Genomic DNA, 56,731 nt, shown 5'->3' on the forward strand with positions numbered 1-56,731 from the left:
GCCGGCCGGCAGGTACGTTCGGAAGTCATGGGAGAGCAATACGTGCAGCGCGCGTTCGACGCCGCGCAACAGCAGGGCGATGTCGGCCTGCAGCAACTGGTGACGGAATTCGCCTGGGGCACCGTGTGGACGCGCGAGGGCCTGGATCGCAAGCAGCGCAGCCTGGCTACGGTATCGATGCTGATCGCGCTCAACCGGCCGCAGGAACTGACCGGGCATCTGCGCGGCGCCCTGGCCAATGGCGTGACGCCGCAGGAATTGCGTGAACTGGTGGTGCACAGCGCGGTGTACTGCGGCTTTCCGGCGGCGCTGGACGCCGGGCGCAAGCTGGCCGAAGTGCTGGAAGCTGCCAACGTGAAGGGCTGAGCGGGCGGTCGCAAGCGGGGATAGGCTCGGGGAAGGTTCACGGCCGCTTCGGGCATCCGGAATCATGCCGGAATGCGGCGAGATAGGGGCGTTCCCCCGGGGTGGCATTCATGCCATCCCTAACGCTGCAGCGCCTGTGCGGCAAAAGTCACCAACCATCCGCTGCCCAGGCAGGCGGCGATCCATCCGGCGAGGATCAGGGCGGTGTCTTTGATGGTCATGATGGCTTCCTGCTGTCTGTACTGTCTGTGCTGTCTTGCTTGATGCTCACACCGAGAAACCGAACGGATAGTCGTGCTTGACCGTGCGGGCGCCGTCGCTGAAAGCATCGACCTTGCGCGCGCCGTCGGTATAGGCGTCGGCCGTGCGGTGCACGTAGCCGTAGTTGTCGCCGGCATGGGTGCCGCGGGCGTCCGCGGCAAAGGCGGAGTTCAGGGAGAGCAGGGCGGTGCCGGCGATGGCGGCAGCGAGGAACAGGCGGGCGGTGGTGATTCTCATGATCTATCTGCCTTGTTGAAATTGGGAGAAGGTGTTCCGTCTCCATGTGACAAAGGATAGATCTGGCGAGGGATCGATACGGGTCCTTGTATCGTATTCGATATTCAAATTTTTGATTAAGCGTCCCGGACAACCTCAGGCGCCTGCCGGAATGCCTGCCGCGCCGCAAAATCCTGCGCCGCCGCCAGCAGCCAGGTCCGCAGGCGCGACATGGCGTCGCTCATCGGCCGTGAGTCCGGCGCCACCAGGTAGTAAGCGCGCTGCGAGCGCATGGCCTGCGCCACCGGCATCACCAGCAAGCCCAGCGCCAGGTACTCCTCCACCAAGAAGCGCGGCACCAGGCCCACGCCGAGCTTTGCGCGGGCGGCGCTGATCACCATGCTGTGGTGGTCATAGCGCGTGCCGCGCATGGCGTTGACATCGGCCACGCCGGCCGCCTCCATCCAGTTCTTCCAGTCCAGCCTGCGCGTCGACAGATGCAGCAAGGGCGCCTGCGCGATCCGCTCGGCGGTGACCGGCCCCTCGCCGGCAAACAGCTCCGGATGGCAGATCGGCACCGATTCCTCGTCGAACAGCGGGTCGGCTCGGCCACCCGGATAGTTGGCTTCGCCGTAGTGGATGGCGGCGTCGTATGGCGTGCCGTCGAACAGGAACACATCCGCCTGCGCGCTGAAGTTGACCACCACCTGGGGATGCTGCGCGTAGAAGGCGGGCAGGCGCGGAATCAGCCATTCCACTGCCAGCGTCGGCACGCAGGCCAGTTCCACGATACCGCCCGCGCCCTCGTGCGCCATGATATCCAGCGTGTCGCGCTGCAGCTTTTGCAAGCTTTCCCGCACCTGATAGCCATACAGCGAGCCGGCCGGGGTCAGGCTGACGCGCTGGTTGGCGCGGTGGAACAGCGCCACGCCGAGCTGGCTCTCCAGCGTGGCGATCTGGCGCGAGACGGCGCTCTCGCTCAGGCAGAGCTCCGCCGCCGCCCGGCGCAGGTTCTGGTGGCGGGCGGCGGCTTCGAAAGCGCGCAGGCTGCTGAGGCTGGGAATGCGGGAGGCGCTCATGGGGCGAGTGGCAGGGGGCGGTTGACTTAGGCATCGCGCTGGTGGCTCACATTGATGCATGGAAGTCAAGTCATCATCCTATGCGTAAATCTCGCTTGATGTAAAAAAGTTGATGACTAAAAATGCCGAACTCCCGGAATGTTACCTATATGCCTTCCGGCGTTCCCCGCCCCCCAAGAGACTAGAGACGGGACATCACAACCAATAAGGAAACGAGGAGACCGGCATGAATCGACTGCTTCGCATCATCGGCCATTGCGGCATTTCAATGGGTTTGCTGGCCATGACCGCGGCCACGGCCAGTGCGGACGACTTCCCCAACAAGCCGGTCCGCATCATCGTGCCGTACCCGGCCGGCGGCACCACCGACATGGTGGCGCGCATGATCGGCGACCAGCTCACCGTGATGTGGAAGCAGCCGGTGCTGGTGGACAACCGTCCCGGCGCCGGCGGCATCGTGGGCACCGGCGTGGCGGCCAAGTCGCCGGCCGATGGCTACACGCTGCTGATGGGCTCGGTCGGCGAGTTCGGCATCAATCCCACGCTGTACAAGAAGCTGCCCTATGACGCCGCCGCGGACTTCGTGCCCGTGTCGCTGGTGGCCAAGGTGCCCAACGTGGTGGTGATCTCGCCGGCGTTTGCCGAGCGCGCGCGCGTCACAACGCTGGCGGAGTTCATCGCCTACCTCAAGGCCAATCCCGCCAAGGTCAACATGGCCTCGGCCGGCAACGGCACTTCGACCCACCTGGCGGGTGAGCTGTTCCAGCGCATGACCGGCACGCAGATGAGCCACGTTGCCTACAAGGGCAGCAGCCCGGCACTGGCCGACCTGATGGGCGGCAGTGTCGACGTGATGTTCGACAACCTGCCCGCATCGATCCAGTTCGTCCGTGCCGGCAAGCTCAAGGCCCTGGCGGTCACCTCCGCAGCCCGTTCGGCGGCGCTGCCCAATGTGCCCACCGTGGCAGCCGCCGGGCCGGTCGACGGCTTCGACGCCAGCCCATGGTTCGGCCTGTTTGCGCCCAAGGGCCTGCCCGCTGCGATTGCGCAGAAGATCAGCCGCGACCTGGCACGCGCCACCAGCGATCCCGCCATCCAGGCCAAGCTGCGCGAGCAGGGCGCCGAGCTGGCGCCGAACTCGCCGGAAGCATTCGCCGAACTGGTCCGCAACGACCGCCGCAAGTGGGGCGAGATCGTCAAGCTCTCCGGCGCCACCGTCGACTGATCGACTGATCTCCCACCGAGCATCCCATGAGCACGCCAGTCCATCCGTACGCGTTCGCGCCGGCCATGCGGGAGCCGCAAGGCTCGCCCATTCGCGAGCTGTTCCCCTACATGAGCTTGCCGGACATGATCTCGTTCGCGGGTGGCTACCCGTCGCCGGCCAGCTTCGATGCCGCCGCGCTGCAGGATGCCGCGAGCAAGGTCATGGCCACCGATCCCGCGCAATGCCTGCAGTACGGGCCGACCGAGGGCATGCCAGCGCTGCGCCAGGCGCTGTCCGCGCTGATGGCGGAGCGCGGCACGCCGTTGCCACCCGAGCGGATCGTGGTGACTTCGGGCTCGCAGCAAGGCTTCGACCTGCTGGTGCGGGCCTTCGTCGCGCCGGGCACGCCGGTGTGGGTGGAAACGCCCACCTATCCCGCCGCCGTGCAGGCGTTGCGGCTGGCCGGCGCCGCCGTGCGCGCCATCCCCTCCGACCAGGACGGGCTGTGCGTGCAGGCGCTTGCCACCATGCTGGCGGACTGCCCCGATGCCGAACGTCCGCGCCTGCTCTACCTGGTGCCCACCTTCGCCAACCCGAGCGGGCGCACGCTGGCGCTGGCGCGCCGCCGCACCTTGCTCGCGCTCGCCGCGCAGCACCGCATCGTGGTGGTGGAAGACGATCCCTACGGCAGCCTGCGCTTTGACGGCGAGCCGCTGCCCTCGCTGCTGTCGCTGGCAGCGCAGGATCCCGCGCTGGCGCCTTGGGTGATCTACCTCGGCAGCTTCTCCAAGACCATGGCGCCCGGGCTGCGCCTGGGCTGGATGGCCGGGCCCGCCGAAATCCTGCGGCGCGCGGTGATCGCCAAGCAAGTCTGCGATCTGTGCACCTCGCCATGGCTGCAGCTCGCCATGGCAAGCTGCCTGGCGGACGGCCTGCTGCCCCGCCAGACCGCGCGCATCATCGACCTGTACCGCCACAAGCGCGACCTGATGGTGCGGGCCCTGACCGATGCCTTCGGCGCCGCGCTGCGCAGTGAAATCCCGCAAGGCGGCATGTTCCTGTGGTGCGAGATCGACGGCGTGGCCGACGCGGCGAGCCTGCTGCCGCACGCCATCGCGGCACGCGTGATGTATGTGCCGGGCGCCAGCTTTGGCGTGGATGTCCAGCGCTCGGCCGCGCTGCGGCTATCCTTTGCCACCGCGTCCGATGCGCAGATCGTGGAAGGCGTGGCGCGCTTGCGGCGGGCGGTGGTGGCCAGCCAGGGCGGCGCGGCGCTGGCCGGCTGAGCCGCGGCTCGTTTCACGCGGGACGCGCTGTGGCCGTGGGCAGCGCTATGGGATACTGAAGCTTCCGTTCAGCTACCTAGCGCCATCCATGGCGCCGCCCCATGCCCGCCCTCTGGCCTCAAGACGCCTGGCCTCATTCCGGCTTCGACCCCGCCGCGCGCGACAGCGACGGCCGTCTGCTGGTCAGCGACCACCTGCTGCGGATGTGGTGGCACCGCCCCGAGGTGGCACCGGTGGAAGCCTCGTGCGATGCAGAGCGAGCGCTGCATGCGGCGCTGATCGCCCAGCCGCGGCGGGTGGTGCCGGCCAGCGAACTCGCCGCCTTGCAAGATGCCGACGCCCGTGACAACTACGGCGTGGTGCTGGCCATGCGCGAGCGCCTGCTTGCCGCACCGACCATCGAGGCGGCCTATCTGGATATCTTCAGGGAGGGCAATGTCAGCGTGCCGCCGGTCTTTATCGACCAGCTCGCGCACCTGATCGTGCATGGCATCCTCTATGGCAGTGACAACCCGGACCCGATGGAGTGGCGTGCCGCGGAGTTGTTCTCACGCGCGCAGAAGGTATCGCTGCAGGAAGGCGGGGTGATGCTGGCAGATGCCGACACGGTCGAGCTGTACGCGTCGGGCAGTGTCTACGGCGAGCTAGGCCGGATGCTGGCCGAAGCGCAGATTCCGGCGCGCAAGGTGGAACTGGATGTGCTGGATCGCGATAACGCGCAGGCTTACTGGGGGCGCAGCGAGCGCCACGACACGGTGATCCGCTTTGCCAGCGGCAGTGCGGCGCTGGGGGCGTTCAGCCGCGTGATCGCACGCTGGGTGCGGCATTTCTTCGGGGTGGAGGTGGCGGTGATGCCGCTGTCCGCGATCGAGGACCGGCAATGGGCCTGGCATATCGGGCTGGACGCGCAGGCCACGCTGTTGCTCAATGACCTGTATCGCGGCGTGGAGCTGGAGCCGGAGCGGCAGCGGCGCATCTTGTCGCTGTTCCGGCTGGATTTTGCCGATCCATCCGTGGTCAGGCCGGATGTGGCTGGCCGGCCCGTCTACCTGGCGGCGGCGATGAACGAGGCCGGGATCCTCAAGGTGAAGCCGCAGAATCTGCTGCTGAACCTGCCTCTGGCCTCGGTCTCGTAGCCGTTGGCCGTAGTAGCACCACGACCAGCAGTAGCAACCACGTGCGCGCCATCAACGGCGCCATTCGCGGTCGTGATCGCGCTCATGGCCGTGTTCGTGCCACTCGCGCTCGCGCCAATCATGCTCGCGCCGATCGCGTTCACGCCACTGTTGCTCGCGCCATTCGCGTTCGCGCCAGGCGCGCTCGCGCACACCGGCGCCGTAGTAGCCGGGGCCGTAGTAACCAGGGCCTGCCACTACCACGGGCTGGGGTTGCACATACACCGGGGCCGGCTGGTAGACCGGAGCCGGCGCGACAAACACCGGGCCGGGCACGCCGATGCCGATGTCCACATCCACGCGCGCGAATGCGGCGCTGGAAGCAAGGCCTGCAACAGCAGCAATGGCGCAAAGGGTGGCAATTTTCCGCACGGGGGACTCCGGTTAGTGATTGGCTCCACTGTAAGCCGGCGCGCCGATGTCAGGTATTAGCGGGGTAATACAACTGTGTCTTCTTGTAACGTTTGATGCTTAATTTCCACAGTACCCTTGCTGTGTGGCATGGCTGGTGGCATCACGCGCTGCGCCACTGCAGCCGCCTTCCCAGCCACGGCGCCAGCGCCGACGTTGCCACTCCCAGCGCAATCAGCGCCAGCCCGGCCGACAGATCCGCCGAGATCCGCTCCTGGAACGCCACCGCCGAGACCACCAGCCCGATCAGCGGCACGCACAGCATGGCGATCGAGGTGGCGGCAGGCGGCAAGGCCTGCGTCATGTTCAGCACCACGATAAAGGTCAGCGCGGTGGCCAGCGGCCCGGTGTAGAACAGCAGCGGCCAGATTTCCGGCGCCGAGAGGAAGTGGGGCGCGCCGTCGCGCAGCAGCGCCAGCACCACCAGCGGCACCGAGGCCACGGCGGTCTCCCACGGGATCATGTCCGCGCCCAGGCGCACCGTGCGGTTGGCGCGCAGCTGGATGATGCTGAGCGACCAGGCCAGCGACGCGCCGAGCAGCATCACCAGGCCCACGGCGGTATGCAGCTGCCAGTCCCGCACGGCCGGGGCGACCATCAGCGCGATGCCGGCATAGCTCAGGCCGGTGGCGATCCACTGCGGGCGCGACAGCCGCTCCTTGAGCACCAGCGACGACAGCGGAATCACCCATACCGAGGTGGCATAGGCGATCACCGAGGCCCGGCCCGGCGGCACGTACTGCAGCGCCCACAGCGCCAGCGCGGTGAAAGCTGCCATCTGCAGCAGGCCCACGCCGATCACCAGCGGCCATTCCTGCCGCGTGGGCAGGCGCAGCCGGCGCAACGCAGCCAGCACGAGGAAGCTGATGGCGGCGGCCGAGACAAAGCGCGCGGCGGCAAACCAGAGCGGGCTGACGTGGGTCAGGCCCAGCTTCATGACCGGCCAGTTGCCGCCCCAGATCGCCACGGCGCAGGCGAGGGGAATAAACCGGCGCCATCCTTGTTGTGCTTGCATGCTTCGACTCGACTCTTGGACCAGGTTGTCCCGCCGCCACGAGATGGGAGGGGATGCTGGAAAGTCTACGGTTTATTGCGCCGCAGCAAAAACCGAAGGTAGCTGCAGATTCCTGCCGTTGCGGCATAGAATGCTGTTATTCGTAAAAACAGGAGCGCAACGTGCTGGACATCGACCTGGATGCCACGGATATCCGGATTCTCAACGAGCTGCAGCGCGACGCCAGCCTGACCAATGTGGAACTGGCCAGCCGCGTCAACCTGTCGCCCTCGCCCTGCCTGGCGCGGGTCAAGCAGCTGGAAAAACAAGGCGTGATCTCGCGCCGCGTCACGCTGCTCGACGCGCGCCGGCTTGGCCTGAAGGTGGTGGTGTTTATCCAGATCTCGCTGGACAAGCAGCGCCGCGAAACCTTGGACGCCTTCGAGCGGCGCATCACCACCCTGCCGCAGGTGATGGAGTGCTACCTGATGTCGGGCGATGCCGACTACCTCCTGCGCGTGGTGGTGGCCGACGTGGAAGCGCTGGAGCGGCTGATCATCGACCAGATCACGCGCATTCCCTGCGTGTCCAGCATCCGCTCCAGCTTTGCGCTCAAGCAGGTCCTGTACAGCACGGCATTGCCGCTCGGGTAATGCCCCGGTTCAGGATGACGCCCGCTGCGCTTCGCGCGCCGTAAGCGCCACCACGCTGTCGATGCGCGTGTCGGCGCAGGCCACGGCGATGCCGTCGGATAGTAGCGGCGCGGCCAGCCGCGTCAACACATTGCCGGGCGGCATTTCCACCGCCAGCTGCACGCCGCATTCGCGCGCCAGCAGCATGGCCTCGTGCCAGCGCACCGGCACGGCCAGGTTGCGCGCCAGGTCGGCGGCGATGCGCGCCGGATCGCGCAGCTCGCGCGCCGCGCTGGCGCTGAAGTAGCGCAGGCGCGGCCGGCGCACGCGCTCGCGCACGCCGTCAAAGGCATGCGCAAGCTCAGCGGCCGCGTCGTCCAGCAGCGCGCAGTGCGAAGGCACGCTGATGGCGATGGGTTTGGCCGCATGGGCACCGGCGTCCAGCGCCAGTGCCGCCACGCGGGCCATGGCCGCTGCCGCGCCGGCAATCACGAGTTGGGTGGGGGCATTCAGATTGGCCAGGTAGACCGGCGATGCGGGCCCATGCACCTGCGCGATGATGCGCTCCAGCGGGCCGCTCTCCAGCCCGAGGATCGCTGTCATGCCATAGCCGCTCGGATACGCTCGCTCCATCAGCTCCCCACGCAGCGCCACCAGCCTGACCGCATCCGCATGGCCCAGTACGCCCGCGCAGACCGCCGCCGGGAAGGCGCCGATCGACAGGCCGGCCACGGCATCGGGTTTGGCGCCCTCGGCAAGCAGGCAGCGCGCCATCGCCACGCCCGCGGTCAGCAGGCATAGCTGCACGGCCCCGGTGGAGGCGAGTTCGGCTGCGCTGTCCAGCGCCAGCACATCGCGTCCGAGCGCCTCGCTGGTCTCGCTGATGGTGGCGCGCACGGCCGGGTGGTCGGGCAGCGCGTGCAGCATGCCGGGGCGCTGGGCGCCCTGGCCGGGGAAGGTGAACAGGGTGCTCATCGCGTGCTCACGGCTGCGGCTGCCAGGGGTCCTGGCTCATGACAGGGCCGTTGACGGTCTTCAGCAGCACGCGGCCGCCGGTGCGCACGCGCTCGCGCAGCGCGAATGCACCGAACGGCGTGGCCACCTGGATGTCGATGCGGACTTGCGCATCATCGAGCAAGGCCGCGAGGGTGCGGGCCAGCTCGGCAGGCAGCGGCGTTGCCGCGGTGACCAGCAGGTCGAGATCGCTACCCGGATGCAGCACGTCGATGCCGCAGGCCAGCGTAAAGCCCGCGCCGCCGGTCACGCCCCAGTTCGCCTGCGCCGCATCCAGCAGTGGCGCGACGCGCGCCAGCGCGACAAGCGCAGGCAATGCGGCGTGGCGCGGATGATCCCGCCAGCGCGCCTGGCGCGCGATCGTGCCCGGCGTGACCACGCGCGCCACCTGCGCGGCCGGCAGCCAGGCCGCGTGGCGCTGCGCGCGCGTGGTGCCGCGCAGCCCGACCGGGATGCGTGCGTCGCTGGCGCCATCGCGCCGCACTACCAGCGGTGCGCACGCGAGCCACGCGGCACTTGCCCACTCGGGCAGTGCATTGACCCGGGCGAAGCCCGGTGCGTCCGCGAGCCACACCAGATCGTGCGGCAGGAGCGTGCTTGTGGTCATGTCATGCGCCGGTCTTGCAACGGCTTCAGTCCGGCCACTGCTGCGCGAGCACTTCGCGTACGCGGCTGGAAGCCTGGCGGTTTTCTCCCCCAGGCGGCTGCGCAGGTCGCGTTGCGGCTCGGCCTGGATATCGGCCAGGGCGGCTTGCAGAGCGCCATGCACGGTGTCGAGGTCGGCTGCGTCCGGTTGTGCCGCTTGCCTGACGCCAACCTGCTTCCACAGCAGTCCCAGCGTGGCGTAGTTGCCGATGTCGTACGCCATCGGCGGCACGGTGGCGGCAAAGCTCTCCAGGTCTTCCACGCTGCGCATGGTGATGCGGGCGGCGGCCTGCTTGCCCATGGCGTGCACTTGCACGCCGGCATCCGTCAGCGCGATCAGGCGGTTGGCCTGGTAGCCGTGCGCGAGGAAGGCGCCCGACATGGCGCGCCCGACCAGCAGCGCGATCACCGGATGGCCTTGCAGCCGCGCCGTGGCGTAGGCATCGGCCGCGCCAGCCAGCGCCTGATGAATGCCGAAGGCTTCCTCGCGCCGTCCATAGGCCTGGCTGGGCGTATCGACGATGGCCACAATGGGTCGCTTGATCCTGGCGTCCCGGTCGGCCAGCACGATCTCGTGCACGGCCTGCGCCAGCGACCAGCCTTCAAGCAGCCCGACCTCGCCGTCGCGCACGCGCGGGAAGGCATTGGCGGCGTCGGGCACCACCGCGATGAAACGTGCCGGCTGGCCCGCCAACTCGGCGTCGGCCACCTGCACGGTGGCGGGATAGCCGGGGCGGCGCGGGGCATTGCGCGTCAGCGCCGCGAGCCAGGCCTCGCCGCGGCCCTGCGTGTTTGCTGAACTCATGGCTTTGCTCCGTGTGCGTAGAAGGTGCGGACGGTTGCCGGCTCCGGCTGGCGCGCCGGATCATATTCGGCCAGGCGTTGCAGGTAGTGCGCATAGCGTTCGCTGCGATGCTCGCCTGGCACGCCTTGCGCCATGACCTCGCGCACCGTGGCGCGGATGGCATCGCTGTCATCCTCGACGTAGCGGTCGGCCAGCCCGGTGGCAATGCGTTGCTCGCCGCCGGTAAAGCTCCAGATAAAGGGACGATCGCGCGAATCGTATTCGGCAACGCCCGCCTCCTGCTCGATCACTGCCGGCCCGTTCAGGCCAAGGCGCGCCTCGCGCGTCACCACCAGGTAGCTGCACAGGCCCGCCGCGATCGACATGCCGCCAAAGCAGCCTACCGTGCCGGCGATCACGCCCACCACCGGCTGGTAGCGGCGCAGATCGACAATGGCTGCGTGGATATCGGCGATAGCCGCGAGGCCAAGGTTGGCTTCCTGCAGCCGCACGCCGCCGGTCTCGAACAGGATCACGGCGCGCGTGGGCACGCCGCGCCGGTTGTCCTGCGCGGCCAGCTCCAGCGCGCCGGCGATCTTGGCGCCGCCCACCTCGCCGAGGCTGCCGCCCTGGAACGCGCCTTCGATGGCAAGGACCACGGCAGGCTGGCCGTCGATGCGGCCCTTGGCCACCACCACGCCGTCATCCGCCTGCGGCACCACGCCCTGGCGTTCCAGCCACGGCGAGACCAGCTGGTCGAAGGGGCCGGCGAGTTCGCGCAAGGTGCCGGGATCGAGCAGCGCATGCACGCGGGCACGCGCGCCGAGCTCGACAAAGCTCTCGCGGTTCAGCAGCGATGCGTGGTTCATGCTTGCTCCTTGCCATCGGCGCCGAGCGCTTCGAAGGCTTCCGCCAGCCGCATGCCCACCACGCCCGGCGTGGCGCCGAAATCATGGATGCGGATGCGCATGGCGGCGCGCGGCTCGGCGCTGAACACGCGCGAGAGCTGCGCGTCCCAGACCTTGCCGTAGCCGTCCACCGAAGTGGTGACATGAATCTGCGTGGTGCCGGCCGTGCCGGGCTCCACCATGACTTCGAGATCGCCGGAGCCGACCACGCCAACCAGCACGCGCTGGCTTGCCGGCGCGCCGGCGGGATATTCGAACTGGAGCTGTTCCATTATTTGTCTCCTTGCGCTGGGCAATGGGCCGGCGGCACCGCAAGCGGCAGCCGGTCCAGGAAAAAGTGGCGGCGAGCAGATCCGCGGCGCCGCCGGGAGAGGCGTTGCAGGCCAGCATGCCGGCCTCGAGCTGGCGCAGCAGGCGCCGCCCGGCCAGCGTGCCGATGCCGCCGGCGGCCAGCACCCGGCTCGCGCCTTGCTGCATCAGCGACAGCCCTTCGCGGCCGGCGCGGGCCAGCACGCAGGTGTCATCGAGCCGCTGCATGATGGCCAGCAGTGCGTTCACGCGCGCGCTGGGCTCGGCGTCGCCGCGCGCCCGGCTGCGCTGCAGTTCGGGCAACCCGGCGCGCAGCACGTGCGGGAAGCCGGCCTGCGCCTGGCCGCGCGCGCCGGCGACGCCGTAGTCGATGCAGGCGCGTTCGCCCTTGTGGCCGGTACGCGCGGGGCGGTGCCGGTCGGGGACGCGGGCGATGGCGCCAGCGCTGCGCGCGATGCCATGCGCCGAGCCTGCGTGCCGGTGCAGCCCCGCGGCGCCAACCAGCAGCCCCAGGCTCCAGATCGCGCCGCGATGCGTATTGATGCCGCCGGTGGCGCGCATCATCGCGGCCTCCGCTTCGCGGCCAAGCGCGCCCAGCCGCTCGCGCAGCGCCACGCCGGGCCGCGCCGCGCGCATGCCCGCCGCCGCCATCTCCACAAAAGCAGGATGCAGCGCACGCGCCGAGACGCGCATCAGGTCCAGGTTGAGATCGGCGTGGGCGCCATTGCCGCGGCCATCCACCAGCCCGGGCTTGGGCGACAGCGCGGCCTCGTCGATCAGCGCGCTGACCGCGAGATCGGCCAGTGCGATGGCAGCGGGGTCGAATCCGGCATCAACATGCCGCCGGACAAGCCATGCGGGGTTAGCCATCACCAGCTCCGGAAGCGTGCCGGCGGCTCGTACAGCCCGCCGGACCAGTCGACCAGGTCGGCCATGCTCTTGGCTGCCAGCAGCGAGCGGGTAGCCTGGCTGCGCTGCACGCCGAGGTCTTCGGGCAGCGCGATCAGGCCGTCGCTGCGCATGCGGCGCGTGGTGCTGGTGTCGTGGCGCAGGCCGATCGGCGTCACGCCGGCCACGGCCGCCAGCATGGCGCGGCGCTCCTCCAGCGAGCGTGCCTTGTAGAGATAGGCGATGCCTTCCTCGGTCAGCACGTGCGTGACATCGTCGCCGTAGATCATCACCGGGGCCAGCGGCATGCCGCTGTCCTTGGCCACCTGCACCGCGTCGAGCGACTCGACAAAGGTCGGCTTGCCGCCGGCCTGGAAGGTCTCCACCATCTGCACCACCAGCTTGCGGCCGCGCGCGAGCGGGTCGTCGGTCTCGATCAGGTCGAGCCATGCTGGCGTGGGATGGCGCCGCCCGCCCGGGTTGTGGCCCATGTTGGGCGCGCCGCCAAAGCCGGACAAGCGCCCGCGCGTGACCGTGGAGGAATGGCCGTCGCCGTCGATCTGCAGCGTGGAGCCAATGAACAGGTCCACCGCGTACTGGCCGGCTAGCTGGCAGAAGGCGCGGTTGGAGCGCATCGAGCCATCCGCGCCGGTGAAGAACACGTCCGGCCTCGCGGCCACATAGTTCTCCATGCCGAGCTCGCTGCCGAAGCTGTGCACGCTCTCCACCCAGCCGGACTCGATGGCGGGGATCAGCGTGGGGTGCGGGTTCAGCGTCCAGTACTTGCAGATCTTGCCCTTGAGGCCGAGCGACTCGCCGTAGGTGGGCAGGATCAGTTCAATGGCCGCGGTATTGAAGCCGATGCCATGGTTGAGCGACTGCACCTGGTGGCGCTCGTACACGCCACGGATTGCCATCATGGCCATCAGCACGTGCACCGGCTTGATCAGGCGCGGATCCCGCGTGAACAGCGGCTCGCAGAAGAAGGGCTTGTCCGCCTGCACCACGTAGTCGATCCACGAGCCGGGGATATCCACGCGCGGCAGGCCGGCGGGGTCATCCACGATCTCGTTGACCTGGGCCACCACGATGCCGTCGCGGAAGGTGGCGGCCTCCACCAGCGCGGGCGTGTCCTCGGTGCTGGCGCCGGTGTAGAGGTTGCCATCGCGGTCGGCCTTGTAGCCGGCGATCAGCACGATATTGGGCGTGAGATCCACATAGAGCCGCGCGTACAGCTCGATGTACGTGTGGATCGCGCCGACTTCAAGCTGGCCATCTTCCAGGAACTGCGAGATGCGCAGGCTCTGCGCGCCGGCGTAGGCAAAGTCCAGTTTCCTGGCAATGCCGCGCTCGAACAGGTCGAGGTGTTCCACCCGGCTCACGCTCGGGATGATCATGTGCAGGCCGTGCACCTTGGCCGGGTCCACCTCGGCCAGCGAGCGCGAGAGGAAGTCGGCCTGCTTCTGGTTGTTGCCCTCCAGCACCACGCGGTCGCCCGGCGCGGTGATGGCTTCGAGGAATGGGACGATGTCGGCGGTGGGCACGACACGGCCACTGGCAAAGGCGGCGCCGCGTGCCATGCGGCGGCGCTTTTCGGTGCGGCGGGTGTCCCACTGTCGGTCCGTGGCTGGGTTCGGCATCGCGTCTCCGGTGTGCTTGATGCTAGGGATGGCACCAAGATACGCAGCGCGCGCGGCGCAAGCAATGACGCCCGGCGCGGCATCGTTACTCTAGGTGTAAGTGTTGGCGGCCCGACATGCCAGGCGTTCGCGCCGCGTCTCGCGCGGCCCGTACGCCGCCGCGCGCCACGCAAGGGCTGGCTTGGTCACAAGTGCGCCGGATATCCGTTTCCCGCCGTTAATCCCACGCTAACGATTCTCTCGCCGGGTTGATTGATGCAGTGCGATGGCTCGCCTAGATTGCATCCATCAAACCTAGAACCAGCCCGCGCGCAATCTTGCCGATGGGCCAACAGGAGACACCACCATGATCATCTACGGAACCGCCTTGCTGGCGCTTTGCCATCTCGTCGGCCTGTTCCTTGGCGAGCTGCTGGGCATCGCGATCGGCGTCAAGGCCAATGTGGGCGGCGTCGGCATCGCCATGCTGCTGCTGATCTCGATACGGCTCTACCTGCACGGACGCGGGCTTCTGCCCAAGGAGACCGAGGCGGGCGTGGGCTTCTGGGGGCGATGTATATCCCGGTGGTGGTGGCGATGGCGGCACAGCAGAACGTGGTCGCCGCGTTGCGCGGCGGGCCGGTGGCCCTGATCGCGGCAGTCGGCGCGGTGCTGGTGTCTGCCTGCTGCATTGCCGTGCTCAGCCGCACCGGCGACCACGCGCCACTGCCGCCGCTGCTTTCGCCGGAAGCCACCCCCAGCCACGCTTCGCGCTAAGGACGCCGCCATGCCGCATTCCATCTCGCACATTATCGAGAACATCCTGCTGCAGAATGCCCTGGTCACCGCGTTCGCCGCGGTCGGCATCATCATGTGGCTGTCATCAAGGCTATCGCGCTGGCTGACCTTCGGGCGCGTCCATGCCTCCGCCATCGCCATCGTCATCGGCCTGCTGCTGGCCTACTACGGCGGCATCGTCACCGGCAAGGAAAAAGGCCTGGCGGATCTCTCGCTGTTTTCCGGCATCGGCCTGATGGGCGGCGCCATGCTGCGCGACTTCGCCATCGTCGCCACCGCCTTCGAGGTGCAGGTCACCGAGGCGCGCAAGGCCGGGCTGGTCGGCGCGGTGTCGCTGCTGCTCGGCACCATCCTGCCGTTTATCGTGGGTGCTGTCGTGGCGCGCGCCTTTGGCTACAGCGATGCGGTCAGCATGACCACCATCGGCGCTGGCGCGGTGACGTATATCGTGGGGCCGGTCACCGGGGCAGCGCTGGGCGCCAGTTCCGACGTGATCGCGCTGAGCATCGCCACCGGGCTGATCAAGGCCATCATCGTGATGGTGGGCACGCCCATGGCGGCGGGCTTTCTCGGCCTGAACAACCCGCGCGCCGCGATGGTGTTCGGCGGGTTGGCGGGCACCGTCAGCGGGGTTTCCGCGGGGTTGGCCGCAACGGATCGCAGGCTGGTGCCTTATGGTGCGCTGGTGGCCACGTTCCACACCGGGCTGGGTTGCCTGCTGGGGCCGTCGCTGTTGTTCCTGGCGACCAAGGCGATCGTTGGCTAGGCGGGCTGCGGCGAGCGCATCGTCAACCGGCAAACCGCCGCCAGCGCCAGCAAATTCGGATCCCGCTCGCGCCGCCGCAGAAAGCTCAGGCCAATGGTCTGGCGCAGCCGGTACTGCGCGGCCAGCGGGATCAGCGCCACCTTGTGCGCAAACACATCGCGCACGCGGCCGGGCAGCAGCGCGTAGCCCACGCCGCCGCTGACCAGGTTCATCAGCGAGAAGATGTCGCCGACCTTCATCACCACATTGGGCGTGAAGTCGGCGATGCGGAACGCTTCCATGAAGCCCTGGTAAGTGATGAAGCCCTCGCTGAGCGTGACGAAGGGTTCGTCCCGGCATTGCCGCAGGTCGATGGAGGCTTGCCGCGCATAGGGCGAATCCGCAGGCGCGGCGAAGTAGATCTCGTCTTCGAACAGCGCGATGGATTCGATCTCGGGATCCGGCTCGGGCATGGCCATCAGCGCGGCGTCGATCGCGCCTTGCTTGAGCTTGAAGAGCAGGTCGGCATTGGAGCCGAGCACCAGCTCCGCCTGCAGTTCCGGCCGCCTGACCTTGATGCCGATCACCACGTCCGGCACCGTGCGGATGGTCAGCGAATAGAGCGAGCCGATTTTCATGTGATCGGCCGAGTACCCGGCGGCCTGGCGCGTGGCGCGGATGCCGTCGGCCATGGCCTTGATGACGTCGGTAGCCACATCCGCCAGCACGTGCGCGGCTTCGGTCGGCAGCAGGTTGCGCCCTTCGTGGCGGAACAGGGCGCAGCGCATGCCTTCTTCCAGAGAGTGCAGCGCGCGGTGCACGCTGACCGTGCTCACATCCAGCGCCTCGGCGGCCTTGGCGAGGTTGCCCGTCTCCATGTAGGCGAGCAGGACTTCGAGCTTGCGCAAGGTGATTTCTTCGTTGATCCGGTTTCGCATAGGAGGTGCGTCTTGCGTGCGGTGGCGTTGACCGGAGCATGATAACCAGAATCGAAGCCGGATGGCTCCGGGACAAGCGGGAGCGCGAGTTGCAGGCAGGGTCGGATCTGCGTTGTCGGGCAAAACCGAACGCAGCAATGACGTTCTAGCGAAATCCAGCGCCAGCATAGCTCCCCTCTCCCGCGCGCGGGAGAGGGGTTGGGGGAGAGGGCGGGCGCTGGTTATGCCAGCTTGCTGGAAAACACTACAGGGCTTCGCTTCAAGTGGCTCCTAGCTAAGCCACCCCTCTCCCCGGCCCTCTCCCCCTGAGGGGAGAGGGAGAGACAGCTGTCGTCATGGCGCGCGGCTTTGGCCCGTTCGCCGGCTTCGGCGAATGCATCAGGTCTGTCGGCTTGCTGACAAAGCCGGATCTGCGTTGTCGTGCACACCCTCTCCCCAACCCGGAGCCCGGGGCTTTGCAGGCAAGCGATTTAGTCCAGGCTCAGGTTGGAGGCCCGGATAGTCTCCCCCAGCGGCGCTGTTCACTACTGACAAGCGAGGCGAAACCCGACTGCGGCTGCCCGCCGGCCAGGCCGCCCATCTCCTTGAACCTGGCCGTCACCTCGGGGTCGCGCATGACCATGGCCAGACTGGCCTGCAGCCTGGCGACCACAGCCGGCGGCGTGCGCGCCGCGGCGAATACGCCAAGCCAGCCCATCACCACGAAGTCGCTGACACCCGCCTGCGCCATGGTCGGCACGTCCGGCACGTCCGGCAGGCTGGGCAGGCGCTCGGCGCTGGTGACCGCCAGCGCCCGCAGCTTGCCCGCGCGGATATGCGGCAGCGCCTGCGTCAGGTTGTCGAACATGAAGGTGGTCTCGCCAGACAGCAGAGCGGTGGTGGCCGGGGTGGAGCCACGGTAGGGCACGTGGATGACTTCGGTTGCCGTGCGCATGCGAAACAGCTCGGCCGTCAAGTGCGTGGTCTGCCCGATGCCGGCTGAGCCGTAGGAAAACTGGCCTGGCTTCTTCTTCAGTTGCTCGGTCAGCTCCGCCACGGTCTTGATGGGCGACTGCGCGTTGACTACCAGCACGTTGGGGAACGAAATCATGTCCGTGATCGGCACGAAATCCTGTGGCCGGTAGCTCAGGTGCTTGTAGGCGCTGTAGTTGATGGCATGCGAGCCGGTGTTGCCGACCAGCAAGGTGTAGCCATCGTCCGGCGCGCGCAGCAGGGCCTGGGTGCCGATGATGCCGCCGCTGCCGGGCCGGTTGTCGACGATGACGGGCTGGCCCAGCAGCGCGCTGAGCTTTTGCGCGACCAGCCGGGTGGGGATGTCGGTGGTGCCGCCGGGCGCGCCGGGCACGATGATGGTGACGGAACGCTCGGGCCAGGCCGGCTCGGCCCGCGCGGTGCCGGCGGTGGTCAGCAAGGCGAGCGCGGCAACGCGCAGAGGGAAGGCGCAAAGCCTTGTGAACAGCTTGGTATGCATGGGGGTGTCTCCTCCGGGATGCATGGTGCCCTGATACGGGCGCGGCGGCCGGTATGGTCCGGCTCTGCCTGTCCACCGCTGCAACGGCAACGCCTTTAGCGCGGCGTCATGCGGATCGCGCCGTCGAGGCGGATGGTCTCGCCGTTGAGCATGGCGTTCTCCAGGATATGCAGCGCGGTCGAGGCAAATTCATCGGGCATGCCCAGCCGCGCCGGGTGCGGCACCGAGGCCCCGAGCGAGGCGCGCACGTTCTCCGGCAGGCGCGCCAGCAGCGGCGTATCGAACAGCCCCGGTGCAATCGTGCAGACGCGGATCATCCGCTGCGCCAGGTCGCGTGCCGCCACCAGCGTCATGCCGACGATGCCGGCCTTGGCCGACGCATAGGGGATCTGCCCGATCTGGCCTTCATACGCGGCCACCGAGGCCGTCAGCACGCAGGCGCCGCGCTCGCCGTCGACCAGCTCGTTGCGGGCCATGCGGGCCGCGGCCAGGCGCAGCGTGTTGAAGGTGCCGACCAGGTTGATGCGCACGATCGATTCGTATTTCTCCAGCGAGCCGGGCTGGCCGTCCTTCTCCACCAGGCGCACCGGGCCGCCCACGCCGGCGCAATGGATCAGCGCGCGCATGGTGCCGAGCGCGTCGGCCGCGTCGAACACGCGGGTCATCTGCGCGGTGTCGCAGACATCGGCCTGGACAAAGCGGGCGAGATCGCCGAGCGCTTGCACGGCGGCGGCGCCGTTCTCTTCGGACAAGTCGGCGATCACCACGGCAACGCCGCGCTCGGTGAGGCGGCGGGCGCAGGCGAGGCCCAGCCCGGAGGCGCCGCCGGTGACGACGGCGGACATGTTGGCAAGCTTCATCTTGTGTCTCCTGGTTCCAGGTATCAATGTCGTATGCGTATTGGCTCAGAGCCGTTCGATGATGGTGGCGTTGGCCATGCCCCCAGCCTCGCACATCGACTGCAGGCCGTAGCGCCCGCCGCTGTCTTCCAGGGCGTGCAGCATCGTGGTCATCAGGCGCGCGCCCGAGGCGCCCAGCGGATGCCCGAGCGCGATCGCGCCGCCACGCGGATTCAGGCGTGCCGGGTCGGCGCCGAGCGCGCGTTGCCATGCCAGCGGCACGCAGGCAAAGGCCTCGTTGATCTCGTAGTGTGCAATCGCATCGAGGCTGAGGCCGCTCTTTTCCAGCGCGCGCTTGCTGGAAGGAATCGGCGCGGTCAGCATGGTCAGGGGGCTGTCGCCGCAGGCATCGAAGGCAACGAAGCGCGCGCGGGCGTTCAGGCCGAGGCGGGAGGCGGCGCGCTCGCTCATCAGCAGGATGGCGGCGGCGCCGTCGCTGATCTGCGAGGCATTGCCGGCGGTCACATGCCAGCCGATCTGCGGGAAGCGCTGGCCGAGCGCTTCGTCGCGGAAGGACGGCGCCAGCGTGGCCAGGCGCTCGGCGGTGGTGGTGGGGCGGATGGTTTCATCGTGCTCGACGAGGCCCGCGGCGGTACGGACCGGCAGGATCTCGCGGCGGAAGGCGCCGGCTTCTCGCGCCTGGTGCGCGCGCTGGTGCGATTGCGCGGAGTATTGGTCGAGATCGTCGCGCGACAGTTCCCACTGCGCCGCGACCAGCTCCGCCGCCACGCCTTGCGACACCAGCCCGGGCGCGTAGCGCGCCTCGAACGACGGGCCATAGGGATTCTGGCCGATGCGCCCCGAGCCCATCGGCACGCGGCTCATGGATTCGATGCCGCAGGCAATCACGATGTCGTAGGCGCCCGCCATGATGCCTTGCGCGGCAAAATGCACGGCCTGCTGGCTGGACCCGCATTTGCGGTCGATGGTGGTGGAGGGCACATGTTCGGGGAACCCCGCCGCCAGCCACGCCACGCGGCCGGGCGTGGCCGATTGCTCGCCGACCTGGCTCACGCAGCCGGTGATGACGTCTTCCACCAGTCCGGGGTCCAGCTTGTTGCGCTCGACCAACCCGGCCAGCACCTGTGCCAGCAATTCCGTGGGATGGAGTTCGGTGAAGGCGGAGCCGGGCTTGGCGCGGCCCATGGGCGAACGGATGGCGTCGACGATGACGGCTTGCTGCATGGTGGGTCTCCGGATGTCTCTTGATGGATGTGGGAACGACGCTGGATCAGCTGCCGGTGAACTCGGGCCTGCGCTTCTCCAGGAAAGCCGACACCGCTTCCCGGTGGTCCGAAGTCTGGTGCGACAACGCCTGGAAGCCGGCCGACAATTCCAGCAAGGTATCCAGGCGTGTATGCAACGCCTCGCGCAACAGGCGCTTGGCCAGCCGCACCGCATGCGGCGGATTGGCGGCGATGCGTTCGGCCAGTTCATTGGCCGTGGGCAGCAGTTGATCCGGCGGCACCACGCGAGAGACCAGGTTCCACTCCAGCGCCTGGCGCGCATCGATGACCTGCCCGGTGAAGGTCAGCTCCGCGGCGCGTGCAAGGCCGATCACCCGCGGCAGCAGCCATGCGCCACCATCGCCCGGAATGATCCCCAGCTTGACGAAACTCTCGGCAAACTGCGCTTGCTCCGAGGCTATGCGCATGTCGCACATGCAGGCCAGGTCCAGGCCCGCGCCCATGGCCGCGCCATTGACGGCGGCGATCACCGGCACCTCCAGGTTGAACAGCGCCAGCGGCAGCCGCTGGATGCCCAGGCGGTAATCCTGGCGAATCTCCATGCCGGGCACCTGGCCCGAAGCCTGGCGCTCCATGTCGCGGATATTGCCGCCCGAGGAGAACGCGGTGCCGGCGCCGGTGATGATCACCGCGCGTACGCTGCCGTCACGGTGGATACGGTCGATGGCCTCCAGGAAGTCGGCCACAGCGGTGTTGCCGGTGAGGGATTGCGCCGCTCCGGCTCGTTCATGGTCAGGGTCACGATGTGGCCCTGCTGCGCGTAGCGCAGGAAGCTTGTCATGCTGGTCTCCGGTCGTTGTAGTCGTTGGCCGGCGCCGAGCGGCGCCGCCGACATTGGCTTATCCCAAAAGGCTAAGGGAGCGCGCCCCCGGGTGTCCAATATTCATTTGGGCTGCACTGATATCCGCCGTATATCAGTGCAGCCGCGTATCGGTTCCCGCCGCATCCGCATTCAAGGCCGCCCGCAGGCTTGCGGACTTCTACCGGCGAGGGTTCGTGTGCCGAATGCACCGCCCAATACCTGGTTCGATTGCTTTGTACGGTTATAATTTGCATCCTAACTATATGGCTGCTATCATTCCGTCGATGCCTTCAATCGACACCCTCCGTTTCGCCTTTACCGGCCAGATCATGCTGGCCGGCCGCCAATGGCGCCACATTTCGCAGGGTGCCGTCACCGCCTACGGTATTTCCGCCGCCGCCGCGGGCCCTTGCTGTTTATCCGCCGCCTTGGCGGCGGCGTGCGCCAGGTCACCTTGGCGGACTATGTCGGGCTGGAAGGCGCATCGCTGGTGCGCCTGGTTGACCAGCTTTCCGCGGCGGGCCTTGTGCGCCGGGAAGTGGATGCGAACGATCGCAGGGCCAATGCGCTCTGGCTCACCGATGCCGGCGAGGCGCTTGCCGAAAAACTCGAGGCTGAGCTCAAGCATCTGCGGGCCAGCGTCTTTGCTGACATCAGCGAACAGGATTTCGAGGGCGCCATGCGCGTGCTCAATGCGCTCGCCCGCGCAGCCGAGTCCACCCCCAACACTGTTTCCGGGTCGTAAGAACATGGTTAGCTGGCCCACCGGACGGGACTGGATCTTTTCCCTCAAAGCCTTTGCTGCGGCCATGCTGGCGCTGTTCATCGCGCTGTACCTCGGCCTGCCGCGCCCGTACTGGGCCATGGCCTCCGTGTATATCGTGGCGCATCCGCTGACCGGCGCGACGCGTTCCAAGGCGCTGTATCGCGTGCTTGGCACGCTGCTTGGCGCAGCCGCATCCGTGGCCATCGTGCCGCCGCTGGTCAATGCGCCGGTGCTGCTGATGGCTGCGGTGGCGCTATGGACCGGCATCCTGCTCTATGTCGCGCTGCTGCACCGTACGCCGCGCAGCTATGTGTTCATGCTGGCGGCCTATACGCTGCCGATGGTGGCCTTGCCCTCGGTGAGCGATCCCGGGGGCGTGTTCGATATCGCCGTGGCGCGGGCCGAGGAGATCTGCCTGGGCATCCTGTGCGCGAGCATCATCGGCTCGACCATCTTCCCCGCCAAGGTAGCCACGGTGCTCGGCCAGAAATCCGGCCAGTGGCTGGCAGACGCCGCGCTGTGGGCCACCGATATGCTCTCGGCCCATCTGGCCGCGAAGGTGTCGCGCCATCACAGCCGCCATCGCCTGGCCGCCGACATCCTCGCGCTCGACCAACTGATCAGCCATCTCTCCTACGACGCCGAGAGCGCCGCGCGCGTGAAGCACGCGCAGGAGTTGCGTGGCCGCATGACGATGCTGCTGCCCGTGCTGTCGTCGCTGGCCTCCGTGGTGGATGCCTTGCACCAGCACGCCGCCGGCATTCCGCAACGTCTGTCGCGCAATATGGCGCTGGTGTCGGCGTGGATCAGCGCGGGCGCGCAGGCGCCGCTGCCGGCGTTGCAGCTATCCCCGGATGCGCCCATCGCCGACGCCGGCCTGGAGCCCGGCAGTGCCGGGCCTGACTGGCACGCGGCACTGGCCGCCACCGCCGAGGGCCGCCTGCGCGAGCTGATGGAGTTGTGGCAGGACTGCGTATCGCTGCAGCGCCGTATCGGCGCGGCGGCACCGGAGGGCGACTGGGCGCCGGTGTTCCAGCGCTGGGGCGTGGGCGCCGCACGCCACTACGATCACGGCATGCTGTTGTTCTCCACCGCCACGACGGCGCTGGCGATCTTCAGCATGGGCATGGTGTGGATCTGGACGGGCTGGGCGGATGGTGCCGGCGCGGTCGCGCTGGGCGCGGTGTCGTGCTGCTTCTTTGCCGCGATGGACGAGCCGGCGCCCATGATCCGCTCGTTCTTCCGCTGGAACGTGGTGTGCCTGGTGCTCGCCACCATCTACCTGTTCGTGGTCCTGCCGAACGCGCACGATTTCGAGATGCTGGTGCTGATGTTCGCGGTGCCTTACCTGATCATCGGCGTGATGATGGCGCAGCCGCGGCTCGCGCTGATCGCCATGCCGCTGGCCGTGGTCACGGCCAACGATATCGGCATCCAGGGCGCCTACAACGCCGACTTCAACGCCTTTTTCAATGGCAACGTGGCCGGCATCGCCGGCATCCTGTTCGCACTGGTGTGGACCCTGGTGGCGCGGCCGTTCGGGACCAAGGCCGCGGTGCGGCGGCTGGTGCGCGCCAGCTGGGGCGACATCGCCCGCAACGCCACCGGGCGCGAGCCGGGCGAGCACGCGCACTTGCGTGCCCGCATGCTGGACCGCCTGGCGCAACTGGTGCCGCGGCTGGCGGCCAGCGAGGATGAAACCACCGGCGACGGTTTTACCGAAGTGCGCGTGGAGCTCAGCACGCTGGCGCTGCAACGCGAACTGTCCGCGCTGGCGCCGGAGCACCAGCACTCGGTGCGCCGCGTGCTGCAGGGCATCGCCAGCTACTACCAGGCACGCCTGGATGCCCGTGCCGACACGCCGCCGCAAGTGCTGCGCGACCGGCTGGGCAAGGCGATCCGCAAGGTTGCCTCGCGCGCCGACCACGCTTCGCGCGAAGCCTTCGCCGCGCTGGTGGAGATGCACGTCGCGTTGTTTTCGGCAGCACCCGCGGCGATGAGCGCGGCTGGTGCCCAGCCCGCAGGCCAGGCGGCAGACCCAATGAGCAAGCAAGCGAGCAACAAGCAATGAGCGGCGAAGTCGACGTCTATGGTGTGTTTGTCCCGAGCCTGCTGGCGTGGATGCTGGTGGCGTTCGTGATCACGGCTTGCGCGCGCGCCGTGCTGGCGCGTGTGGGTTTTTATCGGCTGGTCTGGCACCGGTCCCTGTTCAATCTGGCGTTATATGTGATCGTCCTGGGCGGCATCGTCCACCTGGTCTATCGGCTGCAGTCATGAAACTGAATCTTCGTACGCTTGGACCCATCGTCCTTACCCTTGTCGTCACCGCGGTCGCGGTCGTCGTCGTCAAGCACCTGTGGGATTACTACACGGTGGCGCCATGGACCCGCGACGGCCATATCCGCGCGGACGTGGTGCAGATCGCGCCGGACGTGTCCGGGCTGGTGACCAAGGTCCTGGTCAAGGACAACCAGCGCGTGCAACGCGGGCAGCCGCTGTTCGAGATCGACCGCGACCGCTTCGCGCTCGCGCTGCAGCAGGCCCAGGCTACCGCGGCGGCGCAGAGTGCCATGCTCGCGCAGGCCCGCCGTGAGGCACGCCGCAGCCAGACCCTGTCCGAGGTCGTCTCCAAGGAAGTGGTGGAAGAAGGCCTGGCCAAGGTCCAGCAGGGCGAGGCCGCGCTGGCGCAGGCGCAGGCCGCGGTCAACCTCGCCAAGCTCAACCTGGAGCGCACCAGCGTGCTCAGCCCGGTCGATGGCTACCTGAACGACCGGCTGCCGCGACTGGGCGACTACGTCAACACTGGCCGCCCGGTGTTGTCGATGGTGGATGCGAACTCCTTCCACGTGGAAGGCTACTTCGAGGAAACCAAGCTGCACGGCATCCATATCGGCAATCCGGTGGACATCCGCATCATGGGCGAATCCCGCGTGCTGCATGGCCACGTGCAGAGCATCGCCGCCGGCATCGAGGACCGGGACCGCACCAACGGCTCCAACCTGCTGCCGAATGTGAACCCGACGTTTAACTGGGTCCGCCTTGCGCAGCGTATCCCGGTGCGCATCGCGCTGGACGAGCCGCCCGCCGACCTGCGGATGGTGGCGGGCCGTACCGCTACCGTGTCGGTGCGCGAACCCTCGGCGCGGGACAAGGCGCAGGCCGAGCCGCAGGACCAGAAGGGCCAGAAGGGCCAGAAGGACAAGCTCGCGCTGGCCGGCAAGGGAGCCGCCAGCCAGGAGGCGCGCAGTGAACACGTTGCGCAAAGCCCTGCTGCCGGCACTGGTGACGCTGCTGTTTGCTGCCTGCACCACCGTCGGTCCGGACTACCATGTGCTCGACAACGCCGCCGTGAAGGCGGAAGCGGCCAACGGCCCGCTGCTCGGCACGAACAATCCCGCCGTATCGATTGCCGAGGTGCCCGATGGCTGGTGGCGCCTGTATGACGATCCCAAGCTCGACCAACTGGTGCAGCAGGCGCTCGTCGCTAATACCGATCTGCGCGTGGCAGCGGCCAACCTGAAGCGCGCCATCGCGGTCTACCACGAGGTGGAGGCGGAGAACCTGCCGGAAGCCAAGCTCTCCGCCAGCGCGGAGCGCGGGCAGATCGCCGGCGAGCCGCTGCTCAAGGAAGAGAAGATCCCGGCGATGAACTTTGGCGATGTCGGCTTCAAGGTTTCCTACCTGATCGACTTCTTCGGCAAGCTCGCGCGCGCCGATGAGGCGGCACTGGCCGGCGCGCAAGCCAGCCAGGCGGCGCTCGACCAGGCACGCGTTGGCGTGGTGGCCGAGACCGTGCGTGCCTACGTGCAGGGCTGCGCCGCGACGCATGAACTCACCGTGGCCGAGCATCAACTGGAGTTGCAGCGCCGCGGCGTCGAACTGGCCCGCAAGATGGTCGATGCCGGGCGCGGGCAGCCGGTGGACCTGCTGCGCTCCCAGGCCCAGGCCGACGTGCTGCGCGCTGCCTTGCCGCGCTTCAAGGCCGAGCAAGAGGGCGCGGCGTACCGGCTGGCGGTGATGCTGGGCAAGCCGCCCAGCGCCACCTCGCAGGCCGAGTACGCCTGCCACGAAGAACCCAGGCTGCGCCAGGCGCTGCCTGTGGGCGACGGCGCCGCGCTGCTCAAGCGCCGGCCCGACGTGCGCCAGGCCGAGCGCGAACTCGCCTCCGCCACGGCCAAGATCGGTGTCGCCACGGCGGATCTGTATCCGTCCATCCGCATCGGTGCCTCCGCCGGCTTTACCGGCATCCTGGATCACCTCGGGCAAGCGCCGACCGCGCACTGGGGCTATGGTCCGCTGATCACCTGGAACATCCCGACCAGCGGCACGCGCGCCCGCATCCACGGCACCGAAGCCGGCGCCGAAGCAGCACTCGCCCACTTCGATGGCGTGGTGCTCAAGGCGCTGCGTGAAACGCAGTCGGCGCTGAGCAGCTATACGCGGGAGCTGGAGCGCACCCAGGCGCTGCGCGATGCTCGCGACAAGGCCAATGAAGTCGCACGGCAGAATCGCCAGCTCTACCAGGCCGGCCGCTCGCCGTACCTGTCGAGCCTGGACGCTGACCGCACGCTGGCCAGCACCGAGGCGTCGCTGGCGGCGTCGGAAAGCCAGGTGGCGCTGGACCAGATCAATCTCTTCCTTGCGCTGGGCGGCGGATGGCAAAATGCGCCCAAGGTCGAGTCGCGCACGATGAGCGAGTGAGGCGCACTGAACGCGCACTGAGCGCCCGCCGAAGGCGCATCAGGCCGTCACCATGGTTAAAGCCATGCAAGCTTGCTTGCATGGCGCAACGGAATACAAGCAGCATGTCTAACTTCTCTGGTTTCTCTTTTCCCGCCCTCCGTAAAGCGCTGTCCATCGCGGTAGCCACGCTCGGCATCGTGGCATCGGGCGCTACGATGGCGCAGGAGCAGACCCTGCGCGTCGGCACCGTCAGCGGCCCGGACGCGCAGGTCTGGCAGGTAGTGCAAAAGGCCGCCAAGCGCCAAGGGCTCAACATCAAGGTCGTCGAGTTCAACGACTACGTGCAGCCCAACGCCGCGCTCGACGCCGGCGACCTCGACGCCAACAGCTTCCAGCACCAGCCCTACCTGGACAGCCAGGTGAAGCAGCGCGGCTACAAGATGGTCAGCGTGGGCTACACGTATATCTCCCCGCTGGGCATCTACTCGCAAAAGCTGAAGTCACCCAAGGACCTGCCGCAAGGCGCCAAGGTCGCCGTGCCCAACGACCCCTCCAACGAAAATCGCGCGCTGCTCTTGCTGGCCGCGCAAGGCGTGATCAAGCTCAAGAGCGGCGTCGGCACCAACGGCGTCAACGCAACGCCGCTGGATGTCAGCGACAACCCCAAGAAGCTGAAGCTCGTCGAGCTCGATGCCGCGCAACTGGCGCGCTCACTGCCCGACGTGGCAGCGGCGGTGATCAACACCAACTACGCGCTCGCCGCCGGCCTGCAGCCGACCCGCAACGCCATCGCGCTGGAAGACATCCACAGCCCGTACGCCAACATCATCGCGGTACGCACGCAGGACAAGGACAAGCCGTGGGTGAAGAAGCTGGTCGCCGCCTACCAGTCGGAAGAGGTGCGGCAGTTCATGAAGAACGAGTTCAAGGGCGCGATGGTGCCGTCGTTCTGATTGGGCGGGCTACCGGCGACATCCGGTAGTCCCGGTTGCGCTGGCCCAACAGTCAAGCCCCTTTCGGATCGCAAGGTCCGAAAGGGGTTGTTGTTTGTGTTGTGGCAGGCGGCTACTCCCTTGGCATGAACGTGATGTTGACGCCGGGGGCGCCACGCCGTTTTCGTCGCGCGGCAGCGGATCGGATCGCTCCACCGCGCGCAGCACGGCGCTGTCCCAGCCGGCATTGCCACTGGACTTGGTCAGCCGCACCGACAGCAGCGAGCCGTCCGGCGCCATGCGCACCGAGACCACCGCGGCCGGGTTGCCGGCAATCTCTTCGGTAAAGATGATGTTCGGCTTGACGCGGCGGCGCACGCGGTCCGCGTAGCCGGGCGAGGCATTGCCACCCGCACCGGCGCCTGTGCCCGCGCGGCTGCCCACGCCACCGGTGGTGGGGGCGCTGTTGGCCATGGCCTGCAGGCGGGCCAGTTCGCTCTGGCGCTGTTGCTTCAGTGCGGCCTGTCGCTCCGCCTCGCGCGCCTTGTGTTCGCGCTGATCAGCCTGCCTGGCTTCCTCGGCCGCTGCAGCCTGCTTGCGCTTTTGCGCCTGCAAGGCGATGTCGGCGTTCTCATCCGGTTGCGGTTTCACCACGGGTTCCGGCTCCACCGGCTTCGGTTGGACCACCGGCTGGGGCTGCGAGATGTCGGGCACCGTGTCCCACAGTTCCGCCTCCACGCCAGCCGGCGTGCGGCTTTGCCAGTGCACCCCATAGTAGAGCAGCATGCCCAGCAGCAGGTGCATGAACAGAGCCAGCAGGAAACACTTCAGCGTTCCTCGCTCCTGTACCAGTTGATACGGATAGGCAATGGTCTTCATGACGCGCGGCAGGCCACGTGCGGGCGATGCATAGTCAATGCTCTGTCACTTTTGAATCACTCTTGAATCCCTCTCACATCCCAGTGAAGGGCGTCGGTGCGGTGCTTTGTGCGCGAACCCGCGCATGGCATCACTCTATGCAGCTTAGGTCGGCATCGTTGCGGTAGGCAAGCGGGATTCCGTGGGGGTGCCAGCCGGCGCCAGGTCCAGCCTGGCGGTTGATCCGTCCCATCGCAATATTTACAGATCCCCACCGCACCGCTTGCACGCCTCAACCGCAACCTGACCCCAAAAAGTGCCGCCTCAGCCATCGCCCGCGCAGCGGCCGACGCCGCTTTGCCGGGCACGGTCTAAGCTATATGGGAAAGATCCCGCCCCCTTCCTTGCAGGGTGATTCGCCATGGCCGCTCGCTCCATTGCTTCCCTTTCCCTCAGCTTCGGGCTTGTCTCGATTCCCGTGAAGGTGTACGCCGCGACGGAAAGCAAATCGGGCGTCGGCTTCAACCTGCTGCACAAGGGGTGCGGCTCGCGCCTGAAGCAGCAGTACATCTGCCTGCGCGAGGACGTGGTGGTGGAGCGCTCCGAGATAGTGAAGGGCTACGAGTTCGAGAAGGATCACTATGTGGTCTTCGAGCCGGAAGAGCTGGATGCGCTGGAGGCCGAGGCCCGCCATACGATTGACATCGTGTCGTTTGTGCCGGTCGGCGCGATCGATCCTATCTACTTTGACAATGCCTATTACCTCGGACCGGACAAGCGCGGGGCCAAGTCCTATGCCCTGCTGACGGAGGCGATGCGGCAGACCGGCACCTGCGCGCTGGCCCAGTGGGTCTGGAAGGGCAAGCAGTACATGGTCCAGGTGCGCGCCGGGGACGATGGACTGATCCTGCAGCAGCTGCTCTATGCGGACGAGGTGCGCTCCATGGCCGACCTGCATGTCGAGAAGGCGGAGGTGCATGCCGCGGAGCTGTCGCTGGCGCTGCAGCTGATCGAGCAGAACACGGTGGCCAGCTACGACCCGGCTGCGTACGCGGACGAGGAGAAGGCGCGGGTGCTCGCGGCCATCGACAAGAAGATCGCGGGCAAGAAGATCACCGTGACGGAACATCGCGAGTCCAGCCAGGGCGCGGAAGTCATCGACCTGATGGAAGCGCTGCGCGCCAGCGTTCAGCAGCGCAAGCGCGCCGTGGGCAAAGCGGGCGCGGCGCCGGATGCGCCGAAGGCACGCAAGACCGCGCGCCGCGCGACGGCCGCTGCCCCGGCACCCGCGCCCGCGCGTCGCGCAGCAGGCAAGAAGTAATCGGCCAATGACGCTCTATACGATGCGCGAGGTCCAGGCCTTGCTCGGCATCCCGCGCTCGGTTGCCGCCCGGCTGATCGCGGATGGCGTGGTCACGCCAAGCCGCGGCGCGCGGCGCGAATACCTCTTCACATTCCAAGACATGGTCATGCTGCGGACCGCCAACTCGTTGCACGAGGCGCAGATCCCGAGCCGCAGCATCTCGCGCGCGCTCTCGAGATTGAAGGCATCCAGAGGACAGGAAGCGCCGCTGACTGGCGTGCGGATTCGCGCCATCGGCAACGAGGTGGCAACCCGTGACGCAGTCCGCCAGTGGCAGGCGGAATCGGGCCAGTTGCTGATGGACTTCGAGCCGGAGGAGGCCGCCGCCGTCCATTCCATTCATCAGGCTCCGGCCACCGAAGCGAGCGCCTGGTTCCAGGCCGGTTGCGAACTGGAGGCCGCGGCGCCCGACGAAGCGGAGCAGGCGTACCGCCGCGCGCTGTCGCTCGATGGGGGCTATCTCGAGCCCTATCTCAACCTGGGCTGCATGCTGTGCGACGCCGGCCACTTCGGCGAGGCCATCGCGCTCTATCGCTGTGGGCTTGCGCACCTCCCTCGCGAGCCGCTGATGCATTTCAACCTGGCGGTCGCGCTGGAGGATGACGGCCTGCAAGCAGAGGCGCTGGCCAGCTATGCGCATTGCATTGAACTCGCGCCGGAATTCGCGGATGCCCATTTCAATGCAGCCCGGCTGTATGAGTCGATGGGTGACGACATGCGGGCGATCCGGCATTTCAACGCGTACAGGAGGCTGCAGCCTCCTTGAAAAGCCAGCCGTCTTTTTATAGGATCATCGCAAAGGAGGGTACTGAATCATGAAGCAGGAAAACTTTGCGCGAGCACCGTTCGCGCCAGGGCAACCTGTCCTCGGCGAAGTGGTGGCCGTCGGCGCGATCCGCCCGGAAGCGGGCGACCTCGTTGCCGTGCGAAGCCGGATCGATCCACAGGTCGAATTCAACACGCGCCTGACACTGCCTGTGCCCGACGGCACGTGGAAAGCCGTGGTGTTCAGTATCGATCGCGCCGGCTGCGCGCTGGTGGAGTTCGGCGGCGTCAAGCTGGACGACGAGGTAGAGATTTCGATGGATCACTTCGTGTCGGTGCTCAAGTGCATACCGCCGCAGTGACGCAGTGAAGCGCCTGGCGCTACGCGACGGCGCGCAGCGCGTAGCGATAGCCGGCACGCAAGGGGAGCCCGGAAAGGCGCTGCCACTCCATGCCGGCGATCATGCCAGCTGTGCTAGCCCACCGTCACGGCGATGCGGCGAGGGCGCGCCTCGTCGCGGCGCGGGATGGTCAGCTTCAGCACGCCGTCCTGCAAGTTCGCCTCGATCTTCGTGGCGTCCAGGTCCGGGCCCAGCGCAAAAGTCCGCGTGAAATGCGGCTGCCGGACCTCGGCATGCTGGATGCGCAGGCCCGCTGGCGTGGGCACCACGGCCTCGGCATCGATCCGCAGGTTGCCATCATGGACATTCACTTGCAGCTTGTCCCGGGAGACGCCGGGAACGTCGCGCTTGGCGACTTGCGTCAGATCGGTCATGGCAATCTCCTGTGAACAGGCGAATGGGCTACTGCCCACCCCCATGCCCTGAGCCACTACGAAGAATGCAGCGCTAGCACCACGCCAGCAGGGGTTTCGTAGATGTCCACTGCAGGCACCAGCGGCGTCCTGGACGCGGACTTTTCGTCTTGCCGCTGCGTGCCCGCGCTCTCGATATCGCGACTGCCCGGGCGAAATCAAGTTAGTACTTTTCCGGGAATTTTCAAGAAGGCGGCAAGAGGGCGTCAGGAGGGCGTCAAGAGGGCGTCAGCGCGTTGCCACATTCCGGCCGTTCGGTGGACAGAGACCATATGCTCGCACATCGGATCACAACGCGCATGCAGGTTCCTTGGTTCTGAGCCGACGTCGGGTAGACGTTACCTGGTTCGCTATCCACCCCTTCCGTCTATTGGCTGGCAGGAACCCCTCATTGCGCAAATTGTCTATACGGCATATCGCCCTTTTTCGGGGAGATGCCAAATGGCTGCCACGCAAGCAGGGGCGATGCCCCTCTCCGATCAGGACGCTCGGCGCCAGTTGCGCCGAGCCGTCATCGCCAGCACGATCGGTACCACGATCGAGTGGTACGACTTCTTCCTCTACAGTACGGTGACCGGCCTGGTTTTCGCGAAACTGTATTTTCCGGAGTCGGATCCGGTCGTCGGCACACTGCAGGCTTTCCTTATCTATGCGGTCGGCTTTGTAGCACGGCCGGTAGGCGCGGCCATTTTCGGCCACTACGGCGATCGCATCGGACGCAAAGCCACGCTGATCGTGACACTGTTGTTGATGGGCCTCGCCACGTTTGCCGTGGCCTTTGTCCCTACCTATGCAGAGATCGGCATCTGGGGCGCCGTCGCGCTCACGGTGCTGCGCTTCATTCAGGGTGTGGGCGTCGGGGGCGAATGGGGTGGCTCGGTCTTGATGTCGATGGAATGGACCCGCACCAACGCGCATCGCGGCTTCGTCGCATCTTGGCCGCAGTTCGGGGTGCCGGCGGGACTGTTCCTGGCAAACCTGGCAGTGCTGGCCATGAGCGAGATCTCTGGCAGCGGCTTCCTCGCCTGGGGCTGGCGAGTGCCGTTCTTCCTCAGCATCGTACTGGTCGCGATCGGCTTCTACATCCGCTTGAATATCCTCGAGACGCCTACCTTCGCGCGGCTTTTGGCCGAGGGTAAGATCGAGAAGACGCCGATGCTTGAGGTGCTGCGCCGCCAGCCGAAGGACATCCTTCTCGCGGCCTTTGCCCGCATGGCCGAACAAGCACCTTTCTACGTCTTCACCGCCTTTGTCTTCACCTATGGCGTGTCGACACTGGGCGTGACACGCAACCTGTTGCTGACGGCGGTGCTGGCGGCTTCGGTGCTGGAATTCGGCACCATCCCGTTCTTTGGCCATGTTTCCGATCTGATCGGGCGTCGGCGGATGTACATGATCGGTGCGGCCGTGGTCGGCGTATTCGGTTTCCTCTATTTTGCGATGGTCGGCACCAAGGATCCGATGTGGATCTTCGTGGCCATTGTGCTCTCGCTGGTACCGCATTCGATGATGTACGGTCCCCAGGCCGCTCTGATCGCTGAATCCTTCACGGGGCGCCTGCGTTACAGCGGCGCGTCCTTGGGCTACCAGCTGGCTTCGGTCATTGCCGGCGGCCCTGCGCCGCTGATTGCAACTGCGCTCTTCGCTTACTACCATTCGGGCTATGCAATCGCGGGCTATATCCTGGCGTGCTCGGCGATCAGCCTGATCGCCGCTTCGCGGCTGGGCGACTACACGAACAAGGACATCTCGCAGGAATACGATGACGCGTCGACGACGGGCGATAGCGGACACGCGACCCCAGTTGCATGATCGATCCGCTTGCCGCTGCTCCGGTCAACGCGCCCGGGTTAGAGGCACAGATCCGGCGGCCGCGCCGCGCGGCCGCCTGCCTCGATGCGGGCCCCTACCCTTGACTCGTTTCAACGACGTCCTGCACTTGCGCCGGCGACGCGGTCGGTGCAGCCGACGGCGCGTTCTTCACCGAGTCCGGAACGCCGCCGACGAGGATCCCCGCCTCGACGGCCGCACGCACTTCGCTCTCCGACAGGCCTAAGCCGCGGAACACCTGTTCGTTGTGTTCACCGCGGAACGCCGGCGCGCTGCGCGGGCCGAGTTCGTCGTCTGAAAACCGCCACGGATAGCCGTGGATAAGATACGAACCACCTCGCCGATCAGGGACTTCCTGCACGGCGCCCCACTGCTTCGCCCAGTCGGTATCGGCGAGTTCCTTCAGCGAGCGGATCTGGCCGATCGCGATCTTCGCTTCGTCGAGCTGCGCATCGAGCGTCTTCAGGTCGCGGAACGATAGCATCCATTTTTGGATCACCGCATGCAGTGCGCCGTAGTTCTGCAGACGCCGCTCAGCGGTACTGAAGCGCGGGTCGCGCCCAAGGTCCATCCGGCGCATCGCGCGCAGGTAGTTCGGAAACGTGTTGCTGCCCACGATGCTCTGCGCCGCGACAAACGCCTCGCCCCCCGGCCCGACGAAGTGCGGGCCTTCGGTCGCGCCGAGCACGCCTGGCTCCGCGCCGGTATCGATACCCGCGAGATCGAGATGCGCGCGCTCGTTAATGGACAGCATCACGGCTGCCATCGCGACGTCAATGTACTGTCCCCGGCCAGTCACTTCGCGCTTGCGCACCGCGGCGAGCACCGCAATGGTTGCCTGCAGGCCCGCGTAGACATCTGCGTGCGACAGCGGATCTGTCCATTTTCGGCCAGCATCGATACCCTCGAAATGATGCATCGTGTTGTGCGTGAAGCCGGCTTCGGCTTGCACCGTGGGGGCATAGGCCATGCGCGACGCCCACGGCCCTCGCTGGCCATAGCCCGTGATAGACACGTACACCAGCTTCGGATTGCGCTGGCTGAGCGTCTCGTAGTCAAGGCCAAACGACTTGAGCGTGCCCGCCCGAAAGTTCTCGACGATGATGTCGGCTTCATCGCAAAGGCGCAGCACCAGCTCGCGCGCGCTCCCCACGTTCAAGTCGATACTGATGTTGCGCTTGCCGCTGTTCTGTTGCGCGTAGTAGCCCGACATGCCGTCCTGGTTCGGGTACGCGGCGCGCGACACATCTGGACGTGGTGGCTCGATCTTGATCACGTCTGCGCCGAGATCGGCGAGCGTGCGTGCACAGAGCGGTCCGGCCAACACCCGCGAAAAGTCGACGACCTTGAGTCCGTCTAGTGGTCCAGTCATGTCAGTTCCCTTCGAATTCTGCTGTGCCGGGGCCAGTCTTGCCGAAGGCTTCGAGCCCCGCTTGAGGTCCTGCGACGCCCAGATCGGCTTTTGCAGCTCGAACATCGCTTCGTCGGCTGCGTTCAGGCCTTCGTCGAGCGCGATGCGCACAAGCCGCTTCGTAGCGCCGTGCGCAACGGTCGGGCCGGCGGCCAGTTCCTGAGCGACCGACAGCGCAACCTCGTCGAGTTTGTCGTCGGGCACCACCAGGTTGATCAGGCCCCAGCGTTCAAGCGTTGCCGCGTCATAGCGACGGCCGAGCATCGACATCTCCTTGGCGCGGGCCGGTCCCGCCCGCACCACCTGACGCTGGATACCGCCAAGCAACGGATGCAGGCCGAGCGCGACCTCGACCGAACCGATCTTGGCTGATTCGGCGACCAGGCTGTAGTCGCAGGCGAGCACCACTTCGAAGCCGCCACCGAGGCAGGTGCCATTGACGGCTGCGACGATCGGAACTGGCAGCGTCTCGAACGCGCGTAGCACTTCGAGCGGATCGACCAGCCCTTTGCCCTGTCGCGCAATGCGATCCGGGAACAGCGACACCTCGGCGCCTGCCGAGAAATGCCGCAATCCGCTGCGCAACAGGATTGCGCGGGAACCGCGCTTGACCGCCGCGTCGAATTCTTCGAGCAGCGCGCGGTACATCGTTGGACCCATGAGGTTGTGCGGACGAAAATTCATCGTCAACACGGTCACGCGGTCGTTGATCTCACGCATCACGATAGGTTCGCTCATTGTTGCTCCATGTATTGGTTCAGGCGTTGTCGAATTGAACAGACAACGTTCGTTGCGAAGTTCCCTTGGTTTGAATCCAGGGCAGCATCCGGGCTTGCAGGTTGAGTTCATCCGACTGCCCCTCGGAGCATCTGGACGCCCGTCAATTCGCAGAGTTCGTCGAACGATATGTCCGAGCAGATCTCTACGACCTCCAGGCCCGAAGGCGTGATATCGATAACCGCCAGATCGGTATAGATCCGGCTCACGCAACCCATCCCGGTGACGGGATAGGAGCATCGTTCGACGATCTTGCTTTCGCCCTTTTTAGTCAGATGCTCCATCATCACGTAGACATCCTTCGCGCCAGTTGCGAGATCCATCGCACCGCCAACCGCTGGAATGGCGTCGGCTTGCCCGGTGTGCCAGTTCGCCAGGTCGCCATTGACCGATACCTGGAACGCGCCCAGTACGCAGTAGTCCAGATGTCCGCCGCGCACCATGGAAAAGGAATCGGCATGATGGAAGAACGCGCCTCCTGGAAGGAGCGTGACCGGTTCCTTTCCTGCATTGATCAGGTCATCGTCCTCATCGCCAGGCGCTGGCGCGGGCCCCATCCCGAGGATGCCGTTTTCGCTGTGAAGAATGATTTCCCGGTGTGGGTCCAGATGATTGGCGACAAGCGTCGGTACGCCAATTCCCAGATTGACGTATGCGCCTTCCGGGATATCTCGCGCAACGCGCTGCGCCATTTCGATCCGTGTAAGCTTTTTCATTTCTGCGATCTCGTCTCTAACGTTTCCGCCCGATTTGCAGGAAATGACGAAACCTGCACCACGCGTTTTACAAAGATTCCTGGGGAAACAACCGCCTCTGGATTCAACGCACCGAGTGGGACGATTTCGCTGACTTGCGCGATCGCAGTCGTCGCCGCGCTGGCCATGATGGGACCAAAATTGCGACCGGACATCCTGTAGGTCAGGTTGCCCCATTGGTCTGCGCAATGTGCCTTCACGAGCGCATAATCAGCTTTCAGCGGTAATTCGAAGATGTAGTTCTTGCCCTCTATCTTGCGGGATTCCTTTCCTTCCGCGAGCCTGGTGCCATAGGCTGTTGGGGTATAGAATCCGCCGATTCCGGCGCCTGCAGCCCGCATGCGCTCCGCCAACGTACCTTGTGGAATGACTTCAAGTTCCACTTCTCCCGCCCGATAAGCCGCGTCAAACAGGGTTGCTCCGGCGAGCCGCGGAAACGAACAAATCAGCTTCCTTACACGCTTCTGCCGAATCAGTGCACCGAATCCAGAATCGTCGCTTCCAGAGTTGTTGCTGATGATTGTGAGATCGCGCGCACCCTGCGCAACCAGCGCGTCAATCAGTTGCAAGGGAAGGCCTGCTCGCCCGAAGCCGCTGATCATGATGATTGCACCATCCTTGACGTCCTCTAGCGCGGCTTCGCATGTTTCCAGAATCTTGTTGAGCATAAGAATTCCAAAGGCGACTGATGTGTCTGGCCGCTTGGGTAAATGGCGCTCCAACGACGTCCCTTGCAGTGGTCTTGAACCAGACCCGGAGCGAGATCTGCTGCGAGGCGCGAAGCTTCGCACCACGTTTGCGCTTTGATAAAAAGCGATCTCGAGGGAGGCGAGCAGCCAGAAAGCTGGGAGAGACCGCGGTGACGGCTCGGCCGTTGCCGCGGGCAGTTGAGTATCAGCGTACGAACTGTTTCAGGCGAAACGGGTCCGATCAGCCTTCGCTCGGATCATAGGGCGACGCCCGGTTTTCAAGCTTCCACCTCATCTCGGCTTCCGTATCGGGACGAGGTGGGTGAATGCTGTCGATCAACCACAGTTCGCGCGGTGTTTCGCCGACATGCAACTCGAAGTGGTAGCCCCGATCCTGAACGAAGGGTGCAATCGCGGCATTCGCTTTGCGCAGCCAGGACGCCGTCCACTCGACGTCCTTGGAGATGTGCCTGGCGAATTGGTCCAGTCGGATTCTGACGAAATCGCCTCGCTCCTCGCCTCCCATGTAGAAGGAGTCTTTCGGCTGTTCATGGAACAGAACGCCTACGTAGAAGCGAGGAATGATGTAGATGTCGGCGATGCGATTTGCCATCTCCTTTTTTCTTCCGCCGTGTAGGCGCCGACTGGATGATAGATATTCCACAAAGGCATTTTTTGTCTCCATGCTTTAAAGATGCCGCGCTTATCATGTCAAAACATCTGATTCTCTTTCGAAAAAGGACGTGACATCAGTAAGGCAGCGATATCGATAGCCAAGGAAAAGACTATCGGATTAAGCCCATGTTTTTCGCAAATGCAGCATTCTTAGCGAAGGCGATGCGGCTGCCTATCAGCTTCCTTTAGGTTTCAATGGTAGAGTGCCAACCGGGTCCGTAGTGATCAGTTTTTTATTAACGAATTCCTCGAAACCGGCCATCGACAGCTCCCTCCCGAATCCAGAGTTCTTGACACCGCCAAACGGTAGCTGGGGAATCGTCGAAAACGGTCGATTTACAAACACCATGCCGCTGTCAATACGCGCGGCAATCTGCTCGCCGCGCTCAAGATCGGCGGTCAGGATGGAGCCGCCGAGTCCATATTGCGTATCGTTTGCGAGCCGAATGGCTTCTTCTTCATTTGCAACAACGAAGAAAGAAGCGATAGGGCCGAAGAGCTCTTCCCGATAGATCGGGTCGCTCGTGTTGATGTTGCTAAGTATGGTGGGTTCAATATAGAACCCTTCCCGATCGATGCGATGGCCGCCACACTCGATAGCTGCGCCGGAATCAACTGCGCGCTGGATCTGGTCAAGAAGGTGATCGAGGGCTTTTTCTGACGAAATCGGCCCAAGCGTCGTATTCGCGTCCGCAGGGTCGCCAGCCTGCAGGGCGGTCATGGCCTTTTTAAAGCCGCTGAGGAATTCCTCGCCGCGCTGTTTGCCCACGACGATGATGCGTTTCGAGCCAACGCAAACCTGTCCGCAATTCAGCGTCCGTCCGATTAACGCGGTATCGATGGCCCATTCGAGTGGAGCATCCTCCAGGACGATCATGGCATCGTTGCCACCGAGTTCGAGTACGACTTTTTTCAGATTGCGCCCAGCCCGCTCAGCAACAGCGGCGCCGGCTCTTTCACTGCCCGTTAGGGTTACTCCGCGCACGCGTGGATCGTCGATGATCCTCCCGACCTGGTCAATCGACGCGAAGACGCTGGTGTAGACCCCCGCGGGCGCACCAGCTTCTTCAAACAGTCGAGAAAACGCCAGTGCACATTGCGGCACGTTTTCGGCATGCTTCAAGATGAGTACATTGCCAACCATGAGCTGCGGAGCGGCAACGCGGGCGATCTGGTAGTACGGGTAATTCCACGGTTCGACACCCAGCAGGATTCCAACCGGATAAACATGGACTTTGGCGCCGGACACCTCCGGCACTTGTTGCGGCTCAAGGAACTCGTGTGCGCGCTGCGCGTAGTAGTCGAGGATATTTGCTGATAACTTCACTTCGGCGCGTGCTTCGGCGATCCTCTTTCCCATCTCCAGCGTGATAATCTGCGCATATTCTTCCGCCTTGTCTCGCAGGATAGATGCCGCCTTCGCGATAACCCGCGCACGATCCGCAACGGACCGATGCCGCCAATCCAGTTCAAAAGCACTTTGAGCCGTCGCAATAATGTCCGCGATCTCGTGGTCATTCGCGCTTTCGAACGTCTTGACTAATTTTCCTGTCGCAGGGTTGATTGTCTTGTATTCCATCTAGCGCTCCTCGCTATGTCAGCAGAATATGGACGGAAAATGGAATCAGATAGCGCCCGAGCCCCTGAATTTTTTACCATCCATGCATCGTTGGCTCATTCTGGACTTGACCCTCCCGGCTGACAATCCCATTGGGAAAGGATGCAGCGTTCACTGCTAGTTAACATGGCGCCGACGACGCAGTCTCCAAAAAAGGGATGGGCAGGGCACGTCGGTCAGTGCGCACGTGGCGTGGTCTGGTGTGGCGCGGGCGGCCACTTCCGGCGCAAACATGACGTGTCTTCCGACGGCCTGTTGGAGGCGGACGCACCGGCGGCCAGCAGTGCGGTCAGACTGAACCAGTGGCTTTAAGGGGCGATTGCGTCGCGGCGCCTCTGCCGTCGCGCGATAGTTGTGACGCCTTGTGGCAGCTACGGCTCCACAAGATGCGGTGAAGCTTCGAATTGGTGCGCCGGCTTACGGGGCCGGTGCAACTTGACGCGCTTATTTCCAGCTCTCGGCGTATTCCCTCAATTCTTTTTCAAGGTATTCCATTAGCGCCCGTTTTGCGGGTGACGGGAAATGGCTTGGAAGCGTGAGAATGTACAGGCTGTTAAGCTGCCCGACGATCCGGTACTGCGGAAGTACTTGCTGCAGATTTTGGGCGGTCGGTCCGCGCATTGCATATGTTGGCAGAATACCGATGCCCATGCCTTCCAGTACAGCATCGAGGAGAAATGGGTAGTCTGCCGATTGTAGCGTTGGCTGGATATGGACGAGCTGGCCGTCCGTATCGTCAATTCGATTTCTAAGCTCGATCGTAGACTCCTGACTTGGCGGCAACCCGATAAAAGTCTGCGATGCGAGGTCCGCGGGGCAGTTAATCGGTCCGCGTCTATGAAAATAATCCGCGGATGCGCAAAGGACCCAGTCAATTGAACAAACTTCACGAGCCACGTAATCCAAAGGCGGTGTTCGCTCGATCCGCAGCGCAATGTCGATTTCGGATGCGATAAGATCTTCGATCCGGTTACTGAAGGTGATGGTCAGCGTGATTCCCGGATGAATCCGCGCGAACTCACGTAGTTTCGATCCGACAAATAACCTGCCAATGCCGGTGGGTACGCTGATGCGAATCCGCCCCGTCAGCGTGTGCCCAAGCATGTCGATGGATGCACGGGCGTTATCCAGGTCATCCAGCATACGCCGTCCGCTGGCGTAGAGCACCTGACCCGCTTCGGTCAGCTCGAAACTGCGCGCCGATCTTCGAACAAGTTGCGCTCTCGTTTCACGCTCGAGAACCTTGAGTCTCTGGCTGATGTTTGACTTGGACATATTGAGCTTGCGCGCGGCTGCGGCCAAGCCGTGACACTCCACAATCTCAATAAACAACGTGATCAGATTCAGGTCCATTCGGGGTACTCGATGAGTAGCTGAACCGCGAGCGCTTTCGCGTTGGGGCCGCGCCTTCTCAAGGCTCGACCTGGATTGCAAGCGCCTTATTGATGCTCCATCCGTCAGCAGAGATATTACTCTTGCGGCGCTCTGACATCCTGTGTGCACACTGGTAGCTAAAGCAGGTCAGGACGCGTTCATGTTGTCAGATGCGTCCGAACTGAGCGTCGGCCAAGGCCGATGTCACGACGACGACCATAGTTCTTCGAAGATCTCTTACCGAAGTGGAAGGGATCTTCGAGCGCTCATTTCAGGGCGATGGGGAACGAGCGTAGATGGCCGGCAAGCGTTAGCCAAGCCAGCCAAGCATCGCGCCCGCCGCTCCGCCAGCAAGATAACCGTGATTCTCGCAATCCAACTTGACAGTCGATAGTTCGACGTATAGCCTTGATTGCAGTCGCAATTAAGGTTGGAAGACCTTGCCATGTTTGACACAGTAGCTAACACCGCTACTCGAGCGAAGGAGAAAGCACATGAAGGCCCTGGTCATCGAACACAACGGCGAACCGTCGGCAGTAGTCCACTTGCGTGATTTGCCCGAACCCATGCCTGGGCCAACGGAAGTCCGCGTGAGGATGCTCCTGGCGCCCGTGCACCCGTCCGACTTGCACATCATCCGTGGACGTTTCGCCCCTCAGCGTCGGCCAAAACTGCCCGCTTCGCCCGGGTCCGAGGGCGTCGGAATCATCGACGCCGTGGGCAGCGACGTGCCGCGCACGCGGGTCGGAGAGCGCGTCGTTCTGCTGGATGTGCCCGGGACCTGGCGAGAGCAAGTCATCAGTCCGGCCGACCGCGCGATAGCTGTACCGGCGGCGGTCTCCGACGAGGACGCCGCACAGGCCCTGATCAACCCGATGACGGCATGGGCAATGACAGTGGTGGAGCACCAGCTTGGACGCGGCGACTGGCTTGTCCAGAGCGCGGCCGGCTCGACGGTCGGTCGCTTCGTGCTGCAGATCGCGAAAGCGCAGGGATTCCGCACCATCAACCTGGTACGCCGTGAAGAGCAGGTCGCCGAGATCCGTGAACTCGGCGGTGACATCGTGCTGTGCACCGCGGACGAAAGCTGGCCCGAGCAACTGAAGAAGGCCGCCGGCGGCAATGGCATCGCGAGGGCGATCGACTGCGTTGCCGGCCGCACCGGCGCCACGCTTGCGCGTCAGTTGGCCCAGAACGGACGCCTGCTCGTCTATGGAGCCCTGTCGTCGCACCGCCAGTCCGACCCGGCAGCCTTCGAGATGCCGGTTTTCGCCCCGGCGCTGGTCTACTCAAGTGCCGAGGTGCGCGGCTGGTTCATCTACTCATGGCTCGCACGCCAGGGGGTGAGTGAAGGCAGCCGGATGTTGCGCAGTCTGCTCGATCTTATGGCCGAGGGCCGCTTGAAGCCGCCTGCGGCGCGCCGCTACCACGTTGATGACGCACTCGAAGCTTTCACGGCCGCGGAGCGCGCCGGAGACAACGCCAAACCGCTGCTGGCATTCGCGCAGGGCTGAGCTTCGCCTGTGTCACCGTTATGCGCAGTCCCCGTTTTTGGAGAAGACCATGGTGTATGTAAAACGCGAGCAATCCGATGAAAACCGCGAAGTGCTGCTGGCCACGGCCAGCCGGCTGTTTCGCGAGCGAGGCATCGATGGCGTGGGCGTCGCGGAAATCGCGCGTGAAGCCGGGCTGACGCACGGGGCGCTGTACGCACATTTCCGCTCGAAGGACGATCTGGCGACGGAAGCCTTTACGCAGGCCCTGGCGCTGAGCCGCGAAGCATTCCGGGGCGAGGGAACGCGCCGCAAGCACAGCGTGTCGGGGTATCTCGACTATCTGCTTTCGCCGCTCAACCGCGACGAACCGGGCATGAGTTGTCCAATGACGGCGTCGGCGAGCGAAATCGGGCGGCACGGAAAGGACATCAGCGCGCGGTTCGCCAAAGGGTTTCAGGAGAAGGCGAGCGCATTCGAGGCCGTAATGGACGAAGCCATTCCCGAGGCTGAACGGCGCCGCCTGGGGCTGGCCATCGTCGCCGCGGAAATCGGAGCTATGGCCGCCGCCCGGGCCGTCGCCAAAAGCGACCCTTCGTTGTCCGATGAAATATTGAAGGCGGTGCATGCCATGCTGGTGAAAGCATCGAAGGGGTAGTGAAGCAGCAGCTTATCGTCTGCATTGACGAACACTAAGCAACCATCCGCACCATCAGCCGTACTCCAAACTCAAGGAAACATCGTGTTGCAAGATCTGTCGCGCCGCCACTTCCTCGTATCCGCCGCCGCAGGCGCCGCAAGCCTCGCGCTTGCCGGCATGGCCTCGGCCACGGCAGCATCCCCGCTTCCCACGCTGTCTGAAGTCCTGGCAGGAGATTCAGGCTCAATGACAATCGTGAACTACGCGACGTATGTTACGGACCGGGGCAGGGTGGACGCGTCCCGAGCGGAACATCAGGTTTACGCGGATGCGCTTCGCGAGCACGACCGGCTAGTGATGGGCGGCCCCCTGCTCGGCGATGACGGGCGGCCCAGCGGCGTCCTGCTCGTTTATGAGGTGGCGTCGAAACAGCAAGCCGAGACCTTGGCGCAAAGCGATCCGTTCGTTCAGCAAGGTGCGATTGCGAACTATCGTCTGGGCGAGTGGAACGTGCTCGACAGGAACATTGAGTTGCTCGCTGCCGCGCTCGTCCCGGAGGATCGGCGTGCTCAGCCCAAGGAGCCTCGTGCATCTGGCGCTACGCCAGTCGCATCGGACGCGCATGCCGCGCGGCTCTACGTCAGTTACGTGAAATACGTTTCCGACTCGGCGCGTGTCGAGCGGGTGAGGGCGGCCCACCAATCGTATGCACAGGCGATCAAGGCGAACGGCGGGCTGATCATGGCGGGTCCTTTTGCAGACGACTCGGGCGCCATGTACATTTATCGGGCGCGGTCGAAAGATGAAGCGATGGCGCTGGTACAAAAGGACCCGTATCATGCCGAGGGTGTGTTCGAATCGTATGCGCTTTCGGAGTGGCGGCTGTTTGGTTTGAATGCGGGATTGATCCAGAGCCGTTGAAGCGCATGCTACCCAGCACCGCCTACGTGCGCGGGCAGCTGAAGAAGCTGGGCTGACGCTTACTCTATGGCGCGCAGTGCGCGATGGATCAAAAGTGAGGTGCTGGATTAAGCCACGAATCTCGCCCGGCGAAGGCCTCATCCCTTCGCGTTGGTGCCGGCGCGGCTCACGATGCTGGCTGGCGGCTCGTCGCGGTAGTGTAATGGTGCAGCGAGGGTGCCGAGGGCACATCAGTATTGGTAGTGCAGCGAAAGATCGACGACCGTATTGGTCGCCTTCTGCGTGATCGGACTGTGCGCCGCCGAGCCAGCGAGTTGGCCGACCGCAACGTCGCCGGTGACAAACCAATGCTCGCGAAAGAACCAGATCGCGGAGATGCCCGCGCCGTATGACTTGAGGCCCGCATCGGCCTTGTATTGCGGATAGCCCGAGCGCGTCGCCTGAGCCGAGGTGACGCCGAACCACCGGCTCATGTAGCGCGCATCACCGAAGGTGACGGTAGGGCCGGCAAACCAGAAAAAGCGCTCCGAGCTGCCGGGCAGCGGCAGGTAGGCGCCGATATCGCCGATCCAGCCGTCGGTGCCGCCCAGGCTGCGCCGCACATCGATGCGCACCACCAAGGGGAATGACGCTGACACCACATACTCGCCAAAGAGCTTGGTCTCGACTGCAAAATTGATGTTGCCTAGTCCGTTGAGACGGCCGGGATCGTCGGCCATGCGCCGGCCCAGGTTGTAGCCTATCGCCACCCCCGCGCGCCAGTGGTTCGCCCGCAGCAGGTTCACGCCGATGCCCTCACCGGCGGAAACAAAGAACAGGTCGCGGTAGCGGATATCGAAGCTGGGGCCCGCGAGCACGTGATAGCGCAGGGTACCTTCGTAATACGGTCGCAGGCTGGCGGCGGCCCCAACCTGGACCTGCCAGTCGGGCACCTTCGCCTCGTACAGTTTCATCAACGGGACACCGGCCGAATATTGCCACTCGGCCAGCGGCGACGGTGTCTGCGCGCGAGCGCTCGAAGCGGCAGCCGCCAGGCCCACCAGCAGGGCAGCCGGCCACCGGGCCGCAGTATTGCTGTTATCCGCCATTCGTCCTCCGTCACTGGGCTGATTGGCCGCGCATAAAGCCGGGCCTGTCGCCGACTAGCTCCATCGAGCCTCGGCGCCCGGAGCAAAGGGCATTCGGGTATGTCTTCCTGCTTCAGGATGTCACGCTTCCTTTGCGTTAAGACTACAAAATCCCTGCGGCTTTTTCAAAGCGCCGTTACGCCGCGGTGGTGCGCCCGGGGGCGGCGGTGCCGGCGCCGCCATACTTTGCGTCCGCCGACCTAGCGGGCTAAATTGCGAAGAAAGGCCCGCCACCGGCACGAAGCCGTGAGGCCGGGCACGCCGGAAGCCGTCACGGTCGGCAGATCGGGAGACTGCGGTAGGCGCTTGTGCGACGCGATTGCCAGGGCCGGCAGCTTGCCGCCGCGGGTCCAGGACGACCCAGGCGCCCGCCGACCAACGCCCCCTTTCTCCAACATCAGCCAGAAGACCGTCCTCCCGGAGCAGCACAAGAGCGCAATCCAAAGAACCCTTTCACCGGCGAGGATCAGTAGTTCGCTGCGGACACTTAGATTCGCCCCAAGCCGGATCTAGCCGTTACGCAGCTTGCTTGTCAAGCCTCTTCGTTTTGCCAGGCGCTAGAATGTGGAATTCCGGCCGGCATGGGTTACGCCGAAGCGGCGCATTTGCCCGCCATCACCGGGCTCTACGCCAGCCTTGCGGCTCTCGTCGCCTACGCCGCGTTCGGGCCTAGCCGCATTCTGGTCCTTGGCCCCGACTCCGCGCTGGCCGCGTTGATCGCCTCCATCGTGTTGCCGTTGGCTGGCGCCCACCCAGAGAGGGCGGCGATGCTCGCCGGCATGCTTGCGATCCTGTCGGGATCGCTGTGCATCGGGGTAGGACTGCAATACGCGGTGAACCGCAACCAGGAACTGATCGCCCTGGGCGCTGCCAATTTGGCTGCGGGCCTGCTGCAGGGTTTCCCCGTGACGAGCAGTTCGTCACGCACCCCGGTTGCCGAAGCCGCCGGCGCGCGGACGCAGCTCACCAGCGTGATTGCCGCGCTGAGCGTTGCCATGCTGCTGCTGTTCGCCCCCGCGCTCTTCCGCACCTTGCCCAATGCGGCGCTGGGCGCCGTGGTTGTCGCGGCTTGTCTCGGCCTGTTCGAGATACGGAGCGTGGCGCGTTTGCTGCGCCTTCGCCCCAGCGAGTTCGCCCGGTCGATGGCCTGCTTTGCGTGCGTCTCGTGCAGCGCTTTCACGTGGCTGCTCCACGGCAATTGCAAGGCTGGCGTCCATGCAAAATCGGACGTCGCAGATCGCGATGCGACGACCGTCAATTTAGTCCCTGAGCGCGAGTTCGTAGCGTGCGAAGGACAACGCGCCCTTCTGCACGTAGCTGTGCGACGCAAAGCCGAAGCTGGCACGCCGCCTAGCTGAGGCTGTTGCTGACCGGGGGCCACAAGACGCACTTGGATTTCTCAATAGCGGTCGCTCCGTTGCATTGACTCGCCATCTCAGCGTTGAGCGAGGCGGGCCAGAAATGCGTCGACTTGCCCCTCCTGTGTCGCCCAGGACGTTACCAGTCGGATCACTGAATGATCGTCATCCACCGTTCTCCAGACGTAGAATGCGAACTGCCGTTGCAAATCAGCAATCACGGAATTTGGCAATACAGGAAACAGTTGATTTGTCGCCGTTTCAGCCTCAAGACCGTAGCCAGCAGACATGATTCCGGAGGCGAGCTTTAATGCCATGGCGTTGGCGTGTTTTGCATTTTCGAAGAAGAGATTCTTGGCGCCAAATAGCTCCTGAAACTGGATACCCAGTAGTCGTCCCTTGGCCAGCATGCCGCCGCGTTGCTTGACATGAAATGCAAAATCCTCCGTCAGCGCCGGATTGCAGACAACGATTGCTTCACCCAAGAGCGCTCCGGCCTTGGTTCCACCGATCCAGAAGATGTCGACCAGAGTAGCAATATCAGCCAAAGTTGCGTCGTTTTTGGTTGATGCCAGTGCCGCGGCCCTTTGCAGCCATTCGGGGGAGATGGTGGGTGCAGACAACTTCATAGTGGCCTGAAATGGACCTCAGGCCGCCGCCGCTACCCGTTCGTCTCTTACCGACCCACAGCAAACCAAGGGCCAAGCTCCGGCAAATCGGCGGCTTCCTGGGGTAAAGCAGTCAAGCAATCCGACAGGTCGCGTGGTTGCCAGAATCCTTGTAGGTGTCGTTAGGGCGTTACCTCGCGCGCCCCGACGGGGTTGAAGATGATCAGAGTTGTGATCGCCGACTCGGATGAAAGCGCAGCTCTCTTATCCGCGCGCTGCTCGAAGGCACGCCTAACCTTCCACCAGGATCCGCGACACAGGCACCTGCACGGTACCTTTCTCGCCATCCACATGGCCTGCACCAGCCCGCCCCAGCCCGCACGGTCGAAGTCTGCCAACTTGGCTTTGAAATGGCTCCAGGCGCGCGAGGCTGGGTGTGCGTCCCTCGATTCACGACTGCCATGGCCATGCTTCCCCACTGTGGAAGTACCGCTTCAGCGACTGCGTATTAGAGCAACTTGAGCAGCCAAGGGCCCGAAGGGCCACACCCTATCGTTAACCCGCTCTTCTCGAAATCACGCCTTCTCCTACAACAATCCTTGGTGCTATAGTCACCAGGTGACTTGGTGTGTTAGCAAGCGGTGCGCACATCGTTGCCCACGTTCAAAGGAGGAACCATGTTCAAGAGAAACAAGCTGCTGGAAATGCTCGAACGCGACGAAATTCCGCTGGGGATGCAGTGCTTCACCGGTCATCCGTCGCTGATCGAGGTCATGGGGTTGACAGGTTTCGACTTCGTCATGCTCGACTGCGAGCACTCGGGCAATGACGTCCGGGCCATGGAGGGCAGTGTGCGGGCTGCGCAACTGGCCGGCCTTGCGGCGTATGTGCGCGTTCCCGACCGGGCCGACGAAACCGGTATCAGGCGTGCGTTGGAGGCAGGCGCAGAAGGTGTCTTTCTGCCAATGATTCGATCGGCCGCTGATGTCAAGCTGGCCGCGAAGCACGCGTTCTTCCCGCCGATGGGCGAGCGCGGCATCTGCCCCGCGACACGCGCCGCGGGCTACGCATTCAGGAACTTCGATCAGTACACCGCCTGGAATAACGCCGAAATAGCGCTCGTGCCGATGATCGAGCATCCCGATGCAGTCGAGAACATCGATGAAATCTGCGCGCTGGACGAAGTCAGGATCATCGTCTTTGGTGCCGGCGATCTTGCATACGCGATGGGTGAAGGTACCCAGATGATGAAGAGCCCACGCGTTCAAGAGGCCTACAGGGTAGTGCTGAGCGCCGCGCAACGGCATGGCGTCGCCGTGGTTGGCGGTCCCGTGCTCGACCCTTTGCCTGCGACCTGCCGCAAGTCGCTGGAAGATGGCGTGCGCATCTTCTGCCTTGGCTTAGACACGCTGGCTTTCAGACGCTTCTGCGAACAAACGGTTGCGGCACTCAACCTCGGTGTTGACGGTACGTCGTTCAAACGCGCACCTGCGCCGGAGAGTGCCTTTCCCGGCTGAATCCTCACACAATGTCTGCCTTTTATTGACAACTATGGGAGTGCCGAAATGGCTAAATGGAACTGGAAGCGGTATGTGGTCGGAGCCGACACGAATGGGAAATCTGCAGTGTTGATGGATGAGGCCACCAACGTGCAGCACAACCCAGGAATCTTCTACCGGGCAACGTTGTGGAGCGCTGCGGAAGTACCCGTGGACAATTCGATTGAAGGCGATCGCGCAATCTCAATCACGACGCGCGAGCCGCTGCCGGGAGGACTGCTGTATCGCGCGCTCGAAATCCCGCCCGATACCGCCGACAATGCGCACCACATCGAAGAGCTGCGGAAGCTGAACGTCGAGGTGCAACAGAAACACGCGCCGACGGCTGAAGATCTGGCCCGCCACCCGAGCATGCATCGTACCGACACGCTCGACTGCATTACCTGTGTCAAAGGGGAAATCTATCTCGTGACGGACGTCGACGAGCGGCTGATGCGTCCCGGCGATTCGGTGATCATTCGCGGCACCAATCACGCGTGGAGCAATCGCTCCGACCAGCCATGCCTGTTGGTTGGCTGCATGATCGACGCCACCTCGCGTTAGCGGTTCCTTTGCCAGTCACGCCGCGCACTACCTCCACAAATGACTGGCTATTCCAAAAACAGCGTCGTCACGAACAAGACGGCCAGGGGAGACGAATGAGATTCAAGAATCTGGTCGCGTGCAAATTGGCGGTTGCCGCGATCACAAGTTCTGGTGGGGCGCAGGCTTACGAGCTGGGGTATCCAGGCTGGTCAACCCCGCCGGGGGCAATGATGACGTTGTCCGCGGCTTCGCTGCCCACGGGTGTCTACAGCTTCAACGTCATTTACACGGCTCAGGGGCATCGTCACGGCCCGGGGATCCCAATGAGTCTACGCCGCTGCACGTGGCGTCTGCTGTTACGGGCATTCTGTGGGCTCCCGGCTGGACGGTCTTCGGCGCCCGTTACGAGGCGCTCGTCGTGCAGCCTTTCACGATGGCGGACGCCGGGGCACCGCTTAACCAGCAGAGCTCCGGCATTCATAACACGCTGATTGCGCCCATACAACTTGGCTGGCAACTGGGGGATACCGGTTTCCATGTGAAAACGGGGCTGGCGGTGACGGTGCCAGACGGCACCATCAGTGGGGAAAACGGTCTTGCAGATCCCGGCGCACCATGGTGGATATTCCAGCCACTGCTCAGTATTTCATACATCAAGCACGGCTGGAATCTCACGGGCAACTTTTCGGTAGAACTCAACACTCCGAATACCAAGACCCATTACCGCACGGGCGACATCCTGCATGCGGACTTTGCCGTGACGCAGGCGCTGGGCAATTGGACCGTAGGACCGGTAGCCTCATACATCGGGCAAGTCAACAACGACACATCGAGTGCCTTCTATCGCCATGCAATCAATGTGAATCGATACAACCTGTTCGCCGTCGGTGCGTTGGTCGGATACAAATTCGGCCCGGCTACCGTCAATCTCTGGGCGACGAAAGACATTGTTGCCAACGCGTCGGGCGGTCCCACCGGACCTGACAGAGCGACGATCTTGAAAGGCTACAAGGTCTTTGCCAATCTCAACTTCCGCTTCTAGCCGACGGATCGGACCAATGATGGAGGCACCAATGAATACAAGTAAAGCGCTTGATCTTGAGGCGATTATCGATCAGGGCGGCGTTACAGGCTTGCAGATCGCAATATTTCTACTGTGCGGTCTGATCGCGATGATCGATGGCTTCGATACCCAGGCTATCGCCTTTGTCGCGCCGCAGATCATCAGCGAATGGAACGTGGAACCGGCGGCGTTCGGACGCGTGTTCGGCGCTGGCCTTCTGGGCGGACTCGTCGGCGCGCTTGTTCTCGGCGCTGCGGGAGATCGCTTCGGCAGGAAAACGACCATGTTGTGCGCGGTTCTGGTCTTTGCAGTGGCATCGCTATTGACCCCATTCGCAGAGTCAATCGGAGAGTTGACCGCGCTAAGGTTTGTCACCGGTATCGGACTCGGGGGCGCATTGCCGGCCTTCATCTCGCTCACGTCGGAGTATGCGCCTAAGCGTCTCAGGAGCTCGCTTGTCGGAATGATGTTCTGCGGCTTCCCGCTGGGTGCGGTAGTGGGAGGCGTCGCATCGGCTGCGCTCATTCCGGCGTTCGGATGGAAGGGGGTGTTTTTTGCGGGTGGCGCGCTGCCTCTGCTCATTCTCCCGATCTTTCTCGTCGTCTCGCCAGAGTCGGTGAGGTATCTCGCGTTGCGTGGCGATCGGGATGCAATCGCACGCATCCTGAACCGTATGAACGCGCGGGGGCGATGGAACGGCGAGATTGGCTTCTGTTCAGGTGTATCGCGTTTGCCGGTGTCTGGCCTGTTCAGGAGCGGCCGTGCACCGACCACGTTGCTGCTCTGGATTTCATTCTTTCTTAGCTTGCTTCTGACGTACTTCCTGATCAACTGGATTCCGATCGTGGCTCGTGGCTATGGGTTCGATATTGAGCAAGCGGTGTTTGCTGTGTCGATGCTCAATTTCGGTGCTGTGGCTGGTTGCATCGTATTGGGTCGCCTTTCGGATCGTTACGGGGCACCGGTTGTGATCGGAGCGGGCTATCTCGCTGGCGCATTGGCTATTGGCGCCATCGGCTTTGTCGGCTGGTCGCCGAGATTGCTTTACACCGCGGCATTCGTCGCTGGCGCACTCAGCATCGGCGCGCAGATGTGCACCGTCGCACTCTGCGCGGTGTACTACGACACATCTCTGCGGGCAACAGGGATCGGCTGGGCGATGGGAGTAGGGCGCATTGGCGCAATCGTTGGTCCCGTCCTTGGCGGTGTTCTGCTAGGTTCGGGTGTGACGTCGGGAATGTTGTTTCTAGTGGCGGGCGCCACGTCGGCGGGCGCGGCCGTCGCCGTGCTGCTATTGGGTCGGTTCATGCGCCGACAGGGGCATCGCAAGGAGGACGGTCGAACCGACTTTCACGCCGACGGACCTTCGGGCAGCGATTTCAGTTCGCTTGCCAGCATGACCACGCTTGACTGATTGATCGTTCAAACTCAAGGAGTACTCAGTATGCACACATTCTCTCTCGAGCAAGCCGCCACGATCGTCGACGCTGCGCTGCACATGGCGCGCAGGACGGCTTGCGCTCCCATGACTGTCGCGGTACTCGATGCCGGCGGTCATCTCGTCGCGTTCAAGCGGGAGGACCAGAGCAGCATCCTGCGGCCGCAAATTGCGCAGGCGAAGGCGTGGGGTGTACTTGGAATGGGCGCCGGAGGCCGCATGCTTGCACAGCGCGCCAGTACAGCACCGGCATTCTTCGCCGCGCTGACGGACATTTCGCAAGGGCGTATCGTGCCCGTTGCGGGTGGCGTGCTTATTCGCGATAGCGAGGGCCGTGCAATTGGTGCCGTCGGGGTGAGCGGCGATCAACCGGAAAAGGATGAAGCCTGCGCAGTATTTGGCATCGAAGGGGCAGGCCTGAAGGCAGACGTCGGCTAGAGGCTTTGCCGACGGCATCAATTCTATAAGCTCAGGGCCAGTTCCTTGCGGATCTGGCGGTGGGCGAATCGCCACACTCCATTCGCGTTCCTGCGCAGTTCATCGATAACGTCATTCACTCTCAGTGAAGTGGGCGTATCGGGACCAAGCGTCTCAAATGTCAACTGGAGGGCGGTCGTCGAGGCGGTGTCCGAAGTGAGGGCCGTAACACGAAGATTGGACCACACGTGCCGCGTCTTTCGATTCGGGATGGCGAAGCGTGCCTGGCAGTCAGCGGCGATCGCAGTGCGCCCTACCGATTGATGGCTCCCTATGCTCAGTACGCCGTCCTCCGTAAAGAGGCGCGCCAGACCATTTGCGTCGCCATCGTCGGCACAGAATGCGAAATCGCTGAGTAGCCGCTCGATAGAATGCAATTCGGGTTGAATCATGGATGTCTACGGGAAGGCCTTGCGTTGCGTGATTGGTGTGCCGTTGATTGCCACGATGCATGGGATGGAAAGTCACTAGGTGACATTGAGAGTATAGTATTATCGCTTTGTCCTAGTCCAGAAAGAAGGGAAACAGCATGCAGGATTCGGTAGAGAGCGCTTGGCAACCTTCGCGACGTCTCCCAAGAGGAAACGCGGCGGAGCAGATTCTCGAAGATCTGCGAAGCAGGATCCTGGCTGGGCAACTTCCCCGCGGAAGCAAGTTGCCGACGGAGAAGCGACTGGCCGAAGGTTATGGCGTGAGCGGACCGACCGTTCGCGAGGCGATCCGAGGGTTGACCACCGCGCGGCTGGTCGAGGTTCGGCACGGCAGTGGCGCCTATGTGACCGCGGATGCCAATCAGTTGATTTGCGTGTCGCTGAGTTCAATGATGCAACTGGAGAGGGTCGGGTTCGCCGATGTGCTAGGTGTGCTCGGCGTACTCAACGGATACGCTGCGGAACTCGCCGCGGCGAAGTCGACCCAGGAGGACGTCGACACCCTGCGCGAAGCGCTCCGGCATATCGACAAGGGCGCGGATGCAGAGACCATCGCGGCGGGCTTGCGCGGATTTGTAGACGCCTTGGGGAAGGCGTCCGGCAATGTGCTGCTAGCTGTGCTGTGCCGGTTTCTGGCAGGCGTGCAGATCGCGCTGGCCCAAGAGCTGACTCGCGATTCACTCGACGTCTGGAGAAAGACGACACGCTCCCTGGCAAAGGACCGACTGCGAGTGGTCGACGCCATAGCGGCGCACGATACCGAGGCGGCGCGGGAAGCGGCACGCCTTTATGGTGCGCGCTCGGCGAAGGTCATCATGTCTTTGCCGGCAGCGCTCGACACCATGCTGTCCGACGGCGCAATGACAAGCCTGCTCAATTCGCTGGTGCAGGGCGGGTGAGGGGGCGGCAGAATCGCGCAGGCGACGATTGAAACGACGCCGCTCACTTCGCTCACCATTGCGGGAAACTCCGCAAGTTTGCCGTTACCGATCCATTCGGCCATACAAGTAGACCGAGTCTGAGCTGTCAAGTTGCGCCGAAGCGGACGCCTGCATCGGTGCTGGGCAATAAGCCAACGTCCCGATCAGGTGGATCACAAAAGTGAGAAAGCAGATGAAGAAGAGCTGGAGATCCATCGGTATGGCCTTCTTCTTGTCTGCGGGGGCAGGGTCGTTGCGAATCTAGGACTGCTGCGGAACTTACCCAGATGCCCTCCTACGGATTCAGTCCCTGACCACAGACCTGCCAGAACGCCTAGCAGCTTCCGATCCAACGGCCGTTCCTGGCCGGAAGCCGACGGTGAGTAATCAGGAGCCGCCTGTAAGGGCCGGATGGCCCAAAGCACGCCGCGCAGAACATAATCGGCGCCGGCTGTGGGAAGTGAATGCACCTCGCGTCACTCAGTTGCTGCCGCACAACTGCATTCCGCGTAAGATGTAAAGGTCCAGCCACAGTGCCGTCGCCAAGCATGTCAAAGCGAATCGCATACGCATCGCTCGGCGGTCACCGCCATCCAACGGGAGCGCGATGAACCCGACCACCTTCAATCCGCAGGAAATCGTGACGAGCATCATTGTCCACGAGGTCGAGCCCGACGCCGTCGAGCAGTACGAAACGTGGCTCGCGGACATCCGAGCCGCATGCTCCAGGTTTTCCGGCTACCTAAGCACCGATGTGGTCCGTCCGGTCGGCATGAGCCGCGAGTATGCGACCATCGTCCGCTTCGCCGACTTCAGAAGCCTCAACGCTTGGATGGAATCCGATGTGCGCCGCCAACATATTGAGAGAATGCGGCCATCGCTGCGGCAAGGCGACCGATACGAGATCAGGACTGGCCTCGATTTCTGGTTCACGCCAAAGAACGCACCAGTCAGGATCCCAACCGCGTGGAAGCAGTGGCTCATCACGTGGAGCGCCATCCTGCCGCTCAGCATCGTCGTACCATGGAGCGTCGTGCCGGTGCTCACGCGCCTCGGCTTCGCCCACGACTCGTTCATCGACAAGGCAGCCGTGACGGCGGCAATCGTGTTCCTGATGGTTTACGTGGTGATGCCGCGCTATACACGGCTCGTTGCACACTGGCTGTTCAAGTGACCAGTGCGTACTTGGCGCGCTGCAGCGGCGCTCAGGCCGTGCATCGTGCGTTTGCGCGTGTCGTCATGCGCACCGAGCGTGCTACCGAGTTGCGTCCTCATCGCCGGCTAGTCGCTCCTGCGCGAAGATCGGCAGGGATGCGCCATCCCGCCAGTGCATCGCGCACCTTCTGGTCGTCCCAGGAGTTCATCGAAGTGCGTTCGAGCGTTTCCTTGGGTTGCCGAGCGGCTCAGTCAGGGCGTCACTGACATTGTTGGCGCTCCGGAAGTGGAAACTTCGGAGGCCAAAGAAAAAACCTCTTCAGATCAGAGATCTGAAGAGGTTTTTCCAAGGTGCGCTCCCCTAACGCGAAGGCACCCAACTGTATGGTGGCGAATCAGGGACTCGAACCCCGGACCTGCGGATTATGATTCCGTCGCTCTAACCAACTGAGCTAATTCGCCGAACAAGACCGAGATTATACATGGCATTTGGAGGCTGTCAACACCCCCTCTTCAAAAAATTTCGAGGGTGTCGAACGGCATCTCGCGCGGCCTGCAAAAAACCGGCGGGCCTTGCGGCCCGCCGGTGGAGCGACTGACTACCGGATCAGTCGTGCATGAGCCTGGTGCCCGGGACGACGGGCCAGCTCACGCGCCTTTAGTCGTTGGCGTAGATATTGACGTCCTTGGTTTCGCGGACGAACAGCGAGCCGATGACAAGGGTGACGCCCGCGATGATGATCGGGTACCAGAGGCCGTAGTAGATGTTGCCGTTCTGCGCCACCAGCGCGAAGGAGATGGTGGGCAGCAGGCCGCCGAACCAGCCATTGCCGATGTGATACGGCAGCGACATGGACGTGTAGCGGATCCGGGTCGGGAACATCTCCACCAGCATGGCGGCGATCGGGCCGTACACCATGGTCACGTAGATCACCAGGATGACGAGGACCACCAGCACCATGATGGTGTTCATCTGCGCGGGGTCTGCCTTGGTCGGGTAGCCGGCCGCGGCCATCGAGTCGCCCACCTGCTTCTTGAACGCGGCGATCTGCTTCTTGCTGGCGTCATCGAAGCTGTGGCCCGCCGGTACCAGGGTAGCGTTCAAGGAGACAAACTCCTTGTCGCCGATCTTCACCGTGGCTACGGTGCCGGCCGGGGCTTCCACCACTTCGTAGCTTGCCGAGGCTTGCGCCAGCGTCCGCTTGACGATGTCGCAGGAGCTGCGGAAATCGATCTCGCGGGCGATCGGGCTGCCCTGGAAGGAGCATTGCTTCGGGTCCGCAGTCACCACGATCTGGGCGCTTTGCTGCGCGCGCTCCAGGGCGGGGTTGGCGTAGTGGGTCATGGCCTTGAACAGCGGGAAGTAGGTCAGCATCGCCAGCGCGCAGCCGGCCATGATGATCCACTTGCGGCCGATCTTGTCCGACAGCGAGCCGAAGAAGATGAAGAACGGCGTGCCGATCACCAGGGCGCCCGCGATCAGCAGGTTGGCGGTGGTGGCGTCGACCTTGAGCACCTGGGTCAGGAAGAACAGCGAGTAGAACTGGCCCGTGTACCACACCACGGCCTGGCCGGCGGTCAGGCCTACCAGCGCCAGGATCACGATCTTCAGGTTGCGCCATTGGCCGAACGACTCGGTCAGCGGGGCCTTGGAGGTCTTGCCCTCGGCCTTCATCTTCTGGAAGGCGGGCGATTCGCTCATCGACAGGCGGATGTAGACCGATACGCCGAGCAGCAGGATCGAGACCAGGAACGGAATGCGCCAGCCCCAGACGTCGAAGTTCGGACCGGTCAGGTTGCGGCACAGGAGGATCACGATCAGCGACAGGAACAGGCCGAGCGTGGCGGTGGTCTGGATCCATGCGGTATAGGCACCGCGCTTGCCGTGCGGCGCGTGCTCGGCCACATAGGTGGCGGCACCGCCGTACTCGCCGCCGAGCGCCAGGCCCTGCAGCATGCGCAGCCCGATCAGGATGATCGGGGCCGCCCAGCCGATGGTGCCGTAGCCTGGCAGCAGGCCCACGATAAAGGTGGACGCGCCCATGATCAGGATGGTCACCAGGAAGGTGTACTTGCGCCCGATCATGTCGCCAAGGCGGCCGAACACCAGCGCGCCGAACGGCCGCACGATGAAGCCCGCGGCAAAGGCTAGCAGCGCGAAGATGAAGGCGGCGGTTGGATCGAGGCCAGAGAAGAACTGCTTGGCGATGATGGCCGCCAGCGAACCGTAAAGATAAAAGTCGTACCACTCGAATACCGTGCCGAGCGAGGAAGCAAAAATCACCTTCCGCTCTTCGGGCGTCATCGCAGAGCCCTGGGTTGTGCCTCCGGGCATTGCCACGTTCTGTGCGTTAGCCATTGTCTCCTCCGTGTTTGATCGGAATCTTTCGTGGGGCCGCTGGCACGCTCGCGGGCGCGCCATTGCCTCCGAAGTTGCAATGGATTGTGGGTGGCGAAACTTACTGCGTTCTGACAATTTCCGCCCGGTAAGCCGCTAAATGCTCGGGGTATACGCTAGGCAAGAAGCGGGTTCTGCATTGCTGCGCCGCGAAGCGTGCGGTCGCGGAAGATCGCGCCGGAACAAGCGCCAGGCGGCGCCGTTGTATTTCTTGCTATGCAGCATCGTCGTGGCGCTGCGCGACCGCGGCCCGATCGTCGGCATCGTCGTCGTCCTCGCGGTTCATCCGCCAGGCGTAGAGCGCGGCCATGAGCACGTAGACGATCAGCGCGCCCTGCGCGCCGACCCAGAACGAGAAGGGCCAGCCGAAGAAATCGAAGCGCAGTTCGCGGGCGAACCAGGCGACGCCGAAGGTGACCACGAACCAGATCGACAGCAACACGGCAATCCAGCGCAGGTTGCGATGCCATGCACGGCGTTCGGACTGGTCGGCCTGGTCGCGCCCGCCGCGCGCGTGCTCGGGGTTGGTCATGCAGGCTCCGGGGAGATGGCCGGCGCAGCGTGATGCGAAAGCACGCGCCGGCCAGGCGCGGCTCCGTCTGGTAGACGTGGTC

The 56,731-nt window shown here is 64.5% G+C and carries 48 protein-coding genes, 1 tRNA gene and 10 pseudogenes (2 of these 59 only partly in view); 28 read left to right on the forward strand and 31 right to left on the reverse strand.

All coding sequences use genetic code 11. The annotated features are described in order from the left end of the window. Nucleotides 1-366: the 3' portion of a carboxymuconolactone decarboxylase family protein gene (locus OMK73_RS32035; RefSeq protein ID WP_267605553.1), read on the forward strand. 54 nt of this gene lie to the left of the window's left edge; the window shows 366 of its 420 coding nt (coding positions 55-420); its start codon lies beyond the left edge, outside the window; its stop codon occupies nt 364-366. Nucleotides 367-633: 267 nt separating this feature from the next. Here the strand turns inward: OMK73_RS32035 and OMK73_RS32040 are convergent, their stop codons facing one another. Then, nucleotides 634-864 (reverse strand): hypothetical protein, encoded by a 231-nt coding sequence (locus OMK73_RS32040; protein ID WP_267605554.1) that lies wholly within the window; start codon nt 862-864, stop codon nt 634-636. A 116-nt stretch (nt 865-980) separates the two neighbouring features. Then, nucleotides 981-1,922 (reverse strand): LysR substrate-binding domain-containing protein, encoded by a 942-nt coding sequence (locus OMK73_RS32045; RefSeq protein ID WP_267605555.1) that lies wholly within the window; start codon nt 1,920-1,922, stop codon nt 981-983. Between the two features lie 268 nt (nt 1,923-2,190). Here OMK73_RS32045 and OMK73_RS32050 point away from each other — a divergent pair, with 268 nt between their 5' ends. From OMK73_RS32050 to OMK73_RS32060, 3 genes are all read left to right on the forward strand, one after another. Beyond that, nucleotides 2,191-3,147, forward strand: a complete 957-nt coding sequence (locus tag OMK73_RS32050; RefSeq protein WP_267606590.1) for a Bug family tripartite tricarboxylate transporter substrate binding protein — start codon at nt 2,191-2,193, stop codon at nt 3,145-3,147. Nucleotides 3,148-3,173: 26 nt separating this feature from the next. Further along, nucleotides 3,174-4,415, forward strand: coding sequence for a PLP-dependent aminotransferase family protein (locus OMK73_RS32055; protein ID WP_267605556.1), 1,242 nt, complete (start codon nt 3,174-3,176; stop codon nt 4,413-4,415). A gap of 101 nt (nt 4,416-4,516) precedes the next feature. Next, nucleotides 4,517-5,551: a DUF6352 family protein gene (locus tag OMK73_RS32060; protein WP_267605557.1), complete on the forward strand. Its 1,035-nt coding sequence runs from the start codon at nt 4,517-4,519 to the stop codon at nt 5,549-5,551. Between the two features lie 51 nt (nt 5,552-5,602). Here OMK73_RS32060 and OMK73_RS32065 read toward each other — a convergent pair whose 3' ends face one another. Together OMK73_RS32065 and OMK73_RS32070 are read right to left on the reverse strand one after the other, a co-directional pair. Continuing rightward, nucleotides 5,603-5,962 (reverse strand): hypothetical protein, encoded by a 360-nt coding sequence (locus tag OMK73_RS32065; protein ID WP_267605558.1) that lies wholly within the window; start codon nt 5,960-5,962, stop codon nt 5,603-5,605. A 142-nt stretch (nt 5,963-6,104) separates the two neighbouring features. Further along, entirely contained in the window at nt 6,105-7,016 is a 912-nt protein-coding gene (locus tag OMK73_RS32070) for a DMT family transporter (RefSeq protein WP_267605559.1), read from the reverse strand. A 161-nt stretch (nt 7,017-7,177) separates the two neighbouring features. On the opposite strand from OMK73_RS32070, the gene OMK73_RS32075 reads away from it, so the two are divergent. Then, nucleotides 7,178-7,648 (forward strand): Lrp/AsnC family transcriptional regulator, encoded by a 471-nt coding sequence (locus OMK73_RS32075; protein ID WP_267605560.1) that lies wholly within the window; start codon nt 7,178-7,180, stop codon nt 7,646-7,648. A 9-nt stretch (nt 7,649-7,657) separates the two neighbouring features. Here OMK73_RS32075 and mdcH read toward each other — a convergent pair whose 3' ends face one another. The 7 genes and pseudogenes from mdcH to mdcA all read right to left on the reverse strand — a co-directional run bounded on the left by mdcH (nt 7,658) and on the right by mdcA (nt 13,815). Further along, the gene (mdcH, locus tag OMK73_RS32080; RefSeq protein ID WP_267605561.1) at nt 7,658-8,602 is read right to left on the reverse strand and encodes a malonate decarboxylase subunit epsilon; all 945 of its coding nucleotides are present in this window, start codon (nt 8,600-8,602) and stop codon (nt 7,658-7,660) included. Between the two features lie 7 nt (nt 8,603-8,609). Continuing rightward, nucleotides 8,610-9,248, reverse strand: coding sequence for a malonate decarboxylase holo-ACP synthase (locus tag OMK73_RS32085; protein WP_267605562.1), 639 nt, complete (start codon nt 9,246-9,248; stop codon nt 8,610-8,612). A gap of 25 nt (nt 9,249-9,273) precedes the next feature. Then, nucleotides 9,274-10,091: pseudogene (mdcE, locus tag OMK73_RS32090) on the reverse strand (biotin-independent malonate decarboxylase subunit gamma). Beyond that, nucleotides 10,088-10,939: a biotin-independent malonate decarboxylase subunit beta gene (locus OMK73_RS32095; RefSeq protein ID WP_267605563.1), complete on the reverse strand. Its 852-nt coding sequence runs from the start codon at nt 10,937-10,939 to the stop codon at nt 10,088-10,090. The pseudogene mdcE and the gene OMK73_RS32095 overlap by 4 nt, the downstream one beginning before the upstream one ends. Next, entirely contained in the window at nt 10,936-11,250 is a 315-nt protein-coding gene (locus OMK73_RS32100) for a malonate decarboxylase subunit delta (RefSeq protein ID WP_267605564.1), read from the reverse strand. The genes OMK73_RS32095 and OMK73_RS32100 overlap by 4 nt, the downstream gene beginning before the upstream one ends. Continuing rightward, a pseudogene (locus tag OMK73_RS32105) lies at nt 11,250-12,157 on the reverse strand (triphosphoribosyl-dephospho-CoA synthase). Before OMK73_RS32105 ends, OMK73_RS32100 begins: the two are co-directional and overlap by 1 nt. Beyond that, a complete protein-coding gene (gene mdcA, locus OMK73_RS32110) occupies nt 12,157-13,815 on the reverse strand; it encodes a malonate decarboxylase subunit alpha (protein ID WP_267605565.1) in 1,659 nt (552 codons plus the stop codon). Before mdcA ends, OMK73_RS32105 begins: the two are co-directional and overlap by 1 nt. Nucleotides 13,816-14,161: 346 nt before the next feature. Here mdcA and madL point away from each other — a divergent pair. Together madL and madM are read left to right on the forward strand one after the other, a co-directional pair. Next, nucleotides 14,162-14,448: pseudogene (gene madL / locus OMK73_RS32115) on the forward strand (malonate transporter subunit MadL); the annotation flags it as partial. Nucleotides 14,449-14,581: 133 nt separating this feature from the next. Beyond that, complete coding sequence (madM, locus tag OMK73_RS32120; protein ID WP_267605566.1) at nt 14,582-15,358, forward strand: malonate transporter subunit MadM; 777 nt, start codon at nt 14,582-14,584, stop codon at nt 15,356-15,358. Here madM and OMK73_RS32125 read toward each other — a convergent pair. From OMK73_RS32125 to OMK73_RS32145, 5 genes and pseudogenes are all read right to left on the reverse strand, one after another. Beyond that, a complete protein-coding gene (locus OMK73_RS32125; RefSeq protein WP_267605567.1) occupies nt 15,355-16,275 on the reverse strand; it encodes a LysR family transcriptional regulator in 921 nt (306 codons plus the stop codon). The two genes, madM and OMK73_RS32125, sit on opposite strands and share 4 nt — an antisense overlap. Nucleotides 16,276-16,745: 470 nt before the next feature. After that, nucleotides 16,746-17,746 (reverse strand): annotated as a pseudogene (locus OMK73_RS32130) (Bug family tripartite tricarboxylate transporter substrate binding protein). Between the two features lie 95 nt (nt 17,747-17,841). After that, nucleotides 17,842-18,606 carry an SDR family NAD(P)-dependent oxidoreductase gene (locus OMK73_RS32135; RefSeq protein ID WP_267605568.1) on the reverse strand — a complete coding sequence of 255 codons (765 nt, stop codon included), beginning with the start codon at nt 18,604-18,606 and terminating at the stop codon, nt 17,842-17,844. Nucleotides 18,607-18,651: 45 nt separating this feature from the next. Further along, nucleotides 18,652-19,830, reverse strand: a complete 1,179-nt coding sequence (locus tag OMK73_RS32140; RefSeq protein WP_267605569.1) for a thiolase family protein — start codon at nt 19,828-19,830, stop codon at nt 18,652-18,654. Nucleotides 19,831-19,876: 46 nt separating this feature from the next. Beyond that, nucleotides 19,877-20,673 (reverse strand): annotated as a pseudogene (locus OMK73_RS32145) (crotonase/enoyl-CoA hydratase family protein). A 460-nt stretch (nt 20,674-21,133) separates the two neighbouring features. Here OMK73_RS32145 and OMK73_RS32150 point away from each other — a divergent pair. The 6 genes and pseudogenes from OMK73_RS32150 (at nt 21,134) to OMK73_RS32175 (ending at nt 27,096) form a co-directional block, all read left to right on the forward strand. Further along, nucleotides 21,134-21,439, forward strand: coding sequence for a MarR family winged helix-turn-helix transcriptional regulator (locus tag OMK73_RS32150; protein ID WP_267605570.1), 306 nt, complete (start codon nt 21,134-21,136; stop codon nt 21,437-21,439). Between the two features lie 4 nt (nt 21,440-21,443). Further along, nucleotides 21,444-23,531: an FUSC family protein gene (locus OMK73_RS32155; protein ID WP_267605571.1), complete on the forward strand. Its 2,088-nt coding sequence runs from the start codon at nt 21,444-21,446 to the stop codon at nt 23,529-23,531. Next, a complete protein-coding gene (locus OMK73_RS32160; protein WP_267605572.1) occupies nt 23,528-23,737 on the forward strand; it encodes a DUF1656 domain-containing protein in 210 nt (69 codons plus the stop codon). The genes OMK73_RS32155 and OMK73_RS32160 overlap by 4 nt, the downstream gene beginning before the upstream one ends. Beyond that, nucleotides 23,734-24,615, forward strand: a pseudogene (locus tag OMK73_RS32165) (efflux RND transporter periplasmic adaptor subunit); the annotation flags it as partial. The gene OMK73_RS32160 and the pseudogene OMK73_RS32165, both read left to right, overlap by 4 nt. A 91-nt stretch (nt 24,616-24,706) precedes the next feature. Next, complete coding sequence (locus tag OMK73_RS32170) at nt 24,707-26,161, forward strand: efflux transporter outer membrane subunit (protein ID WP_267605573.1); 1,455 nt, start codon at nt 24,707-24,709, stop codon at nt 26,159-26,161. Between the two features lie 104 nt (nt 26,162-26,265). Then, complete coding sequence (locus tag OMK73_RS32175; RefSeq protein WP_267605574.1) at nt 26,266-27,096, forward strand: MetQ/NlpA family ABC transporter substrate-binding protein; 831 nt, start codon at nt 26,266-26,268, stop codon at nt 27,094-27,096. 112 nt (nt 27,097-27,208) lie between these two features. Here the strand turns inward: OMK73_RS32175 and OMK73_RS32180 are convergent. Then, a pseudogene (locus OMK73_RS32180) lies at nt 27,209-27,954 on the reverse strand (TonB family protein). A gap of 400 nt (nt 27,955-28,354) precedes the next feature. Here OMK73_RS32180 and OMK73_RS32185 point away from each other — a divergent pair. Genes OMK73_RS32185 through OMK73_RS32195 form a run of 3 tightly spaced genes read left to right on the forward strand, consistent with a single transcriptional unit; the run spans nt 28,355 to nt 30,423 of the window. Then, nucleotides 28,355-29,254 carry a Ku protein gene (locus tag OMK73_RS32185; protein ID WP_267605575.1) on the forward strand — a complete coding sequence of 300 codons (900 nt, stop codon included), beginning with the start codon at nt 28,355-28,357 and terminating at the stop codon, nt 29,252-29,254. A 7-nt stretch (nt 29,255-29,261) separates the two neighbouring features. Beyond that, nucleotides 29,262-30,062: a tetratricopeptide repeat protein gene (locus OMK73_RS32190; protein ID WP_267605576.1), complete on the forward strand. Its 801-nt coding sequence runs from the start codon at nt 29,262-29,264 to the stop codon at nt 30,060-30,062. A 49-nt stretch (nt 30,063-30,111) separates the two neighbouring features. Then, on the forward strand, nt 30,112-30,423 hold the full coding sequence (locus OMK73_RS32195; RefSeq protein WP_267605577.1) for a hypothetical protein: 312 nt from the start codon (nt 30,112-30,114) through the stop codon (nt 30,421-30,423). Between the two features lie 113 nt (nt 30,424-30,536). Here OMK73_RS32195 and OMK73_RS39475 read toward each other — a convergent pair. After that, nucleotides 30,537-31,012 (reverse strand): annotated as a pseudogene (locus tag OMK73_RS39475) (Hsp20/alpha crystallin family protein). Nucleotides 31,013-31,316: 304 nt separating this feature from the next. Between OMK73_RS39475 and OMK73_RS32205 the strand changes: the two are divergent. Then, complete coding sequence (locus OMK73_RS32205; RefSeq protein WP_267606591.1) at nt 31,317-32,687, forward strand: MFS transporter; 1,371 nt, start codon at nt 31,317-31,319, stop codon at nt 32,685-32,687. A gap of 94 nt (nt 32,688-32,781) precedes the next feature. Here OMK73_RS32205 and OMK73_RS32210 read toward each other — a convergent pair whose 3' ends face one another. The 6 genes from OMK73_RS32210 to OMK73_RS32235 all read right to left on the reverse strand — a co-directional run bounded on the left by OMK73_RS32210 (nt 32,782) and on the right by OMK73_RS32235 (nt 39,983). Next, a complete protein-coding gene (locus tag OMK73_RS32210; protein ID WP_267605579.1) occupies nt 32,782-34,854 on the reverse strand; it encodes a CoA transferase in 2,073 nt (690 codons plus the stop codon). A gap of 107 nt (nt 34,855-34,961) precedes the next feature. After that, nucleotides 34,962-35,609: a 3-oxoacid CoA-transferase subunit B gene (locus OMK73_RS32215; protein WP_267605580.1), complete on the reverse strand. Its 648-nt coding sequence runs from the start codon at nt 35,607-35,609 to the stop codon at nt 34,962-34,964. Then, nucleotides 35,606-36,316, reverse strand: a complete 711-nt coding sequence (locus OMK73_RS32220) for a 3-oxoacid CoA-transferase subunit A (protein WP_267605581.1) — start codon at nt 36,314-36,316, stop codon at nt 35,606-35,608. The genes OMK73_RS32215 and OMK73_RS32220 overlap by 4 nt, the downstream gene beginning before the upstream one ends. A gap of 262 nt (nt 36,317-36,578) precedes the next feature. Then, complete coding sequence (locus tag OMK73_RS32225) at nt 36,579-36,950, reverse strand: tautomerase family protein (RefSeq protein WP_267605582.1); 372 nt, start codon at nt 36,948-36,950, stop codon at nt 36,579-36,581. 237 nt (nt 36,951-37,187) lie between these two features. Continuing rightward, the gene (locus OMK73_RS32230) at nt 37,188-38,591 is read right to left on the reverse strand and encodes an NAD-dependent succinate-semialdehyde dehydrogenase (RefSeq protein ID WP_267605583.1); all 1,404 of its coding nucleotides are present in this window, start codon (nt 38,589-38,591) and stop codon (nt 37,188-37,190) included. Nucleotides 38,592-39,074: 483 nt separating this feature from the next. Next, nucleotides 39,075-39,983 (reverse strand): LysR family transcriptional regulator, encoded by a 909-nt coding sequence (locus tag OMK73_RS32235; RefSeq protein ID WP_267605584.1) that lies wholly within the window; start codon nt 39,981-39,983, stop codon nt 39,075-39,077. A gap of 515 nt (nt 39,984-40,498) precedes the next feature. Between OMK73_RS32235 and OMK73_RS32240 the strand changes: the two genes are divergently transcribed. The 3 genes from OMK73_RS32240 to OMK73_RS32250 all read left to right on the forward strand — a co-directional run bounded on the left by OMK73_RS32240 (nt 40,499) and on the right by OMK73_RS32250 (nt 43,058). Beyond that, the gene (locus OMK73_RS32240; RefSeq protein WP_267605585.1) at nt 40,499-41,518 is read left to right on the forward strand and encodes a zinc-dependent alcohol dehydrogenase family protein; all 1,020 of its coding nucleotides are present in this window, start codon (nt 40,499-40,501) and stop codon (nt 41,516-41,518) included. A 37-nt stretch (nt 41,519-41,555) separates the two neighbouring features. Continuing rightward, nucleotides 41,556-42,155, forward strand: coding sequence for a TetR/AcrR family transcriptional regulator (locus OMK73_RS32245; RefSeq protein WP_267605586.1), 600 nt, complete (start codon nt 41,556-41,558; stop codon nt 42,153-42,155). 84 nt (nt 42,156-42,239) lie between these two features. Then, entirely contained in the window at nt 42,240-43,058 is an 819-nt protein-coding gene (locus OMK73_RS32250) for a YciI family protein (protein WP_267605587.1), read from the forward strand. Nucleotides 43,059-43,288: 230 nt separating this feature from the next. On the opposite strand, the gene OMK73_RS32255 is transcribed toward OMK73_RS32250, so the two are convergent. Further along, a complete protein-coding gene (locus tag OMK73_RS32255; protein ID WP_267605588.1) occupies nt 43,289-44,146 on the reverse strand; it encodes a MipA/OmpV family protein in 858 nt (285 codons plus the stop codon). Nucleotides 44,147-44,754: 608 nt separating this feature from the next. Between OMK73_RS32255 and OMK73_RS32260 the strand changes: the two are divergent. Then, nucleotides 44,755-45,351: pseudogene (locus OMK73_RS32260) on the forward strand (SulP family inorganic anion transporter); the annotation flags it as partial. 269 nt (nt 45,352-45,620) lie between these two features. Here OMK73_RS32260 and OMK73_RS32265 read toward each other — a convergent pair. Next, nucleotides 45,621-46,166 carry a threonine aldolase family protein gene (locus tag OMK73_RS32265; protein ID WP_267605589.1) on the reverse strand — a complete coding sequence of 182 codons (546 nt, stop codon included), beginning with the start codon at nt 46,164-46,166 and terminating at the stop codon, nt 45,621-45,623. A 662-nt stretch (nt 46,167-46,828) separates the two neighbouring features. Between OMK73_RS32265 and OMK73_RS32270 the strand changes: the two genes are divergently transcribed. The 5 genes from OMK73_RS32270 to OMK73_RS32290 all read left to right on the forward strand — a co-directional run bounded on the left by OMK73_RS32270 (nt 46,829) and on the right by OMK73_RS32290 (nt 51,174). Next, the gene (locus tag OMK73_RS32270) at nt 46,829-47,668 is read left to right on the forward strand and encodes an HpcH/HpaI aldolase family protein (protein ID WP_267605590.1); all 840 of its coding nucleotides are present in this window, start codon (nt 46,829-46,831) and stop codon (nt 47,666-47,668) included. Nucleotides 47,669-47,716: 48 nt separating this feature from the next. After that, the gene (locus OMK73_RS32275; protein WP_267605591.1) at nt 47,717-48,253 is read left to right on the forward strand and encodes a cupin domain-containing protein; all 537 of its coding nucleotides are present in this window, start codon (nt 47,717-47,719) and stop codon (nt 48,251-48,253) included. 325 nt (nt 48,254-48,578) lie between these two features. After that, nucleotides 48,579-49,277 (forward strand): SphA family protein, encoded by a 699-nt coding sequence (locus OMK73_RS32280; RefSeq protein WP_267605592.1) that lies wholly within the window; start codon nt 48,579-48,581, stop codon nt 49,275-49,277. Between the two features lie 31 nt (nt 49,278-49,308). Continuing rightward, entirely contained in the window at nt 49,309-50,712 is a 1,404-nt protein-coding gene (locus OMK73_RS32285) for an MFS transporter (RefSeq protein ID WP_267605593.1), read from the forward strand. Then, the gene (locus OMK73_RS32290; RefSeq protein ID WP_267605594.1) at nt 50,713-51,174 is read left to right on the forward strand and encodes a GlcG/HbpS family heme-binding protein; all 462 of its coding nucleotides are present in this window, start codon (nt 50,713-50,715) and stop codon (nt 51,172-51,174) included. A gap of 23 nt (nt 51,175-51,197) precedes the next feature. On the opposite strand, the gene OMK73_RS32295 is transcribed toward OMK73_RS32290, so the two are convergent. Continuing rightward, nucleotides 51,198-51,605: a nuclear transport factor 2 family protein gene (locus OMK73_RS32295; protein ID WP_267605595.1), complete on the reverse strand. Its 408-nt coding sequence runs from the start codon at nt 51,603-51,605 to the stop codon at nt 51,198-51,200. A 137-nt stretch (nt 51,606-51,742) separates the two neighbouring features. Between OMK73_RS32295 and OMK73_RS32300 the strand changes: the two genes are divergently transcribed. After that, nucleotides 51,743-52,543: a FadR/GntR family transcriptional regulator gene (locus OMK73_RS32300; protein ID WP_267605596.1), complete on the forward strand. Its 801-nt coding sequence runs from the start codon at nt 51,743-51,745 to the stop codon at nt 52,541-52,543. 628 nt (nt 52,544-53,171) lie between these two features. Further along, complete coding sequence (locus OMK73_RS32305) at nt 53,172-53,738, forward strand: antibiotic biosynthesis monooxygenase (protein WP_267605597.1); 567 nt, start codon at nt 53,172-53,174, stop codon at nt 53,736-53,738. Nucleotides 53,739-54,104: 366 nt separating this feature from the next. On the opposite strand, the gene OMK73_RS32310 is transcribed toward OMK73_RS32305, so the two are convergent. From OMK73_RS32310 to OMK73_RS32325, 4 genes and pseudogenes are all read right to left on the reverse strand, one after another. Beyond that, a tRNA-Met gene (locus OMK73_RS32310) sits at nt 54,105-54,181 on the reverse strand. 196 nt (nt 54,182-54,377) lie between these two features. Continuing rightward, entirely contained in the window at nt 54,378-56,078 is a 1,701-nt protein-coding gene (locus tag OMK73_RS32315; RefSeq protein ID WP_267605598.1) for an MFS transporter, read from the reverse strand. Between the two features lie 253 nt (nt 56,079-56,331). Further along, on the reverse strand, nt 56,332-56,649 hold the full coding sequence (locus OMK73_RS32320) for a DUF4212 domain-containing protein (protein WP_267606592.1): 318 nt from the start codon (nt 56,647-56,649) through the stop codon (nt 56,332-56,334). 25 nt (nt 56,650-56,674) lie between these two features. Beyond that, nucleotides 56,675-56,731, reverse strand: a pseudogene (locus OMK73_RS32325) (sensor histidine kinase N-terminal domain-containing protein); its annotated part runs 1,296 nt beyond the window's last position; the annotation flags it as partial.

This window comes from Cupriavidus sp. D39, assembly GCF_026627925.1.
In the GTDB taxonomy this organism is placed as follows: domain Bacteria; phylum Pseudomonadota; class Gammaproteobacteria; order Burkholderiales; family Burkholderiaceae; genus Cupriavidus; species Cupriavidus ulmosensis.

Coding starts and splice junctions, on each gene's coding strand:
- OMK73_RS32040 (WP_267605554.1), bottom strand. CDS start 864: ATGAGAATCACCACCGCCCGCCTGTTCCTCGCTGCCGCCATCGCCGGC.
- OMK73_RS32045 (WP_267605555.1), bottom strand. CDS start 1,922: ATGAGCGCCTCCCGCATTCCCAGCCTCAGCAGCCTGCGCGCTTTCGAA.
- OMK73_RS32050 (WP_267606590.1), top strand. CDS start 2,191: ATGGGTTTGCTGGCCATGACCGCGGCCACGGCCAGTGCGGACGACTTC.
- OMK73_RS32055 (WP_267605556.1), top strand. CDS start 3,174: ATGAGCACGCCAGTCCATCCGTACGCGTTCGCGCCGGCCATGCGGGAG.
- OMK73_RS32060 (WP_267605557.1), top strand. CDS start 4,517: ATGCCCGCCCTCTGGCCTCAAGACGCCTGGCCTCATTCCGGCTTCGAC.
- OMK73_RS32070 (WP_267605559.1), bottom strand. CDS start 7,016: ATGCAAGCACAACAAGGATGGCGCCGGTTTATTCCCCTCGCCTGCGCC.
- mdcH (WP_267605561.1), bottom strand. CDS start 8,602: ATGAGCACCCTGTTCACCTTCCCCGGCCAGGGCGCCCAGCGCCCCGGC.
- OMK73_RS32085 (WP_267605562.1), bottom strand. CDS start 9,248: ATGACCACAAGCACGCTCCTGCCGCACGATCTGGTGTGGCTCGCGGAC.
- OMK73_RS32095 (WP_267605563.1), bottom strand. CDS start 10,939: ATGAACCACGCATCGCTGCTGAACCGCGAGAGCTTTGTCGAGCTCGGC.
- OMK73_RS32100 (WP_267605564.1), bottom strand. CDS start 11,250: ATGGAACAGCTCCAGTTCGAATATCCCGCCGGCGCGCCGGCAAGCCAG.
- mdcA (WP_267605565.1), bottom strand. CDS start 13,815: ATGCCGAACCCAGCCACGGACCGACAGTGGGACACCCGCCGCACCGAA.
- madM (WP_267605566.1), top strand. CDS start 14,582: ATGCCGCATTCCATCTCGCACATTATCGAGAACATCCTGCTGCAGAAT.
- OMK73_RS32125 (WP_267605567.1), bottom strand. CDS start 16,275: ATGCGAAACCGGATCAACGAAGAAATCACCTTGCGCAAGCTCGAAGTC.
- OMK73_RS32135 (WP_267605568.1), bottom strand. CDS start 18,606: ATGAAGCTTGCCAACATGTCCGCCGTCGTCACCGGCGGCGCCTCCGGG.
- OMK73_RS32140 (WP_267605569.1), bottom strand. CDS start 19,830: ATGCAGCAAGCCGTCATCGTCGACGCCATCCGTTCGCCCATGGGCCGC.
- OMK73_RS32155 (WP_267605571.1), top strand. CDS start 21,444: ATGGTTAGCTGGCCCACCGGACGGGACTGGATCTTTTCCCTCAAAGCC.
- OMK73_RS32160 (WP_267605572.1), top strand. CDS start 23,528: ATGAGCGGCGAAGTCGACGTCTATGGTGTGTTTGTCCCGAGCCTGCTG.
- OMK73_RS32175 (WP_267605574.1), top strand. CDS start 26,266: ATGTCTAACTTCTCTGGTTTCTCTTTTCCCGCCCTCCGTAAAGCGCTG.
- OMK73_RS32185 (WP_267605575.1), top strand. CDS start 28,355: ATGGCCGCTCGCTCCATTGCTTCCCTTTCCCTCAGCTTCGGGCTTGTC.
- OMK73_RS32190 (WP_267605576.1), top strand. CDS start 29,262: ATGACGCTCTATACGATGCGCGAGGTCCAGGCCTTGCTCGGCATCCCG.
- OMK73_RS32195 (WP_267605577.1), top strand. CDS start 30,112: ATGAAGCAGGAAAACTTTGCGCGAGCACCGTTCGCGCCAGGGCAACCT.
- OMK73_RS32205 (WP_267606591.1), top strand. CDS start 31,317: ATGGCTGCCACGCAAGCAGGGGCGATGCCCCTCTCCGATCAGGACGCT.
- OMK73_RS32210 (WP_267605579.1), bottom strand. CDS start 34,854: ATGAGCGAACCTATCGTGATGCGTGAGATCAACGACCGCGTGACCGTG.
- OMK73_RS32215 (WP_267605580.1), bottom strand. CDS start 35,609: ATGAAAAAGCTTACACGGATCGAAATGGCGCAGCGCGTTGCGCGAGAT.
- OMK73_RS32220 (WP_267605581.1), bottom strand. CDS start 36,316: ATGCTCAACAAGATTCTGGAAACATGCGAAGCCGCGCTAGAGGACGTC.
- OMK73_RS32225 (WP_267605582.1), bottom strand. CDS start 36,950: ATGGCAAATCGCATCGCCGACATCTACATCATTCCTCGCTTCTACGTA.
- OMK73_RS32230 (WP_267605583.1), bottom strand. CDS start 38,591: ATGGAATACAAGACAATCAACCCTGCGACAGGAAAATTAGTCAAGACG.
- OMK73_RS32235 (WP_267605584.1), bottom strand. CDS start 39,983: ATGGACCTGAATCTGATCACGTTGTTTATTGAGATTGTGGAGTGTCAC.
- OMK73_RS32240 (WP_267605585.1), top strand. CDS start 40,499: ATGAAGGCCCTGGTCATCGAACACAACGGCGAACCGTCGGCAGTAGTC.
- OMK73_RS32255 (WP_267605588.1), bottom strand. CDS start 44,146: ATGGCGGATAACAGCAATACTGCGGCCCGGTGGCCGGCTGCCCTGCTG.
- OMK73_RS32270 (WP_267605590.1), top strand. CDS start 46,829: ATGTTCAAGAGAAACAAGCTGCTGGAAATGCTCGAACGCGACGAAATT.
- OMK73_RS32275 (WP_267605591.1), top strand. CDS start 47,717: ATGGCTAAATGGAACTGGAAGCGGTATGTGGTCGGAGCCGACACGAAT.
- OMK73_RS32285 (WP_267605593.1), top strand. CDS start 49,309: ATGAATACAAGTAAAGCGCTTGATCTTGAGGCGATTATCGATCAGGGC.
- OMK73_RS32295 (WP_267605595.1), bottom strand. CDS start 51,605: ATGATTCAACCCGAATTGCATTCTATCGAGCGGCTACTCAGCGATTTC.
- OMK73_RS32300 (WP_267605596.1), top strand. CDS start 51,743: ATGCAGGATTCGGTAGAGAGCGCTTGGCAACCTTCGCGACGTCTCCCA.
- OMK73_RS32305 (WP_267605597.1), top strand. CDS start 53,172: ATGAACCCGACCACCTTCAATCCGCAGGAAATCGTGACGAGCATCATT.
- OMK73_RS32315 (WP_267605598.1), bottom strand. CDS start 56,078: ATGGCTAACGCACAGAACGTGGCAATGCCCGGAGGCACAACCCAGGGC.
- OMK73_RS32320 (WP_267606592.1), bottom strand. CDS start 56,649: ATGACCAACCCCGAGCACGCGCGCGGCGGGCGCGACCAGGCCGACCAG.